General features: G+C 36.8%; 55 protein-coding genes and 1 riboswitch (1 of these 56 running past the window's edge). Of the genes, 24 read left to right on the top strand and 31 right to left on the bottom strand.

What is annotated here, in order from left to right; all coding sequences use genetic code 11:
• The 9 genes from E2R67_RS10650 to E2R67_RS10615 all read right to left on the bottom strand — a co-directional run.
• Positions 1-2,363 carry the 5' portion of a DEAD/DEAH box helicase gene (locus E2R67_RS10650; protein WP_134290942.1) on the bottom strand. The gene continues 886 nt to the left of window position 1, outside the view, so the window shows 2,363 of its 3,249 coding nt (coding positions 1-2,363); the start codon lies at positions 2,361-2,363; the stop codon falls past the left edge of the window.
• Positions 2,364-2,869: 506 nt separating this feature from the next.
• Positions 2,870-4,645 (bottom strand): class I SAM-dependent methyltransferase, encoded by a 1,776-nt coding sequence (locus E2R67_RS10645; RefSeq protein ID WP_134290941.1) that lies wholly within the window; start codon positions 4,643-4,645, stop codon positions 2,870-2,872.
• A 194-nt stretch (positions 4,646-4,839) separates the two neighbouring features.
• Positions 4,840-6,174 (bottom strand): anti-phage deoxyguanosine triphosphatase, encoded by a 1,335-nt coding sequence (locus E2R67_RS10640; RefSeq protein ID WP_445177038.1) that lies wholly within the window; start codon positions 6,172-6,174, stop codon positions 4,840-4,842.
• 163 nt (positions 6,175-6,337) lie between these two features.
• The gene (locus tag E2R67_RS10635; protein WP_134290939.1) at positions 6,338-7,318 is read right to left on the bottom strand and encodes a metal ABC transporter substrate-binding protein; all 981 of its coding nucleotides are present in this window, start codon (positions 7,316-7,318) and stop codon (positions 6,338-6,340) included.
• Between the two features lie 29 nt (positions 7,319-7,347).
• Entirely contained in the window at positions 7,348-8,241 is an 894-nt protein-coding gene (locus E2R67_RS10630) for a metal ABC transporter permease (RefSeq protein ID WP_134290938.1), read from the bottom strand.
• Positions 8,231-9,115, bottom strand: a complete 885-nt coding sequence (locus E2R67_RS10625) for a metal ABC transporter ATP-binding protein (RefSeq protein ID WP_243836999.1) — start codon at positions 9,113-9,115, stop codon at positions 8,231-8,233. Before E2R67_RS10625 ends, E2R67_RS10630 begins: the two co-directional genes overlap by 11 nt.
• Positions 9,115-9,264, bottom strand: a complete 150-nt coding sequence (locus E2R67_RS16640; RefSeq protein ID WP_166739366.1) for a hypothetical protein — start codon at positions 9,262-9,264, stop codon at positions 9,115-9,117. The genes E2R67_RS10625 and E2R67_RS16640 overlap by 1 nt, the downstream gene beginning before the upstream one ends.
• 262 nt (positions 9,265-9,526) lie before the next feature.
• Positions 9,527-10,186, bottom strand: a complete 660-nt coding sequence (locus E2R67_RS10620) for a lysophospholipid acyltransferase family protein (RefSeq protein WP_134290936.1) — start codon at positions 10,184-10,186, stop codon at positions 9,527-9,529.
• A 20-nt stretch (positions 10,187-10,206) separates the two neighbouring features.
• A complete protein-coding gene (locus E2R67_RS10615) occupies positions 10,207-11,139 on the bottom strand; it encodes a phosphatidate cytidylyltransferase (protein ID WP_134290935.1) in 933 nt (310 codons plus the stop codon).
• 282 nt (positions 11,140-11,421) lie between these two features.
• Between E2R67_RS10615 and E2R67_RS10610 the strand changes: the two genes are divergently transcribed.
• The 4 genes from E2R67_RS10610 to E2R67_RS10595 all read left to right on the top strand — a co-directional run bounded on the left by E2R67_RS10610 (position 11,422) and on the right by E2R67_RS10595 (position 15,831).
• A complete protein-coding gene (locus tag E2R67_RS10610) occupies positions 11,422-13,299 on the top strand; it encodes a putative nucleotidyltransferase substrate binding domain-containing protein (RefSeq protein ID WP_134290934.1) in 1,878 nt (625 codons plus the stop codon).
• 8 nt (positions 13,300-13,307) lie between these two features.
• Positions 13,308-14,024 (top strand): 3'-5' exonuclease, encoded by a 717-nt coding sequence (locus E2R67_RS10605; protein WP_134290933.1) that lies wholly within the window; start codon positions 13,308-13,310, stop codon positions 14,022-14,024.
• A 158-nt stretch (positions 14,025-14,182) separates the two neighbouring features.
• Positions 14,183-14,518: a helix-turn-helix domain-containing protein gene (locus E2R67_RS10600; protein WP_134290932.1), complete on the top strand. Its 336-nt coding sequence runs from the start codon at positions 14,183-14,185 to the stop codon at positions 14,516-14,518.
• The gene (locus tag E2R67_RS10595) at positions 14,512-15,831 is read left to right on the top strand and encodes a type II toxin-antitoxin system HipA family toxin (protein ID WP_134290931.1); all 1,320 of its coding nucleotides are present in this window, start codon (positions 14,512-14,514) and stop codon (positions 15,829-15,831) included. Before E2R67_RS10600 ends, E2R67_RS10595 begins: the two co-directional genes overlap by 7 nt.
• Positions 15,832-15,938: 107 nt before the next feature.
• Here E2R67_RS10595 and E2R67_RS10590 read toward each other — a convergent pair whose 3' ends face one another.
• Positions 15,939-17,516: a BCCT family transporter gene (locus tag E2R67_RS10590; protein WP_134290930.1), complete on the bottom strand. Its 1,578-nt coding sequence runs from the start codon at positions 17,514-17,516 to the stop codon at positions 15,939-15,941.
• A gap of 313 nt (positions 17,517-17,829) precedes the next feature.
• On the opposite strand from E2R67_RS10590, the gene epd reads away from it, so the two are divergent.
• The gene (epd, locus tag E2R67_RS10585) at positions 17,830-18,849 is read left to right on the top strand and encodes an erythrose-4-phosphate dehydrogenase (protein WP_134290929.1); all 1,020 of its coding nucleotides are present in this window, start codon (positions 17,830-17,832) and stop codon (positions 18,847-18,849) included.
• Between the two features lie 67 nt (positions 18,850-18,916).
• Here epd and E2R67_RS10580 read toward each other — a convergent pair whose 3' ends face one another.
• Together E2R67_RS10580 and ubiT are read right to left on the bottom strand one after the other, a co-directional pair.
• Entirely contained in the window at positions 18,917-19,237 is a 321-nt protein-coding gene (locus tag E2R67_RS10580; protein ID WP_134290928.1) for a YkgJ family cysteine cluster protein, read from the bottom strand.
• A 79-nt stretch (positions 19,238-19,316) separates the two neighbouring features.
• Positions 19,317-19,859, bottom strand: a complete 543-nt coding sequence (gene ubiT, locus E2R67_RS10575; RefSeq protein WP_134290927.1) for a ubiquinone anaerobic biosynthesis accessory factor UbiT — start codon at positions 19,857-19,859, stop codon at positions 19,317-19,319.
• A gap of 168 nt (positions 19,860-20,027) precedes the next feature.
• On the opposite strand from ubiT, the gene ubiU reads away from it, so the two are divergent.
• Positions 20,028-21,023 carry a ubiquinone anaerobic biosynthesis protein UbiU gene (ubiU, locus tag E2R67_RS10570; RefSeq protein ID WP_134290926.1) on the top strand — a complete coding sequence of 332 codons (996 nt, stop codon included), beginning with the start codon at positions 20,028-20,030 and terminating at the stop codon, positions 21,021-21,023.
• 54 nt (positions 21,024-21,077) lie between these two features.
• The gene (locus E2R67_RS10565; RefSeq protein ID WP_134290925.1) at positions 21,078-21,956 is read left to right on the top strand and encodes a U32 family peptidase; all 879 of its coding nucleotides are present in this window, start codon (positions 21,078-21,080) and stop codon (positions 21,954-21,956) included.
• Positions 21,957-22,008: 52 nt separating this feature from the next.
• On the opposite strand, the gene modC is transcribed toward E2R67_RS10565, so the two are convergent.
• The 14 genes from modC to moaA all read right to left on the bottom strand — a co-directional run bounded on the left by modC (position 22,009) and on the right by moaA (position 32,566).
• Entirely contained in the window at positions 22,009-23,076 is a 1,068-nt protein-coding gene (gene modC / locus E2R67_RS10560; protein ID WP_134290924.1) for a molybdenum ABC transporter ATP-binding protein, read from the bottom strand.
• Complete coding sequence (modB, locus tag E2R67_RS10555) at positions 23,069-23,755, bottom strand: molybdate ABC transporter permease subunit (RefSeq protein ID WP_134290923.1); 687 nt, start codon at positions 23,753-23,755, stop codon at positions 23,069-23,071. Before modB ends, modC begins: the two co-directional genes overlap by 8 nt.
• The gene (gene modA / locus E2R67_RS10550) at positions 23,755-24,624 is read right to left on the bottom strand and encodes a molybdate ABC transporter substrate-binding protein (RefSeq protein ID WP_134290922.1); all 870 of its coding nucleotides are present in this window, start codon (positions 24,622-24,624) and stop codon (positions 23,755-23,757) included. The genes modB and modA overlap by 1 nt, the downstream gene beginning before the upstream one ends.
• Positions 24,625-24,719: 95 nt before the next feature.
• Positions 24,720-25,172 (bottom strand): molybdopterin synthase catalytic subunit MoaE, encoded by a 453-nt coding sequence (moaE, locus tag E2R67_RS10545; protein ID WP_134290921.1) that lies wholly within the window; start codon positions 25,170-25,172, stop codon positions 24,720-24,722.
• Positions 25,173-25,421, bottom strand: coding sequence for a MoaD/ThiS family protein (locus tag E2R67_RS10540; protein ID WP_134290920.1), 249 nt, complete (start codon positions 25,419-25,421; stop codon positions 25,173-25,175). It abuts the gene before it with no gap.
• A 12-nt stretch (positions 25,422-25,433) separates the two neighbouring features.
• Positions 25,434-25,913 carry a cyclic pyranopterin monophosphate synthase MoaC gene (gene moaC / locus E2R67_RS10535; RefSeq protein ID WP_134290919.1) on the bottom strand — a complete coding sequence of 160 codons (480 nt, stop codon included), beginning with the start codon at positions 25,911-25,913 and terminating at the stop codon, positions 25,434-25,436.
• Entirely contained in the window at positions 25,913-26,431 is a 519-nt protein-coding gene (gene moaB, locus E2R67_RS10530) for a molybdenum cofactor biosynthesis protein B (protein WP_134290918.1), read from the bottom strand. Before moaB ends, moaC begins: the two co-directional genes overlap by 1 nt.
• Positions 26,428-27,021: a molybdenum cofactor guanylyltransferase gene (locus E2R67_RS10525; RefSeq protein WP_134290917.1), complete on the bottom strand. Its 594-nt coding sequence runs from the start codon at positions 27,019-27,021 to the stop codon at positions 26,428-26,430. Before E2R67_RS10525 ends, moaB begins: the two co-directional genes overlap by 4 nt.
• A gap of 72 nt (positions 27,022-27,093) precedes the next feature.
• Entirely contained in the window at positions 27,094-27,669 is a 576-nt protein-coding gene (locus tag E2R67_RS10520; RefSeq protein ID WP_134290916.1) for a NapC/NirT family cytochrome c, read from the bottom strand.
• Between the two features lie 15 nt (positions 27,670-27,684).
• The gene (locus E2R67_RS10515; RefSeq protein WP_134290915.1) at positions 27,685-28,152 is read right to left on the bottom strand and encodes a nitrate reductase cytochrome c-type subunit; all 468 of its coding nucleotides are present in this window, start codon (positions 28,150-28,152) and stop codon (positions 27,685-27,687) included.
• 17 nt (positions 28,153-28,169) lie between these two features.
• A complete protein-coding gene (gene napA / locus E2R67_RS10510; protein ID WP_134290914.1) occupies positions 28,170-30,665 on the bottom strand; it encodes a nitrate reductase catalytic subunit NapA in 2,496 nt (831 codons plus the stop codon).
• A complete protein-coding gene (locus E2R67_RS10505) occupies positions 30,662-30,937 on the bottom strand; it encodes a chaperone NapD (RefSeq protein WP_134290913.1) in 276 nt (91 codons plus the stop codon). The genes napA and E2R67_RS10505 overlap by 4 nt, the downstream gene beginning before the upstream one ends.
• Positions 30,934-31,416: a ferredoxin-type protein NapF gene (gene napF / locus E2R67_RS10500; protein ID WP_134290912.1), complete on the bottom strand. Its 483-nt coding sequence runs from the start codon at positions 31,414-31,416 to the stop codon at positions 30,934-30,936. The genes E2R67_RS10505 and napF overlap by 4 nt, the downstream gene beginning before the upstream one ends.
• Before the next feature lie 172 nt (positions 31,417-31,588).
• Positions 31,589-32,566, bottom strand: coding sequence for a GTP 3',8-cyclase MoaA (gene moaA, locus E2R67_RS10495; protein WP_134290911.1), 978 nt, complete (start codon positions 32,564-32,566; stop codon positions 31,589-31,591).
• Positions 32,556-32,708, bottom strand: a riboswitch (molybdenum cofactor riboswitch). (Overlaps the previous gene by 11 nt.)
• 401 nt (positions 32,709-33,109) lie before the next feature.
• On the opposite strand from moaA, the gene E2R67_RS10490 reads away from it, so the two are divergent.
• From E2R67_RS10490 to E2R67_RS10470, 5 genes are all read left to right on the top strand, one after another.
• Positions 33,110-33,745 carry a response regulator gene (locus tag E2R67_RS10490; RefSeq protein WP_134290910.1) on the top strand — a complete coding sequence of 212 codons (636 nt, stop codon included), beginning with the start codon at positions 33,110-33,112 and terminating at the stop codon, positions 33,743-33,745.
• Positions 33,746-33,955: 210 nt separating this feature from the next.
• Positions 33,956-36,013, top strand: a complete 2,058-nt coding sequence (gene dinG, locus E2R67_RS10485) for an ATP-dependent DNA helicase DinG (RefSeq protein ID WP_134290909.1) — start codon at positions 33,956-33,958, stop codon at positions 36,011-36,013.
• A 1-nt stretch (position 36,014) separates the two neighbouring features.
• Positions 36,015-36,797, top strand: coding sequence for a TSUP family transporter (locus E2R67_RS10480; RefSeq protein ID WP_134290908.1), 783 nt, complete (start codon positions 36,015-36,017; stop codon positions 36,795-36,797).
• Positions 36,782-37,345 carry a primosomal replication protein gene (locus E2R67_RS10475; RefSeq protein WP_134290907.1) on the top strand — a complete coding sequence of 188 codons (564 nt, stop codon included), beginning with the start codon at positions 36,782-36,784 and terminating at the stop codon, positions 37,343-37,345. The genes E2R67_RS10480 and E2R67_RS10475 overlap by 16 nt, the downstream gene beginning before the upstream one ends.
• Positions 37,338-37,511, top strand: a complete 174-nt coding sequence (locus E2R67_RS10470) for a DUF2496 domain-containing protein (RefSeq protein ID WP_134290906.1) — start codon at positions 37,338-37,340, stop codon at positions 37,509-37,511. The genes E2R67_RS10475 and E2R67_RS10470 overlap by 8 nt, the downstream gene beginning before the upstream one ends.
• 49 nt (positions 37,512-37,560) lie before the next feature.
• On the opposite strand, the gene E2R67_RS10465 is transcribed toward E2R67_RS10470, so the two are convergent.
• Both E2R67_RS10465 and cysS read right to left on the bottom strand, forming a co-directional pair.
• Positions 37,561-39,177 carry a methyl-accepting chemotaxis protein gene (locus E2R67_RS10465; protein ID WP_134290905.1) on the bottom strand — a complete coding sequence of 539 codons (1,617 nt, stop codon included), beginning with the start codon at positions 39,175-39,177 and terminating at the stop codon, positions 37,561-37,563.
• A 551-nt stretch (positions 39,178-39,728) separates the two neighbouring features.
• Positions 39,729-41,123: a cysteine--tRNA ligase gene (gene cysS, locus E2R67_RS10460; protein WP_134290904.1), complete on the bottom strand. Its 1,395-nt coding sequence runs from the start codon at positions 41,121-41,123 to the stop codon at positions 39,729-39,731.
• A gap of 127 nt (positions 41,124-41,250) precedes the next feature.
• On the opposite strand from cysS, the gene E2R67_RS10455 reads away from it, so the two are divergent.
• Both E2R67_RS10455 and E2R67_RS10450 read left to right on the top strand, forming a co-directional pair.
• Positions 41,251-41,745, top strand: coding sequence for a peptidylprolyl isomerase (locus E2R67_RS10455; RefSeq protein ID WP_134290903.1), 495 nt, complete (start codon positions 41,251-41,253; stop codon positions 41,743-41,745).
• Between the two features lie 3 nt (positions 41,746-41,748).
• Positions 41,749-42,495, top strand: a complete 747-nt coding sequence (locus E2R67_RS10450) for a UDP-2,3-diacylglucosamine diphosphatase (RefSeq protein WP_134290902.1) — start codon at positions 41,749-41,751, stop codon at positions 42,493-42,495.
• An 82-nt stretch (positions 42,496-42,577) separates the two neighbouring features.
• Here the strand turns inward: E2R67_RS10450 and E2R67_RS10445 are convergent, their stop codons facing one another.
• The 3 genes from E2R67_RS10445 to proQ form a co-directional block, all read right to left on the bottom strand.
• Positions 42,578-44,239 (bottom strand): AMP-binding protein, encoded by a 1,662-nt coding sequence (locus E2R67_RS10445; protein ID WP_134290901.1) that lies wholly within the window; start codon positions 44,237-44,239, stop codon positions 42,578-42,580.
• Positions 44,240-44,304: 65 nt separating this feature from the next.
• On the bottom strand, positions 44,305-46,299 hold the full coding sequence (prc, locus tag E2R67_RS10440; protein WP_134290900.1) for a carboxy terminal-processing peptidase: 1,995 nt from the start codon (positions 46,297-46,299) through the stop codon (positions 44,305-44,307).
• Between the two features lie 11 nt (positions 46,300-46,310).
• Entirely contained in the window at positions 46,311-46,940 is a 630-nt protein-coding gene (gene proQ, locus E2R67_RS10435) for an RNA chaperone ProQ (protein WP_134290899.1), read from the bottom strand.
• Positions 46,941-47,206: 266 nt separating this feature from the next.
• Between proQ and trhP the strand changes: the two genes are divergently transcribed.
• The 10 genes from trhP to tpiA all read left to right on the top strand — a co-directional run bounded on the left by trhP (position 47,207) and on the right by tpiA (position 57,499).
• A complete protein-coding gene (gene trhP, locus E2R67_RS10430) occupies positions 47,207-48,550 on the top strand; it encodes a prephenate-dependent tRNA uridine(34) hydroxylase TrhP (RefSeq protein WP_134290898.1) in 1,344 nt (447 codons plus the stop codon).
• A gap of 17 nt (positions 48,551-48,567) precedes the next feature.
• Complete coding sequence (locus E2R67_RS10425) at positions 48,568-48,816, top strand: YfhL family 4Fe-4S dicluster ferredoxin (RefSeq protein ID WP_134290897.1); 249 nt, start codon at positions 48,568-48,570, stop codon at positions 48,814-48,816.
• Between the two features lie 2 nt (positions 48,817-48,818).
• Complete coding sequence (locus tag E2R67_RS10420; RefSeq protein ID WP_134290896.1) at positions 48,819-50,150, top strand: MATE family efflux transporter; 1,332 nt, start codon at positions 48,819-48,821, stop codon at positions 50,148-50,150.
• 246 nt (positions 50,151-50,396) lie between these two features.
• Positions 50,397-51,896, top strand: coding sequence for an ABC transporter substrate-binding protein (locus tag E2R67_RS10415; protein ID WP_243836998.1), 1,500 nt, complete (start codon positions 50,397-50,399; stop codon positions 51,894-51,896).
• A gap of 1 nt (position 51,897) precedes the next feature.
• Complete coding sequence (locus E2R67_RS10410; RefSeq protein ID WP_134290894.1) at positions 51,898-52,875, top strand: ABC transporter permease subunit; 978 nt, start codon at positions 51,898-51,900, stop codon at positions 52,873-52,875.
• Positions 52,862-53,752, top strand: coding sequence for an ABC transporter permease subunit (locus E2R67_RS10405; protein WP_134290893.1), 891 nt, complete (start codon positions 52,862-52,864; stop codon positions 53,750-53,752). Before E2R67_RS10410 ends, E2R67_RS10405 begins: the two co-directional genes overlap by 14 nt.
• Complete coding sequence (locus E2R67_RS10400; RefSeq protein WP_134290892.1) at positions 53,752-54,762, top strand: oligopeptide/dipeptide ABC transporter ATP-binding protein; 1,011 nt, start codon at positions 53,752-53,754, stop codon at positions 54,760-54,762. The genes E2R67_RS10405 and E2R67_RS10400 overlap by 1 nt, the downstream gene beginning before the upstream one ends.
• A gap of 2 nt (positions 54,763-54,764) precedes the next feature.
• A complete protein-coding gene (locus E2R67_RS10395) occupies positions 54,765-55,544 on the top strand; it encodes an ATP-binding cassette domain-containing protein (RefSeq protein ID WP_134290891.1) in 780 nt (259 codons plus the stop codon).
• Positions 55,545-55,642: 98 nt separating this feature from the next.
• The gene (gene ttcA, locus E2R67_RS10390; protein WP_134290890.1) at positions 55,643-56,572 is read left to right on the top strand and encodes a tRNA 2-thiocytidine(32) synthetase TtcA; all 930 of its coding nucleotides are present in this window, start codon (positions 55,643-55,645) and stop codon (positions 56,570-56,572) included.
• Positions 56,573-56,746: 174 nt separating this feature from the next.
• Positions 56,747-57,499 carry a triose-phosphate isomerase gene (tpiA, locus tag E2R67_RS10385; protein WP_134290889.1) on the top strand — a complete coding sequence of 251 codons (753 nt, stop codon included), beginning with the start codon at positions 56,747-56,749 and terminating at the stop codon, positions 57,497-57,499.
• Positions 57,500-57,671 lie beyond the last annotated feature (172 nt).

The raw sequence follows: 57,671 nt of genomic DNA, 5'->3' as shown, positions 1-57,671 counted from the left end.
TGATTAGCAACAGAAGCAAAAGCAGAAGACACAACAGGACAAATCATAAAGAATGATTGCCACATTATTTTAGCATCTTCAGGTGACGCTATATTAGCTTTCAATAATTCAGAAAATTTATTAATGTTTTTGTCAAAACCACTATTATAACTCGCAACTAACCAAGCTTGATGTAATTCAAATGCACTTGCAGTCAATGTCGACCTAACTAAATTCAAATGCTGACTATGACCAAAAGCTTTACGTTGTACGACCGCACTATCTATTTCAGCATTTTCATCATAAAAAGTAACATCATGATGTGTTTCATTGATAACCGCACAAGCTTCAACTTCTTGAGTAACTTCTACTAAAAATAAATTATACTCACTTTGACTTAAGGAGAAATCGCTATGCTTCCTAGCAACTAATTTTCGATACTCTTTAATCACAGTCTTTTGTTTGCATCTTTTAAAAATACGATAATGCCACCAAGGCAAGTATTTATGCTCTAGCACTAACAAATATTTTAACGTTCGTTGATAAATTGACTCTCTAGTCAACATTTCTATATGCAATTTAGTTAACTTACGCTTTAACTCAGATAAACGTTCAAGACGAGCTATATCATTCAATGCCTGATTAACGTCTTTTTCTGCTTGTTTAAACTTCTCTTGTGCTTTTTTGAATTCAAGCACTACATCACAGCCATTAGCACAGAACTTTATTGCCTCAACTAAGGTTTGATAATTCTTAGAGACGTCATCACAAGTCATGTTAATTGCTTTATCAAAAAACACTTTAGAATTAAATCGCCTCCTATTACCAGAATTACCTAAGGCTGCGGCAATAAATCCCCAACAATCATCTTGTTCGGGCAAGGCACTCATGTACTTTTGTTTTTTCTTTTCAATGACATTAGCAGCTACTTTTTGAGCGACGGTTTTTAAGTAATTTAACTCGCTAAAGTCCTCGCCCAATGCTTTGTTTTGTGGCAACTCTTTAGTAATATTCTCAACCGCAGTGTTATTGCTCGACACCACTACCATTTCATAACCACATAGTTCGGGGATCAATGGTTTAATAATAACCATTTCATCACCAACTTTAATGCCTGTATCTAATAAAAAAGACGCTTCTATATTTTTTAACTTGGATAATACACTTGCTCGTTTAACCACATTAGCAGCGATAATATCCCGTAGCATAGTGGTTTTACCAGTACCAGGAGGACCATTAACCGAATACAAGCCACCAGCTGCAACATGCTCCTCTAGTGTATTAATCGAAAACTGTTGCATTAAACTCATGGTATGTGATTTATCATCCGGCCAGCGACCTAATGGTGTATTCTTTACCCGCAATTTATTAGCAATAATTTGCTCACCGTCTTTAGTAAACAAGTCGGTAGCGTGAGTGACTTTAGTTGCTAAAAATTGAGTCAGTGGCGATGCTGTTAAAAGTTTATTTTTTTTAATCGCGTTAAATGCCATAGCGATATCATCAATGTAAAAGCTATTTAATATAGGTACATCAGAACTTTCATCTAAGTTTTGGGGATCTTCATTCACCTTGTCAGTTGTTTCTACTACATCTAATTTTTCAGGTGTATCACGTTCAATTAATTGCGCATTTTTTATTAATAATGGGAGCCGTTTAAAGGATTCAATCGCGTGCTCAGGTAGCATTAATTCAGTAGCTGGTGACTGTTCTTTGTATTGACGATTTAATTGTACAATAACCCCAAAGCGGATTTCATTAGGTTTAAAATAAGCCCAGCTGGATAGTAATTTTAATATTTCAAACAACTCAAAGCAGGTGAAAGCTGAGCTGATTTGTTTTTCTGTTTTTATATTACTTGCCGCCACATTAATCTGGTGCAGGCGGTCTCTAAACTTATCAACGTCTGCATCAAAATCGTCTTTATTTAATTTATCTACTTGGCCTTGCAGCAACTTACCTAACGCCCATGGCGCGGTAGACATTTCCAAACTTTCAGGCTGTAATTCGGCTTGAGCATTTAATTTAATTTTTGCACAACAGGTTATGCCCTCGTCTTGACGCCGCTGGAGCCAGTCTTCATCGTGGCCTTCTTCAGTAAAAAATGTTTTTGTTTGTTCAGCAAACTCGCTACGATTAAATATGCCTAAATATAATGTGTAAGCAAACTGTTGATTTGGGTAATAATCCTTACCCGCAGCACGTATACGTTGACGGTCAAACCAAGGTAAACATGTTGGCTTATCTTTTAATTCTTCTGTTGTGAATTGTAATACACCGTCATCTGCTCCCGGGAGTAAGTTTTTTAAATCCAATGTATTAAAAAACTCAGCTTGTTGCCAAAACGACAACACTTTTAATGCATGATCTCTATTAAAATCCATTTTTCTATTCTGCTATTTTTATTATCAATTAATTATTTAGGGATTATTATCCATGCAAGATCATCTAATAAATTAGAGGCTTCACGAAATAAAATTAGTGTTACGTTCTTTCTTAACTTAAATCATCAATGCAATATATATTAATTTGACAATTATCACAGTAAATTAGATCTATAAAATCATGACGTTCGCGTTTTTCAATAACGCCATTTAATAAGCTTTTAAACTATCATATCTTATCGAAGCTCCCCTCAATCTATGGTTGAATAGTTTACGCTAAAACTAGGCTTTGTAGCTCCGCGTGGGAATGCAGACTTACCAACTAACACGATTTACAAATCACAATCAGCACCACTTATCTTTCATAATTACGAGAACTTGAATAACGAAATGCTTATGATCGACATAAGGTCGTTAAGTAATATTTTGGTTAAATAAAATTAATTATCTACTCCATATTGAATCGTTTCAGGTAAGCACTTGAGATATTGAATATGTATTTGTTTTTACCACTCTCTCAACTGTTGCATCTCTTTCAATCGCCCTCTCTGTAATAGCAAGGCTTCAAAAAGATCATCAATAGAGTTGTTATTCGCTTCTAAGCCCGGTAATGCAATATTTGCTTCCGCAAAGAAACGTTGGCTATTGTTTACCTTTTGGAAATCATCGCTATCTGATTGCCTTTTGTCCGTATTATTATCCAACCATGCATCTTGCCACCAATCAGTAATACGCTGTTTTGCATTTTTCATTTTAAGCTCAGTCGGTAAACGATCACTTTTTTCACCATTAGCTTTTACATCACTAGGTAATAAGTTCCATAAATCATTATTAGGCCAACGAGAAAATGGCATGCAATGATCGATGGCGTATTGTTGTTTCAAACTTTTATCTGTCCATACACAATTATGTTGATTTCCTTTATCTACTTTGAGGAAGTCAAAACGCTTGCGCACTTCTGTAGTGTTTCTTTGAGGCTCCAACCAATTCAATGCACTGGCTAGATGATGTTGCTGCTCAGGAAGTTGATATTGCAGATTACCTTGATAGCTTGCCATCGTTTTAACCCATTCGGAGATAAGTATAGGCTCTATCCAACAAGCGTAACGTGTAAAGGCTATCCATAGATGTTCAGGTAATGAAAATTCACCCCATTGTTCAAGAGTCTGTAAATCTAGAAATAAACTATCTTTGGCTTTCACTGTCTTTTTATTAATTTCGAAAACTGTTTTTTTACTGTTACTAAAAGTGATCCTTTGAGCTGGCATTTCTGCAATATTATTTACCGAATGAGAAATAACTCTGTGCATAGCTTTAGCATCTTCACCAATAAATAAATTACCAATTTGATAATCAGAAGCTTGTCGTTCCGTTAATTTGTGCCAACCATCGGCTTTCATAAATCCCATATTTATATTTTTATTAGGTGTTTGAAAGACTTGATGTTTATCGATTAAACCTTTGTATTGATGCGCCCAATACAGCGCCACTAAGCCAACAGGTAAAATGACACGATTATCTTCGCGTCGAATGACGGCACCTGAATGCCCGTCCGCAATGCGTAATAACACACGCATCAATGCTAATTTGTGTGTTCCTGATTTACCATCGTTTAAAGCGACGTGGCGAATGAATGGAAAGGCTCCACTTCCATCATCAGGCAGTTGTAAAACCACAGTTTGCCATTTGACAGACTCCCTGCCGATCATGTCAGGACTCTTATCTGTGACTAATAAAGTCGTTAGCCCCAATTTTTGACTTAAGCTAGTAAGCTGTTCAGTACAAACATCAAACATTTTTCGTTCATCGCCACTTTCACCGTGGCGTAAGGAAATCACTAATTTACCGCCAGGTTTTAATAAATTGGCAAGCTTGCGCAAAGAACGTTCTCGTTGAGAATCTGGAATATGCATCCACACTGCACTCAATAAGATCAAATCAAAACTGACTTCTTGTTTCGTTACTACTTTTAAATCAGGGAGAGAGTCTTGTAACCAATTAACATTTAGCCCTTGTGTTTGATTTTTACCAATTTCAGCAAGTGTAGAAGCCGGTTCAATCGCAGTAACAGAAACATGATTCTTAGCTCCCTGCTCAGCAAGATATTTACTATCTCGGCCGGCACCAGCGCCTAAATCTAATATTCGAGCATTAGGAGTGTTTAAGATAGGAGGTAAATAAGAAAACCACGACTTATGTATCTGTTCAAAAGTTTTAGATAAATAGGAATCAGCAAGGTGTTGTGCATTTTGATTATAAAAATTAGCTGACGTTGTTGGCATAATTACCTTATAGAATTTGAACTCATTAATATATGCGTATATTAATTTGATAATTTAATATTAACATTTTATTTAAAAATTCAAATGCTAAAGATCTAATTTTCAATTACTTTCTATTAAATAACAAATCGAGAAAAGGGTTCAATTCTAATAATATTCCCATATAAATTTGACAATATTAAACATGCCTATCATCACATCCTATCAAAGATAGAACCAATATCTGGGCTAAATAGTTTATGGTAAAGCTTGGTGGCGTAGCTGTCTGTCATGCCTGAAATGTAATCGCAGATGATGCGTTTTTTGTTGTCTGCGCTTTGGTAAAGTTCGTAGGTTAAGGTCGGTAATAAACGCTTTGGATTGGCTTCTAACACTTCGAATAAACTTAAGATCATTTGCTGACCTTTGTATTCCAAGGTTTGTAGTTCTGGGCGTTCGATGACGTTTTTGAAAACGAATTTCTTTAATAGCGTTAATAAGGCTAAGGCTTGTGGTTCCATTACGGCTTGGTATTTCAATAATGGCGTTTCGAAGTTATCTAATGTTTCGATACTAATTTTAGGAATAAAGTAAGCGATTAATTTACTGATAGCATGTTTGCGATCGGTGCTGTATTCAGAGAATAGCTTTTCTTTAAAGAAGGTTTCTTGCTCTGTAAACCATGAGTTAGAGCTTGCTTTTGCACTGACTTCTTCTGTCCATTGTCTTTCTGTGACCAGTTTTAATGCCAGTGCATCTTCAAGATCGTGAACGCCGTAGGAGATATCATCGGCCAATTCCATAATGGAAGTATCAAAGCCTTTGAATTGTGATTTGCCATTAGCGCCAATTGAACGTAGTTGTTGTTTATCTGAGGTTGGTAAGCCTTCTAAGATCCACTCTAATACCGCTTCTTCGTCATCTAAAATACATTTAGGTGGTTTCATTGCGTCGATGTTGATTTTAGAGGCAGGCGTTGTGGTGACTGCGTAATTTGCGACTTCTTTATGTAACACGGGATATTTTAATAAACCTAATGCGGTTCTTCTGGTGACATCGATTCCGAAGTTAGGTTTGTATTCGCCTAACTTGGTGACGATGCGCAGCGTTTGTCCGTTGCCTTCAAAACCGCCATGCTCTTTCATGTAATAGTTGAGTGCCACTTCGCCGCCGTGACCAAATGGTGGGTGGCCAATATCATGCGCTAAACAAATTGCTTCAATTTGGCATAAGCTTGGGATCCATTCTAGATATGTTGGTTTGTCGGCCTGACTATCCCTCTGATTTACGGCATAGTTTTCTCGTAGTTTTTCACAAATGCCAGAGCCAATTTGAGCCACTTCCAGTGAATGGGTAAGACGTGTTCGATAGAAGTCACTTTCGCCAATGCCTAATACTTGTGTTTTTGATTGCAAGCGGCGAAAGGAAGCTGAATGTAAAATACGTGCCCTATCGCGCTGTGCTTCGCTGTCACTGTTTGATGTATTAAAGGGTTTTGCTTCGGCTTTTTGGTTGTTACTTCTACGCTCTTGCCACATCTTAACCTCAATATTCAATATGTTGGATGATTACTATACCCGTTATCATTGAAGGTTCAAAATGGGGAAATGATTGAAGTATATTATTGCGAAGTTAATGGGTAATTAAATTAGGAACAGAGTTGGCGGGATGAAAAATGACTCAGGAATCAATCTCCCTGAGTCAGATTTAAGCTTATCGAGATAAACCTTTGATAATGGTTTCTAAGTTATATTCCATCATTTTTAAGTAAGTCGAAGCTGGTTCATTTTTACCAGATAATGCATCACCATATAGTTTTCCACCAATTTTAGAATTAGTTTCACGGCTGATTTGCTCTACGATGCGGTTGTCGGCAATGTTTTCCATAAACACAGCATTTACGTGTTTTTTACGGATTTGTTTAATGATAGTTGCAATATCAGCAGCGCTTGCTTCTGACTCTGTGCTCACTCCTTGAGGCGCAATGAATTCAATATTAAAGTCATGCGCTAAATAAGAGAAAGCGTCATGTGCTGTTAATACTTTACGTTGTGATACTGGAATTTTGCTTATTTGAGCGTGTAAGTTTGTTTCTAGCATTTTAAGCTTTTGAATGTAAGCACGCGCATTGGCTTGGTAAGCTTTGCTGTTTTTAGGATCAACTTTACTTAGCCCTTTTTCAATATTTTCTACGTAAACTTTCACGTTACTAATACTATGCCATGCATGTGGGTCAAACTCACCATGGTGATGTTCATCGTGCTCATCTTTATCATGTTCTTTGTGACCATCTTCATCATGATGTTCTTCATGACCATCTTCATCGTGATGCTCTTCTGTTTTCATCGCCTCGATACCTGTAGACGCAATGACAGTTTCACCTTTAAAGTTTGATGATTCTAGTAAACGAGGCATCCAACCTTCGAATGAAAGTCCGTTCATTACCAATAATTTTGATTTTAAAACAGCTTTGGCATCTTGTGGTGTTGGGTTATATACGTGTGCATCGCCATTGGCTTTTACTAAGGTCGTCACAGCAACGTGTGCGCCACCGACTTCCGACACTAGGTCTTCTAAGATAGAAAAGCTGGTCACAACACGCACTTTGTCATCTGCAAGTGCATGGGTGTTGCCCCCTAAGTTCAATAGCAATAATGAAACGAGCAGTAAAGGTTTAGATAGATTGAACGACATGTTTTGATGTCCTTTTTTAATGGTTTATTTTAAGGTGTTTGTTGATGGTTAGGTGTTCTATTGGTTGTGCATTTTTTAATAAAGAGTCCGCTATGTTGACCGAAGAAAAGCGACACAATATAAATACAACCCATCACTAAAATGATCGCTGGACTGGTTGCATAACTGACATGGAATGAGATGAAAAGCCCGAGATAACAACTGACAACGGAAGTCATGAAAGCGATAACTAACATTCTGCCTAATTTAACGGTCCAAAATCGTGCAATCGCAGCAGGAATGAGCATTAACCCGACAGCCATTAACGTGCCTAATGCATGAAAGCCAGCGACAAGATTCAATACAACCAGCAATAAAAATCCATAATGCGCAACGGCACTGAGTTTGCTTATGCTACGGAAAAAAGCAGGATCAACACATTCAAATACTAAAGGTCGATATAAAACGGATAGGGTTAATAAGGTAACGGTTGCAATGCTAGTTAACAGAATTAATGCTTCGTTATTTAATGCTAAGGTTGAACCAAATAGCACGTGTAACAAATCAATATTGCTGCCTTTTAAAGAAATAATAAGCACACCTGAAGCTAACGATAATAAGTAGAAAGTAGCTAAACTGGAGTCTTCTTCCGCATTAGAATGACGCGCAACTACGCCTGCTAAAATAGCAACAATACAACCTGCAATAACACCACCAATGGTCATCGCAATGACTGAAACACCAGAGATTAAAAACCCAATGGCTGCGCCCGGTAAAATAGCATGTGACATGGCATCACCGGTTAGGCTCATTTTTCTTAAAGTTAAGAAAACACCAATTGGCGTTGCGCTGAGACTAAGAACAAAACAACCCCATAATGCACGCTGCATAAAGGCAAAATCACTAAAGGGTTCGATAAATAAACTATGCAAATCAGCTATCATAAGTTGTTCTCACTCTGACTTCTTTGATGCTTACTTCACTGACTTTTTCCATGCGAGTCATATGTGCATCCGCAATGGGATACACATTAAGCGCATTCAATGAGTCAGCTACATTAGGTGTCACATCGGCGTGTTTATTTTCATGGTTTTGATTATTGCTCACGGCCTGATTCCAATATTGATATCCAGCTTTGGCAAGGTTTTCTACTGTCATAACCGTTTCAGTTTTACCGTGAGCGATCAATTGAGTCGCCAGTAACATGGTATTGGGGAAAAAACGCTGCACTAAGAGCAAATCATGCACCACGGCAATCACTGTTTTACCCGCTTGTTGGCAATGATTAATCACTTCCATTAACTCTTCTGTGGTTTGAGCATCAATGGCATTAAAGGGTTCGTCTAATAATAAGATGTCAGCATCTTGCATTAACATACGAGCGAATAAAACACGCTGGAACTGCCCACCTGACAAGGTATTAATTTGCCTTTCTTCAAATCCTTTCAGATTTACTTTTTCTAACGCTTGTTCTAAATCTCTTTCTTCTAGGCAACAAAATTGACGCCAAAATCCTGTGCGCTTCCACGCGCCAGCAGAAACAAATTCACGTACCGAAATAGGAAATTTACGATCTATTTGATGACTTTGAGGTAAGTAGGCGATTGATTTAGGATTCACACCCGCTAGTTCAACACAACCACAAGACGGCTTTAATTGCTGCATGATGCTTTTGATCAAGGTTGATTTCCCTGCACCATTGGGGCCAATCACAGCCAGTAATTCGCCCTTTTGAATAGATGCAGATACACGATCTAACGCTAATGAATCTCTGTAATAAACGGTGAGATCGGCAATATTGATTGTGGTATGCATCATTACAATATTTGTCCTAGTACAAGCCATAAACAAATAATAATGGCTAAGGCACCCACTAAGCGATGACTCACGCTAGTTAATAATAAAGATGGATTAACTTTTTTTGTTGGTGGGCAGCTCTGCGCATTTTTATTGATATGCTGATTCATGAAAAATCCAAGTAGACTCTGTTTAATTTCAGGTTATGTTATAACATAACAAATAAACTGTAAATAAGCATTTACAATTAAGAGTCATTTGTATTTAGAAATAACACGATGGGATAACTTGAATCATTCTTTGTTTGTAATCAGTAACTGACATGATCAGTTACTATGGAGTGCATTTAGATTGACAGCTTATAAACGGGTTCGGTTTAGTTTTAAGGCGGGTAATATTTTTACAGAAAATAGAGCGAGAGTTTATGAAGTCTTAATATTCATCATCAACAACTGTTTGGCGAGTCATACAAAGTTCGAGCAAGGTGTTCAATGAAAGTGAAATGCTGTTGATATAGGCTTTACTGTTATCGTCATAGGGAATGTTATCGCCAATCACAACATCACAGTTAAAAGGGACTAATAAGGCTTCGCCTTTAGGTAACGCGCGCCCTAAACCATGCATCATCACAGGTATGACATTTAAATTAGGACGATCTTGAATGAGATGATGTACACCACGTTTTAAGGTACTTAATTCTTCTGGGTTGCCACGCGATCCTTCAGGAAATAACACTAAAATATCGCCATTATCTAAGGCAGCATGACATTCTTCAAATAACGCATCTTTATCACGTATACGCCCACGTTGTAATGGAATAATGCCAATAATACTGAGAGAAAACCAAGCAATGAGTTTATTTTTTAAAAAGTAATCTGCTGCGGCAACGGGTCTCACTTTATGGATTTGGCTTAAAGGATATAAGCTCATTAATACCATAGTATCCAAATGACTATTATGATTGGCAAGTACTAAAGCTGGTCCTTGCTTGGGAAGCTTCTCTCTAAAAAAAACATTGAGCCCCAAAGCCAGTAACACGGTTGGCTTAACCAAGAGGCCAAAAAAGAGTACTTTTAAACAACGATTAATCATCAAGTTATTACCGATTCCGTTTAATAATGTAAGTAATACAGAAAATGGAAGAATAATGGCGCGGTATAAATTAGGCTATCTACCCTATCTAACAACCCACCATGTCCTGGAATTAAAGTGCCACTGTCTTTGATGGCTAAATCCCGCTTCACCGATGAAATCACCACATCACCAACAAATCCACTGATACCGATTAATGTACCAGCAGCAAATCCTTGAAGTATAGTTAATGGTGTTAAGTAAGGTGCAACCAAGCCTGAGATTATGGTCACAGTCACCACGCCACCAATAAACCCTTCCCATGTTTTTTTAGGGCTCACTTTAGGAATGATTTTGTGTTTACCTAAAGTTTTACCCCAAATGTATTGGCATACATCATTAAACTGCGTAATAAATAATAAGTATAGGACTAAACCCAATGCCCCCGCTTGTTCGTTCTTAACGGGAAGTTGTAATAAGTAAGCAATATGGCTGATACATAAAACCGATAACATCACGCCCCAATGAATAGTCCCTAAGGAACGAATAAAGCCTTTTGTTTCTCCAATAAAAACAGCACGCATTGGTAAAAACAAAAACACGTAAATAGGGATGAAAACCATAAACATGCCATACCAATCTGCCGCCACCCAATAATATTGGATAGGAATAGCAAGATAAGCCCACATCAAAACGCGTCTATCCGCTTGGCGTGTCGGTACAATGGAGAAGAATTCTTTTAATGCTAAAAAGCTTAACAATGCAAAAAACAAGATCGAAATATTGGTCGGCGCTAATAACATGGCAAATAGAATGCCGATCATCCACCACCAAGATTGAATGCGCTGTTTTAATTCAGTGTGATCGGCCTGTGGATTTTTAGCTTGAAGCAATAAACGAATTAATGAAGCTGACACCAATAAAACGGTCACAAAGACCATCATATAAAAAGAATGTAGAGGCACATTAAACATGAATATTTTCCTTCGTTTGATTAACTCAATTAAGCAAACGTATCTTATTATCATTATTGAAAAAACGATAATAGCATAGACTGAAAATGGCAGACTTTAAATATCTAAAAATATACCGTAATAATGTACTTTTAATATGAACTAAGACATTTAAAAATACACGAAATAACATAACACTGAAATTCGTTTTATTTATTAATTCGTCACTAACATAGTGATTAGAACTTGTGTAATATCAGCCAATATTGAGTTGTTTATTAGTCTTTAACAAGCGAGCGGATCATGGAAGTTGAATTATTAGAAATTCGAGATTTTATTAGTCAATATGCCCCCTTTGACCAATTACCCGAAGACGCTTTGTTAGAGGTGGTGCAGAGCGTTGAAATCTCTTATTACCGTGCTGATTCCGATATCATCAATTTTAAAGATGAAATCCATGAATTGTATATGATCCGCAGTGGTGTCGTTGAAGTGTTTCGACGTAACGGCAATCTTTATAATCGTCTTGATCAAGGTGAATTATTCGGACAAATGGGATTGCTCACCAACAATAAAGTACGTTTTCCCGCTAAAGCTGTTAAAGATACCTTGTTGTATTGTATTTCTGAATCTGTTTTTTATGATTTATGTGAACGCTTTGATAGCTTTGCCGATTTTGTTGAAGCAGAAAATAGCACACGTTTAAAACAAGCTGTTGAAAGTAATAGTGACGATGCTAATGACCTTACAACATCAAAAGTAAAAACCTTACTGACGCGTGAACCTTTAATTTTATCTAGCGATACAAGCATTCAAGACGTTGCAAAAGTGATGTCAGAAGAAAATATCTCTGCTGCATTAATCACAGATCCTAGTCTTGAGGATGAACAAAATAAGCATGCATTTGGATTGATCACAGAGCACGACTTATGCACCAAAGTGGTTGCAACGGGATTAAGTGTGCAAGAGCCTGTCTCTGCAATTATGTCGATCGACTTAATTTCTTTAGATCATAATGCTTATGTTTTTGAAGCGATGTTATTAATGCTGCGTTACAACGTGCATCATTTACCTATTATCAAAAATAAAAAGCCCATTGGTTTAATTGATGTTTCTGACATTATTCGTTACGAATCTCAAAATAGTTTGTTGTTTGTAAGCAGTATTTTCCAACAACAAACGCCTGAAGATTTGGCGTTATTATCTCAGCAATTAAAGGATTGCTTTCTACGCATGGTCAATGAAGACGCGAACTCACATATGGTTGGGCGTGCAATGTCTGAAATTGGACGTAGCTTTAAACAGCATTTATTAGCGTTAGCTGAAGAAAAATTTGGTCCTCCACCTATTCCATATTGTTTTTTAGCATTAGGCTCGATGGCGCGTGATGAGCAATTATTGGTGACCGATCAAGATAATGCGTTAATTTTAGATAACAGTTATGACGTTACTTTACATGGTCCCTACTTTGAGCGATTAGCACACTTTGTTTGTGATGGATTGGCCGCTTGTGGTTATACCTATTGTACTGGTGATATTATGGCAACCAACCCAGAATATCGTAAAACCCAGTTAGAATGGGAAGCTTGCTTTGCCGATTGGATTGATAATCCTAATCCCAAAGCATTATTAAATTGTAATATTTTCTTCGATTTAACGGGCGTTTATGGCCAAGTAAAATGGGCTGAGAAGCTAAATAGTTTTATTGTTAGCAAAGCACAAAAGAATAAACGTTTTCTCGCTTGTTTGGCGCGTAATGCACTTAATCGAAAACCACCATTGGGCTTCTTTAAAGACTTTGTGATGGAAAATGATGGTCGTCATAATAACTCTATTAATCTTAAGCGTCGTGGAACGGCGCCTTTGGCTGATTTAGTGCGAGTGCATGCTTTGGCGGTTGGTTCGCAGTCACAAAACTCCTTTGAACGTTTAGACGATATTATTGAAGCAGGCATTTTGCCTAAGTCCAAAGGTGCCGATCTGCAACATGCAATGGAATTAATTTCGTTAGTGAGATTGCGTCATCAAGCTTTAGATATTGAATCCAATACAGAGCCTGACAATAATATCGAACCAGAGAACATGTCTGACTTTGAACGACGTAACCTTAAGGATGCATTCTTGGTATTAAGCAATGCGCAGAACTTCTTAAAGTATCGTTATAACTCAAGTAATGTATAAGGTTATTGATGCATAACTTCACTCATAAAGAAATTCTAAATTGGTCTGCTTTTTTACAATTAAAAGCACAGAGTAGTCACGACCCACGTTTACAAAATTTCTATCGAGCCGGTACTTACGCCAATGATACGCCTTTATCTGACATTGAATTTGTTGCTTTGGATTTTGAAACAACGGGCTTAGATCCTAAACAAAATAGTATTATCAGCATTGGGCTAGTGCCCTTTACGTTGCAGCGTGTTTTTTGTAAAAAAGCGAAAAAATGGTATATCACTCCACAGGATAAATTGGGTGAAGAATCTATTGTGATCCATGGGATCACCCACTCAGATTTAAAAGGTGCACCGGATTTACGACGCATTCTTGAACAGCTGTTAGATGAATTAGCAGGCAAAGTTGTGGTGGTGCATTATCGCCGTATTGAACGTGACTTTTTAGATTTAAATTTACGTGCACTAATTGACGAAGGCATTGTCTTCCCTGTTATTGATACCATGCAAATTGAAGGCGATATTCAGCGTAAGCAAACCCAAGGTTTTATTAATTGGTTGAAACGTAAGAAACCACAATCGATCCGCTTAGCAAATAGCCGTTTAAGATACAACTTACCGACTTATGCACCACATGATGCATTGACCGATGCCATTGCCACTGCAGAGTTATTACAGGCACAAATTAGTTATCATTTTAGTGCAGACACTGCGATTAAAGATTTATGGCTATAATACCCCAAACCTCCCTTTAGGAGTTATACCGAAAAATATATAACATAAACCTCCTTATAAGGGTTCTTGCTGAAATTAAAGAAAACAACTCTATACAAAACTCCTTTTAAGGCATATAATCATCAAAAAATATGACAAAACCCCCTTTAGGGAAGATTATGAAGACTAGAAATTTAACTCCTCACGCTATTGCACAAGAGCTTGGTGACAGAATCAAAGCGGTTAGGCTTAATGCTAATTTGACGCAAAAATCCTTAGCAAGCAAAGCTGGAATTTCACTTAAAGCAATCACCAATGCAGAAAAGGGAAAATCGACACTTGAATCGATAATAGCGATTCTTATTGCACTTGAAATAACAGAGCAGTTAGATTTTTTCATACCTAAACAAGAGATTTCTCCCGTTCAATTAATGAAACTAAAGGGAAAAGAAAGACAAAGAGCAACCAGTCCAGAAAAAAATAATAACCAAGAAAAGGATAGTTCAACATGGTAACCGAAGTCATCAAAGTTAAATACAAAGAACAGGATCTAGGTGCTGTCAGTTACAATACAGAAACACATGTTGGTGCTTTTGAATACTTTCCTGAATTTATAAAAACAGGCATTGAACTCTCCCCTATTAAAATGCCGTTAGCGAAAAAAATTTACACATTTCCTCAGATAGATCGCGATACCTTTAAAGGCTTATCAGGATTAATCGCGGACTCATTGCCAGATGATTTTGGTAATGCGGTGATGAATGCATGGATAGCAAGCCAAGGTAAATCAACAAGCGATATTAGCCCTTTACAACGATTACAATATACAGGCACTCGTGGCATGGGGGCATTAAGCTATTCCCCTGCGACAAAGCGTAAAAACCTTAACGCCTCACAACCCATACATATTGAATCTCTGATTTCTATTGCTCAAGATGTGTTAGATAAACGGTCAACTTTCAATATTAACCTGAGCAATAATGGCCAAGAAGATAAAGAAGCCATGATATCTCTTATGTCTGTAGGAATGAGTGCTGGTGGAGCAAGACCTAAAGCAGTGCTTGCTTTTAATAAAGACTTTACCGATGTTCGCTCAGGTCAAACTGACGCACCGAATGGTTTTACCCATTATTTAATGAAGTTTGATGGTGTCAGTGAACATAACAAAAACCAAGAAACTTTTGGTGACCCAATGGGGTATGGTGCAATGGAATACACCTATTACTTATTAGCAAAAGAATGTGGTATCGATATGATGCCCTGCCACCTTATCAATGAAGGCAAGCGTAGGCATTTCATTACTGAAAGGTTTGACCGCAAAGGTAACGAGAAAGTACATGTACAAACATTAAATGGGCTTGAGCATGTTAGCTACAAAAAGATAGGCACGTACTCTTATGCAGAGCTATTTAATACGGCAAGAAAGCTCAAACTAAGCCCTGATGATGCAATGCAACTATTTAAACGTATGGTATTTAATGTGGTTGCTCGAAATCATGACGATCACACCAAGAATTTTGGATTTTTATTGGATGAGCATAATCAATGGCAACTCGCTCCCGCTTATGATCTTGCCTATAGTTACAAACCCAATAGTCACTGGGTGAGTAAACACTGGATGACGCTAAATGGAAAACAGGATAATTTTACCCGCGATGACTTTTACAGTTTTGAAAAACTCAGCCCTATTTTTAACAAGCGCAATATAGATGAAGTATTAAATCAAACCATTGAAGCCGTATCACAATGGGACAAATTAGCCTCAGAGCAAGCTGTGCCTAATTCACTGATCAAAGAAGTAAGCCAAAACCTTAGAACCTACCTGTGAATGTTATACCAAAGAACAACCGTCCAAAAATAAAAAAGGCCGACTAATCAGTTATGATTAATCGGCCTTTTGTTGATTACAACGCTTAGTATATTAAGCGCTAATGATTAACGTTTAATTTGCTCTGTTCTCATACCCATTATCAAGCTAACACACATTACCAATAAGATAATTGTGAAAGGTAATGCAGTTGAAATTGCACCCGCTTGTAATGCTTGTATCGCTTCTGTACCGCCAACCCACAGTAATGCAGCTGCGATAGCACCTTCAATTGAAGCCCAGAAGATACGTTGTGGAACTGGTGCGTCAACTTTACCGCCCGCAGTGATGCTGTCGATAACCAATGAACCAGAATCTGATGAAGTAATAAAGAACACTAAAACCAACACAATTGCTAAGAATGACAAGATGTTACCTAATGGTAATGCATCAAACATTTGGAACATAGCAAGCGGTACTTCAGTTAACCCTTTCGCGCCTAATGTACCAATATTGTTTGCAACTTGGTCAATAGCAACACCACCAAATACAGACATCCATAAAATCGTCACTAATGTAGGCACTATTAATACCGCGATCAAGAATTCACGAACCGTACGACCACGTGAAATACGCGCAATGAACATACCTACGAATGGAGACCATGAAATCCACCATGCCCAGTAGAATACAGTCCAACCATGCATCCAAGCTTCATCTTCACGGCCAATTGGGTTACTTAATGGAATGATATTCTTAATATAAGCCATAATTGTAGTAGGAACAGTTCCCATTGACACTGCCAAAGTAACCAATGCAACAAATACGACTAAAATGAATGCTAATATCATGTTGATATTACTGATAACTTTAACACCGCCATCAATACCACGAACAACAGATACAACCGCTAAAAATGTAACAAGCACAATAATGGTAATTTGAACTGAAATAGTAGATTCAATACCAAAGACGTGTTGTAAACCACTTGCAGCTTGTTGAGCGCCTAAACCTAAAGACGTTGCTAAACCAAACAAAGTAGCGATAACAGCAAAGATATCAATAATGTGACCAGCCCAGCCCCAAGTGCGATCACCTAAAATAGGATAGAACACAGAACGCATTGAAAGCGGCAAACCTTTGTTATAAGCAAAGAAAGCTAATGATAATGCAACCACGCCGTACATTGCCCAAGGGTGCAAACCCCAATGGAACATAGTCGCGCCTAAAGCAAGCTCAGCGGCTGCTGGTGTATTTGCTACTACATTTAATGGTGTTTCATACCAGTCTGTGTAATAAGCAACAGGTTCAGCAACACCCCAAAACATTAAACCAATACCCATGCCTGCGGCAAAAAGCATTGCTAACCAAGATAGTGTTGAATGATCTGATTTTGCATCATTACCACCAAGGCGGATTTTACCAAAAGGCGAAACCAATAATACTAAAGAGAAAATTACAAATATATTTGCCGCCCACATAAATAGCTGATCAAATGAACCAATGATATTCCATTTAATGCCATCTAACGCTGCTTTTGATGTCGCAGGATCTACGATCATAATAGTTAATAAGAAGAGAACAATTAGACCGGCACTGATAGTGAAAACAGAGTTATGTACATCAAAGCCCCATTTTTGGACGTTGTCCTGTCCTATCGTATAGTCAGTATTTTCTATACTGTATTTATCTTTATTTAAACTCATTTTACCTCGTTTAGAGCAAGTTGCTCTTTTGGTGAACATATTTCCAAAGGTGTTATGTTAACAAAATACAAATCAAAATTCAGTTAAATCATGAGTATTTGATAGTTTCACATCATATAAAAACAAAAAGTTCATTTTTTACATCACACTCCTTAATTAAAGTTCCCTTATTAGACTTAAAAATAAGCTGTATTGAACAAATAAAATGACTAGAAATATAAAATTTCTGTCTCTCACCATAGTTTTTCTGTGCTTGCTGTATTTTTGTTTTACAATGCCCCTTTATTTATCTCGTTTTAGTATGGAATCGTTAATGTCACTCCGAATTGCAATCAATGGTTATGGACGTATTGGTCGTAGCTTTTTACGCGCCCTTTTTGAAGAAAATTTACAATCAAAGATCGAGATTGTTGCTATTAATGAATTAGCCGATCCTGAAGCCATTGCGCATTTAACTCAATACGATTCAACTCACGGCCGTTTTGGTTTTGAAGTAAAACAGATAGATAAACTGCTTATTGTTGAACAAACGTCTATACAATTACTTGCGATTGAAAATATTCAAGCATTACCTTGGGAAGCATTAAATATTGATATTGTTATCGACTGTACTGGGATTTATGGCAGTCGAAAAGATGCACAAGCTCATATTGATGCAGGCGCGAAGAAGGTGATTTTTTCTCACCCTGCAGATCAAGATGTCGATGCAACGGTTGTTTATGGTATTAACCATCAACAACTCACGGGCGAAGAAACTTATATTTCAGGAGCATCTTGTACCACTAACTGTATAGTGCCAGTGATCGCAAGCTTAGATGAAGCATTTAGTGTTAAGTGTGGAACAATCACAACCATTCACTCTGCAATGAATGATCAACCCGTGATTGATTCTTATCACCACGATTTACGCAGAACACGTGCAGCAAGCCAATCGATTATTCCCGTTGATACTAAACTAGCGGCTGGTATTGAACGCATTTTACCTAAGTTTGCGAACAAATTTGAAGCGATAGCGGTACGTGTACCGACCATTAATGTAACCGCAATGGATTTAAGTGTGACTTTGGATAAAAGCGTCACCATAGAAGAGATTAATCAGTGTTTAAAGAACATCTCTGAATATAGTTTAAAAGGGATTTTAGGTTATACGGAAGCGCCATTAGTCTCTGTTGATTTTAATCATGACCCACGCTCTTGTATTATTGATGGAACACAAACTCGCGTTAGTGATAAACACTTAGTGAAGCTATTAGTTTGGTGTGATAATGAATGGGGATTTGCTAACCGTTTATTAGATATTTGTATGCACTATAAAATGCTGGGTGAGCGTTAAATTTTTAAAAAGAGAATCAACTAGCTTAAATAAAAATTTAGGCTAGTTGATTAGATGACAACCCAAGTTATTTCGCGGCAACAAACTCAACACTACATTCATAAGAGCCCATTTCAAAGATCCTACAAACCCACGGGCGATTTTCATAAATAGTACATAAACGAGTATCGCGATCAACACAGATACAATAACCATCATCTAACTGCTTCATGGTTTCACCGCCCCACTGGTCACGGTTTATATATTGCTCTGGGACGCCAGTATCAGTAATCAACATCACTTCCAACTGACAGCAAGCCGCTTGGCATTTATTACAAGTTAACTCTGGTTCAGAGATATATTTAGTCGGGATAGTATTGCTATCGCCATTTTCAGTCGATCTTGTCATTCATTCACAAATCAAAAAATTTTAAAACGCTAAGCGTATAGACGAAGTGCTTTAAAAGATACTTTAATCTGCGATCAACTTATACCTTTCTTGTTTGATTAGTCTTCTCCGTGCTCTGTTTCGGCTCAACTAACCCTGATTTTATAAAGTCAGCAAAACGATTAACTAATTTTTCAGCAATGGGCGGCAAATTATCAAACTCAATATTGTCTAATAAGTTTTTAATTTCCAATCCTAATTCGGTATTCCCTTCAATCGATAGACGACGTTGAAAAAACAAAGTATCAGCATCTTCTTTTCTACCCGCCACTAAAATCAAATCATTAACCGGTGCACTAAAAGAAACATCTGTATTGGCTGCTTGCGCTTTTATAATAAAGGCTTCATTTTCAAAACTTAAGAACCAAGTTAATTTAAGATCAGAAACAGTGACTTTAAGCCATTTACCTTGTAGAAAATCTAAATCTCCGTCTTCGATTGCCTCTTTAAACACGCGACTTAGTATTTCGCTTAAGCACTTTTGCTGTATAAAAAAAGGTAATAACTGACTTGGATAAGTTAACGCTTTTGGTGCTTTTGTTACCAGCTGATGCTGTATGTTGTTAAGTATTTGAGTAAACATAAGATTCCTTTTAATGAAGCTAAAGTATAAACATTCATTTATACAAGGACTTGCTTTAAATCAACTTACCCTTTTTATCTATAACTAAGCTTTGCCTGCCCTACATCAATAAACCCTTTATGGAATTTTCTACAATAGCGACATTGAATAGAGTTAGTGAGGAAGACAATGGAACTTTTATGCCCAGCAGGCAGTTTACCTGCATTAAAAACAGCCATAGATTGTGGTGCAGACGCAGTTTATGTTGGATTAAAAGATGATACCAATGCTCGTCATTTTGCAGGTTTAAATTTTAACGATAAAAAGTTAGAAAAAGGCTCTCAGTATGTCCATGACCATGGAAAACATCTTCATGTTGCGATCAATACTTTTGCACACCCTGGTGATGAGAAACGTTGGTTTAATGCGGTAGATAAAAGTGTCGATTTAGGAGCTGATGCCGCGATTATTGCTGATATCGCCACACTTGAATATGCAGCGAATAAATATCCAAATTTAGAATTACATTTATCAGTGCAAGCTTCTGCAACCAATACTGCCGCTATCGATTTTTATCGCAATAATTTTAATGTAAAGCGCATTGTTTTACCGCGCGTTTTGTCTATACATCAAGTGAAACAGTTATCGCGAAATACAGATGTCGACCTAGAAGTGTTTGCTTTTGGAAGCTTATGCATCATGGCTGAAGGTCGTTGTTATTTATCCTCTTACTTTACTGGTGAATCACCCAATACTGTTGGCGCATGCTCTCCCGCTAAATATGTTCGTTGGGAGGAAACTGACAAAGGTTTGGAGTCTCGCTTAAACGATATTTTAATTGACCGCTATCAACCCGATGAAAAAGCAGGTTACCCGACTTTATGCAAAGGTAAATTTACAGTAGGTGACAACCTTTATCATGCTCTTGAAGAGCCAACCAGCTTAAATACGTTATCTATGTTACCTAAGTTAATGCAAGCCGGTATTCGCTCTGTCAAAATTGAAGGTCGCCAACGCAGCCCTGCTTATGTTGAGCAAATTACACGTGTTTGGCGTGCTGCCATCGATAACTATAACAAAGCTCCAGAAAATTACGCGGTGCAAGCTGATTGGGATGCTGTACTCGCTAATGTATCAGAAGGCAGCCAAACCACTTTAGGCGCTTATCATCGCGATTGGCAATAGCCTTTCAAAAGTATTTGTTTTTAAACTTGATCTAACATTAGAGCAGGAGATTTCATGAAATTATCTTTAGGTCCGCTATTATATTATTGGCCAAAACAAACTACCGAAGACTTTTATTATCAAGCAGTAAAAAGTGAAGCAGATATTATTTACCTCGGTGAAACCGTATGCAGTAAACGACGAGAATTAAAAGCTCGCGATTGGATAAACCTAGCCAAAGAAATTAACCATCAAGGTAAAGAAATTGTGTTATCAAGTATGGCATTACTTGAAGCCCCATCTGAAATTAAAGTGTTAAAACAGCTTTGTGAAAATGGTGAATTTTCTGTAGAAGCCAACGACATTGGCGCAATTCAAGTTTTATCAGAGAAAAAAATCCCTTTTGTCGTTGGCCCTGCCATTAATTGTTATAACGCACATGTCCTTAAGCTATTTGTCAATCAAGGAATGCATCGTTGGGTGATGCCAGTGGAGCTCTCTAGAGATTGGTTACAAAAGGCATTAGGCGATGCTGAAAAAATGGGGATCAGAAGCCAATTTGAGGTTGAAGTATTAGCACATGGCCATTTGCCTTTAGCTTATTCCGCTCGCTGCTTTACTGCTCGTTCTGAAAATAAAGCTAAAGATGATTGCGAATTATGTTGTATTAAATACCCACAGGGTCGAGTCACAGAAACACAAGAAGGCCAGCAAGTATTCATATTAAATGGCATTCAAACTCAATCGGGTTATTGTTACAACCTATTAAATGATGTGGACAGTATGCGAGGTTTAGTCGATGTTGCACGTGTTAGTCCTAATTCCCTAGCCAGCTTAAATACCTTAGATGCATTTAGAAATAAGCTATTAGGAGGACAAGCACAATTTAAGCTAGATAGTTTGCAGTGTAATGGTTATTGGCATCAAATAGCAGGGTTAACATTACAGGATTAATTAACAGAGTCTGTGTTAAAAACTTCTAACGCAGACTCTTTAAACAGTTGAATTAGTTTAAGATACTCATGGTTTTAACATGCGCGTAAACTTGACTGCCAACGGACAGCTTCAAGTTATTAAATGAACGCAAAGTAATACGAGCATAAATATATTGCAGATCGACTTTTAACGTTAGGATCATTGATTGATTTTCTTTTTGAGAAAACGAAACCACTTCAGCAGATAAACAGTTCAGTAACGAACTACCAACGATTGGTTTTAGCGAAATGATCACATCTCGGCTGTTAATTCGAACCTGCATTTTATTCGCTTTAGGTGTGTCTTCAGCTGAGATAAATAAAGTCTGCCCTTCAACCTTACCTTTTAGCATGACTTCAATTAAGCCGTCTTCTTCATAAAACTCTTTTGCTAGTACATTTAGCACCAAGCCTTCATGAGCAAATTTAGCCAAAGATAACTTACTATTTAAAAACAGGTTTTGCGGTTCGCCTATTGCTTCCACTTCACCGTTATTAATTAATATCATGTTATCACTTAAATAAAACAACTCTTTGATTGAGTGAGTTATATAAATAACGGGAATTTGCAAACTAACGCGCTTGATAAAAGGTAATAACAGTTTTTTACTACTTTCGTCTAATGAAGAAAGTGGCTCATCCATCATCAATAATTGTGGATTAGTTAATAGTGCACGAGCAATTGCAATTCGTTGTTTTTGTCCGCCAGATAATTGAGTCACTCTATGCTTTAACAGATCTTCAAAGCCTAACTGTTTAGCTAAGCTATCAATTGTAAATGGGCTTTTACCCACTTTTGCTACCGCTAACTTTAAGTTCTGTTTAACATTTAAATGTGGAAATAATCGAGGCTCTTGAAAAACAGCGCCAATTTCACGCTTTTCTATTTTTACAAACTTTTCACTAGAGCACCATTCTTGATGGCTGAAATAAACTTCACCATCAAAACTTTCAAGTCCCATTAAACAACGTAATAATGTTGTTTTACCCGCACCTGAATCACCAAAGATAGTACAAACACCAGAGGGCAGATTCAAATCGCCTTTAAAATGAAATGACTTCTCGTCGTTGAACGTTTTTTTAATATTAAATTTAAGCATTTAACACTCGCTGCTGTCTCTTTTGTAAAAAACCATAAATAATGACTAACACTGACATAGAAAAGGCTAATAAGATAAAAGATAATTTATGTGCTTGCATATATTGTAATGATTCAACGTGGTCAAATAATAAAATAGATAACACTTGAGTCTCACCGGGGATATTCCCACCAATCATTAAGACCACACCAAATTCACCAATGGTATGTGCAAAACTTAATGCAGCAGCAATAATAAAGCTGGGTAATAACATAGGAAAAATAATACGATATAAGCGCTCAAATCGTCCATAACCAAGCGTTGCACTCACTTCAAGATAACTTTTATCTAGATGTAAAAAAGCACTTTGCAAAGGTTGTACTGCAAAAGGTAAAGAATAAATAATAGAAGCAATCACTAAACCTTCAAATGAAAAGGCTAATGCTGAACCATTAAGCTCTAGCCACCATTGTCCCAAAAAGTGATCAGGTGAAAAAGCAATTAATAAATAAAAACCTAATACAGTTGGTGGTAAAACCAAAGGAAGTGCAACCATCGCTTCAATAAATGGACGGACTTTTGCTTGGCTACGAGATAGCCACCAAGCCAAAGGTGGAGCAAGTAACATTAAAAATAATGTCGTTAAGCCTGCTAATTTTAAAGTTAACCAAATAGCTTGGTAATCTCCCGCGTTGAGCATTAATTGTACCCCTGAGATTTAATATAAAGTTGAATCGTGTCAGATAAGAGAAATTGACGAAATAACTCTGACTCTTCTAAACGTTTGTTATTTAAAATAATACCGACTTGTTTGATGGGTTGATACCATTTTTGTGAAATAATGATGTAATTTTTTTGATGTTTTTGAACTACAGCAGCATAAGAAACTAATCCAGCGGGTACATTGCCAGATTCTACAAACTGGTAAGCTTGATTAATGTTATTACCTTTAACATATTGCAAAGATTGCCACTTATTTGTTGCCTGTAATGTTTGCTGTGCAGCGATACCGTAAGGAGCAAATTTAGGATTAGCAATCGCTAAACGTCCATCGTACTGAATAAAGTTATCTTCACTTAATGTTTGTTGTGCTTTAGGTTGCCAAAAGACTAACTGACCTTGTGCATACACAAACTCACTCTGCTTAACCAACCGCTCCTGTTCCAGTAATAGTTGAACGTGTTTTTCATCCGCTGATAAAAATAAATCAAAAGGCGCTCCACGTAATATTTGTTGGTATAAGGTGGCGGTTGAAGCGCTAGAAATATTAACAGGAATGCCAAACGCTTTGCTAAATTGTTGCGCAATATGTTGTGCAGTCACTTTAAAATTACTGGCCACTGCAATATTTAGCGGCGCATCATTTTGCTGTGCAACGTCACTATTGTGAATAATAATTACGGGTGTTTCTTGTTGTTTTGTTATCGTTTCTATTACGGGGTTAATAGGGGCTGTTTTAGTCGTTGGCGTTTTATTTAGATGCAGATCTAACGGTGTCGATGTTGCAAAGCTATTTCCGCTAAACAAAACAATAAAACTAAATGTTAGTAGATAAGGTATTTTTTTCATGATTAATTTTAACCTTAAAATGATGATTTTAAAATAAAATTTTAATAACAGAAGTGCTAAAGGGGGATTTTAATACGATTTAACAATGAGCTGTTTTAGTTAACAGCCCATTTTGATAAGGCTTTTTGATCGGTTTCTCTTGCATCAACCCATTGAGTTTCGCCATTTTCCATGGTTTCTTTTTTCCAAAATGGCGCCTCTGTTTTTAAGTAATCCATAATGAATTCACAGGCAGCAAAAGCATCGCCACGATGCTGGCTTGCAACCCCAACAAATACTATTTGATCTGAAACAGTTAAGTGGCCAACTCGATGAATGACAGTGGAGGCAATAATGTTCCAACGTTGTTTGGCTTGTTCAACAATATCTTTTAAACATTTCTCGGTCATCCCTGGATAATGCTCCAAGGATAAATCACTAACCGACTGCCCTTGTTTAATATCTCTGACTAATCCAGTAAAAGTAACAATGGCACCAATGGATGTTTGACTCTTTAAACGTTCGTATTCGATCTGTTGGTTAAAGTCATGCTCTTGAACACTTATCATTTAACCTCCTGTAACAGGTGGGAAATAAGCAACCTCATCACCATCATTTAATTTCACATTATCAGCCGTCATATTTTGATTCACAGCCTTTAACCACGTTTGCGCTTTTAGTATCGCTGGCCATTGGTTATTTTGTTCATTTAGATAGGCAAACAATTGCTCAGTATCTTGCACTAATTCGGCATTAACTTGTAATTCGCGACAACCTAACTGCTCACTGAGTTTGGCAAAAAAGAGAACTTTAATCATGAAAACTTCCTATTAAACCGCTTTAAAATGGCCTGATTTTCCACCTGTTTTTTCTAATAATTTAACAGTAGAAATAACCATATCTTTTTGTATTGCTTTACACATATCGTAAATGGTTAACGCTGCCACAGATGCCGCTGTTAAGGCTTCCATTTCAACCCCTGTTTTACCAGAAAGTTTACATAGACTTTCAATACGTACGCGATTATTTTCAATATCCGCGGTGATATTCACTTCTACTTTTGTTAAAGCAAGAGGATGACACAAAGGAATTAAATCCGATGTTTTTTTCGCTGCCATGATCCCTGCAATTCGAGCCGTGGCAAACACATCTCCTTTATGATGTTGACCGTTTAAAATTAACGCTAAGGTGTCAGCAGACATATCAACATAAGCTTCTGCAACGGCTTGTCTTACTGTGACATCTTTTGCTGTCACATCAACCATATTGGCTTTACCGTCTTGATTGATATGAGTAAAAGTAGCAGACATTATTTAGCTCCTAAATGCGGCATAAAGTTACAAGGTTTATGTTGTGAATTAATTTGTTCATGAATAATTTTAGTCCAAGCTGTTTTACAAGCTCCTGTTGAACCCGGCATACAAAAAATAACCGTGTTATTTGCAAAACCAGCTAAAGCACGACTTTGAATAGTTGATGAACCAATTTCTTGATATGAAACTGCACGGAATAACTCACCAAATCCTTCAACTTGTTTATCAAATAGCACTGAAACGGCTTCAGGAGTGGTGTCTCGTGCAGTAAAACCGGTACCGCCTGTGATTAATACAACTTCAATGCTTTCATCTGCAATCCATTGTGAAACAACAGCTCGGATTTTATAAGGATCGTCTATGACTATTTTTTTATCTGATAATTGATGTCCCGCAGAGACTAGAGCTTCAGCTAAATAACCGCCTGAAGTATCTGTTGATTCGTTTCGAGTATCTGAAACGGTTAATACCGCAATATGTGCAGACTTAAATTCATTACTACTGAGATGACTCATGATTGATCCTTTGTTTCATTTAATGCTTTAAAGGTTTCTAAACAATCAGCCCACTCTTGAGGCGTATTGCTATTTTGGAAACGGAAATTATTTTCTAATTGATAGTTAATAGGTTGTAGTTTAACTGTTTTTATTAACCGATACAGTGAACGATGCTTATTCTCTGATGAATTTACAACCTCTGCTAAGTAACTTTTAAGTTGTTCAGTGAGCGCTAATATCATCGGAAATGTAGCTTGTTGGTAAAACACGCCTTGATGAAATTGTTTAAACTGTTGAAGTAAGGTTAAACATTCGTTTTTAGTTAATAATGGCATATCAACAGGTAACACAAATATAGCGTCGTGATCTTCAAATAGGGTTTCAACACAAGCCTGTAAGCCGCCAATGGGGCCCAACGAAGGGTGAATATCTTTAATACATTGAAAGCCTTGATAGTCACCACTGACAAAAATACCGCTGAGATTTAACGCAGATAAAAGTGAAACATTACGAGTAAGTAGTGTTTTTTGCTCTAATAAAAGTGTTGCTTTATCCTGGCCCATTCGGCTTGATAATCCACCAGCTAATATGATTCCGGCTATTTTCAATCAACAAATTCTCTTCAATAAAAAAGGGACTGAATGCCCCTTTCTGTTAATAAACCTAATAATACAGCTATTCTACCAACCTTCAATACCTTGCATATTAGGAAGTTGGTGCGCGATCCCTTTGTGGCAATCTACACAGGTTTTCTCACCAGAGGCTAACGCCGTTGAATGTTGTTTTACACTTCGAGGGCCTTGTTCACTGAAGTCCATATAATCAAATTGATGACAATTACGGCATTCCTGTGAATCATTCTCTTTCATACGTTGCCATTCTCGGTTAGCTAAATGGGCGCGCCTTGCTTGGAATTTTTCTTCTGTATTGATAGTTCCCATCGCAAAAGCCACTAGTTCTTTAGAAGCTTGTACTTTACGCACTATTTTATCAGTCCAATTATGGGGAACATGACAATCAGAACAAATTGCACGTACACCAGAACGATTTGAATAATGAATAGTTTCACGTATTTCTTTTACAATTGGAGCGTGGCAACCCGAACAAAAGGCTTCAGTATTCGTTGCTTCCATTCCTGTATTAAATCCGCCCCAAAAAATGATGCCACCTAAAAAACCAATCACTAGAATGAATCCAAATGATGCTGTTGAAGGAGACTTCATGATCACCCATAAACGCTTTAATAATTTAAGCATAATTTTCGCTCCTGCTTAACGTAATGAATCAACGGGTGTAAATGTATTTTCAACTAACGGTTTTGCATCTGCTTGTGTGACATGACATTGCAAGCAAAAATAACGGCGAGGTGAGACATCTGATAAAGTTGTTCCTTCCCGTGTCTGGTAATGAGTGACGCTAATTTTAGTCGCCCCCATTGTCCCTGCATTTTTAAAACTATGGCACGATAAACACTTATTAGCATTCAAGTTAACTTGATACCCGCGTATTGTATGTGGGATTAATGGAGGTTGTTGTACATAATTTCTATCAATAAGATGCTGATCTCTTGGTACGCGTTTCATCACCTCAGAGCTGTTAATAGTTGATACTTCAACTTGACCACGCAACGATTCCAGACCACCTGTATTAGAGGTCAAATCAGTATCGGCACTTAAGACAGGTAGTGAAGTAAGAATAATAACGCCTACTGATATAATAACTGTTAGTAATTTATTCATTTTATTTCTCCACTTCATTACGCTTTCTTAGTCACTTTAACCGCACACTTTTTATAATCAGTCTGCTTTGAAAGCGGATCCGTTGCATCTAGTGTGATTTTATTAACTAACTGTTTCGCATCAAACCAAGGCATAAATACCAAGCCTTTAGGCGGACGATTACGACCACGCGTTTCTACACGAGAGGTTAATTCGCCACGACGAGAAGCGAGAATAATTTCATCACCACGACGTAAACCACGAGATTGCGCATCATCAGGATGCATAAATACAACGGCATCAGGGAAAGCGCGATAAAGCTCCGGAACTCGACGCGTCATTGAACCTGAATGCCAATGTTCAAGGACACGTCCCGTGCTTAACCATAAGTCATATTCTTCATCTGGTGATTCAGCTGGCGGCTCATAAGGTAGAGCAAAAATAATCGCTTTTTTATCTTTATGACCGTAGAACTGGACTTCAGATCCCTTTTCTACATAGGGATCATAACCTTCACGGAAACGCCATAAAGTTTCCTTCCCATCCACTACAGGCCAACGTAAACCACGAGCTTTATGATATTGATCGTAAGGGGCTAAATCGTGACCGTGACCGCGTCCGAATTGTGCATATTCTTCAAACAAGCCTTTTTGAACATAAAAGCCAAAGTGATGAGATTCATCATTGAGTTTATCTTCACGTACTTCATCTAAACCGAACGCATCAACATTACCGTTACGATAAAGCACGTCATACATTGTTTTACCTTTTAATTCAGGCATTTGATCAAGTAATTCGGCACTCCACACCTCTTCAATTTTAAAGCGTTTAGCGAATTCCATTAATTGCCAAAGGTCTGATTTAGCACCCGTTGGCGATTCAACTTGTTGATACCAAGCTTGTGTACGACGTTCAGCGTTACCGTACGCCCCTTCTTTTTCAACCCACATTGCAGTCGGAAGAATAAGATCGCCCATCTGCGCGGTGACTGTTGGATAAGGATCAGAGACCACAATAAAGTTATCAGGATTACGGTAACCAGGAATTATTTCTTCGTTAATATTAGCGCCAGCTTGCACGTTGTTGTTACACATCACCCAATAAGCGTTTAATTTGCCGTCTTTTAACATGCGATTTTGCAATACAGCGTGATAGCCTGGTTTTGCAGGAATTGTCCCTGCTGGTAGTTTCCATATTTTTTCTGCTATTTTTCTGTGCGCAGGATTATTAACAACAAGGTCAGCTGGTAAACGATGCGAAAATGTCCCTACTTCACGCGCCGTACCACAAGCTGAAGGTTGCCCTGTTAAAGAGAATGGACCTGAACCAGGCTTTGAAATTTTACCGGTTAACAAGTGAATGTTGTACATTAGGTTATTAGCCCACACACCACGTGTATGTTGGTTAAACCCCATGGTCCAGTATGAAGTCACTTTAATTTTTGGATCGGCATAAACTTTGGCAAGTTTAATTAATTTGTCTGCGGCAACGCCTGACATTTTCTCAGCGTATTCAACATCAAACTCTGACACGTATTCAGCAAACTCTTCAAAAGTCATTGGCGTTGATGCACCAGAATCTGGATTTGCAGCCGCTTGCTGTAATGGATTTTCAGGACGTAACCCATAACCTATATCCGTAGCGCCTTTACGGAAGTTAGTATGTTTGTTAACAAAATCTTTATTCACGGCATCGTTTTGAATAATGTAATTTGCAATGAAATTGAGGATCGCCAAATCCGTTTGTGGCGTAAAAATCATGCCATTATCAGCTAATTCAAATGATCGATGTGTATAAGTTGATAATACATGCACACTCACATCGGGATTACTTAAGCGGCGGTCAGTTAAACGCGACCATAGGATCGGATGCATTTCTGCCATATTCGATCCCCACAATACAAACGCATCTGCATTTTCAAGATCGTCGTAACAGCCCATTGGCTCATCAATTCCAAAGGTACGCATAAAACCACCAACAGCCGAAGCCATACAATGACGTGCGTTAGGATCAATATTATTAGAACGAAAACCTGCTTTCATTAATTTAGAAGCGGCATATCCTTCCATCACAGTCCATTGACCTGAGCCAAACATACCAACAGAAGTAGGACCTTTTTCTTTTAAGGCTTTTTTAAATTTTTCAGCCATGACATCAAATGCAACATCCCATGAAACGGGAGCGAATTCACCTTCTTTGTCATAAACACCATTAGTTTGACGCAATAGAGGCGTGGTTAAGCGATCTTTCCCGTACATGATTTTTGATAGGAAATAGCCTTTAATACAATTTAGACCTTTATTAACAGGAGCATCAGGATCTCCTTGCGTTGCCACTACTTTACCATTTTGCGTTCCTACCAACACACTACAACCTGTGCCACAAAATCGACAAGGAGCTTTATCCCACTTAATTTTACTCGCGTCTTTACTTGCGATTAAATTACTAGCGGAAGCAGGTAAAGTGATACCGGCGACCGCAGCTGCAGAAGCAACCGCTTGTGCTTTCATAAACTCACGTCTGGTAAATTTCATTGTATTTCCTCGCTATCATTTTGCGTAGATTTTTCAAACTCATGGTAAACAAGACCGGTATGTAACACTCCGTCAAGCCCATTAATATGGTCAATACATTCCATTATTTCCCTCTGGTGCGAGGCTTCTATAACGACAATGGCTTTCCCTTGTTCTGTAATGGTCACTAATTCAGCATTCTGTAAAGCATTAAGACAATCCGTCAGCCTAGACGACTTTTCTGGCTTAACATGTACAATTAAGCTCGATACATGTAACTCTTCGTCTTTCATTTCGTTTCCTTGATGCTTATCGCATTAGTTGGACAGGGAGCAAAACATGCACCACAGCCATTACATTTTTCTAAATCAATTTGAGGGGTTGCATTAATACCTATTTGGAAAGTTAATGCTTCTTCTAAACAACTTTCTCCACAACTTCTACAAAATACATTTTGATTTGCGAGACAACTGTCATCGATCATTGCTTTTTTATGCCAAGGGATTTGATGGGTATCATCAAACACATTCTCTTGACAGTTCTCAGCACATTGTCCGCAGAAAGTGCATTCACCTAATGAGAAATCAATAACAGGGAAACCACCGTCTCCATTAACAATAATATTTTCAGGGCAGTTTTCGACACAGCTTTTGCACTGAGTGCAATTTTCTGTCAATTGAAGGCTATTACCAATCCATGGCATGAGGTTTTCTGTAATAGTCTCTGATTTTCGACGAAATAAATTCCGTTTTTGCATGTCGACTGTTGTCATATCAGCTTGCTAATTAAATGTTAATGAAATATTAATTGGACTCTAACAGAAATGTAGTTTAAAAAAGGAGAATTAAAGATACATTTGATTTACATCAAATAGATTGGGTGAAATAAATAGGCAATGAGACCTTCTCCACAAAAGCAGAGAGGTCACGTTGAACAAGGAAGTATTAACCGCCTATGGAAGCTAAATGTGGAGTGCCTCCAGATAAACCTAGATCAAGGAAATGAGATGATTTTTTCTCCTGTAAAGAAGCTAATATCGTTTCTTTTAACTGTTCTTTATCGCTACTTTTTTGTAACAGATGGCGTAAATCAACGCCCTCTTCGCCAAATAAACAAAGATGTAAGCGCCCAACGGCAGACACTCTTAATCGATTACAATTATCACAAAAGTCTTTACTATAAGGCATGATTAAACCTATCTCTCCTAAATAGTCAGGATGAGTAAAAACTTCCGCTGGTCCATCATTAACATGACGAATTTTTGGAAGCCATTGTTGCTTTAATAATAGTGCTTTTATAGCTTGGCCTGATAAATGATATTTATTAAAAAAGTCTGCATTATCTTCTGTTCGCATTAACTCAATAAAACGAAGTTGAATTGGATTTCTTTTTATCCAAGATAAAAAGGTAGTAAGGTCATGATCATTCAACCCCTTCATTAGCACACTGTTTACTTTCACTTGTTCAAAGCCAGCTGCAACACAAGCGTCAACACCTTCCATCACTTTATGAAAGATATTTTTGCCAGTGATCAAATTAAAAGTATTCGCATCTAAACTATCAACACTCACGTTAATTGACTTTAAACCAGCATCAAACCACTCGACGGCGTGTTTACTTAAATTAAATCCATTAGTGGTGGTGACGACTTTTTGAATAGCATTGGTCTCCGCGATTTGCGAGATGATCTTAGAAAAATCTCTACGCAAACTAGGTTCGCCTCCGGTGATCCTAACTTTTGTCGTGCCTAACTCAGCAAAAGCATTGATTAAATTGCCGATTTCATGCTGTGATAAAAACTGTTTCTGATGAGTACGTTCATAACCATCAGGTAAACAATAGTTGCATTTGAAATTACATTCATCGGTGATCGATAAACGTAGATATTCAAACTTCCGGTGATATCTATCTATTAATTGCATGTCAGTTCCTTTCCAAACACGGGAGGCAAACTCATTTCTAAGTTTACCCTTCTTAACCAAAATTCAGTTAAGCGGCTTAAATCACATATTTTGACAAATACTCGTCTAACTTAGTGATATAAGCTCGGAGCTAAATTAAATGTGAATGACAGAAACCTTTAGATAAGGGACAATCTAGCCATTCGTAATTCATTATTCTTAACTATGTACGATGATTAATCTACTGTTTCATTCACTTTAGTTATAAAAGTGATGTAAAAAGACGGTTTATTATGATTAATTGATTTAACATCCTAATTATTCATGTGTTAAATAGATTATAGTTTTTACCGGAAAGGATTTCGGTATGGTGATAAAGAGTGACGGACAAATAAAAATAAAAAAAAAGTACATTAATTATTAAAAAAACAGCTGATTGATGACGATCTTATTGATATAGTGGATTAATATTTAGAATATATTACATTCTTACTAGTTCTCATGATCATTCAGTATTAACATTAAAAAATAATATTAAAAATAACAAACTCAAAGGGATTTCAAATGAATAATGTCTCTACCGTTATTGTTGTAGATGATCACCCTCTTATGCGCAGAGGAATTACACAACTATTAGATATGGATTCAAATTTCGTTGTTATCGATGAAGCAACTAACGGAATTGAAGCCTTTAATATGGTAAAAAAACAACAACCAGATATGGTGTTACTTGATTTAAATATGAAGTTACTTTCTGGTTTAGAAACACTTAAAGCCTTACGCAATGAATGTATTACAAGCAAGATAGTTATTTTAACTATGTCTGATGCTAAACAAGACGTTATTGCCTTAATTAATCAAGGTGCTAATGGTTATTTATTAAAAGGTACCGACCCTGAATTGTTATTAGAAAATTTAAAACAAATTCAATTAGGCCGTACAGTTGTTAGTGAAAGTTTAACGCCTTACTTAGATTGTTTAGATCAGGAAGATAATATTCGCGATAAAATGGCTAGTTTAACGCGCCGTGAAAACGAAATAATGCAAGAAATTGCAAAAGGGTTAAGTAATAAAGAAATTTCAGAGAAATTATATATTTCAGAAGGGACGGTAAAAGTTCACGTAAAAAGTCTTCTTAAAAAATTAGAAGCCAAATCGCGTGTTGAAGCTGCTATTTTATTTTTGGAACAACCTAAATAATACCTTTGGTTTTATGCAGGCCCATCAAATAATTTTTAAGCAATAATATCTCAGATAAAAGAGCTTTATTTTGGTAGACTACCGAAATAAAGTTTTTTCATTTTAAATGTTTGTATCTTTCGTTTCTTTGTCCCATCGTATTGCTCTTTACAGTGGGTGGCAAACAATAAAAATACAGATAAATTGCAGCAAAAAATAATACCGAGATTTATGCTTTCAGATTCCTTAAAAAAAGAAATTCGTAGTAATTACGAACTCATCACCCAAGCGTTACCGCAATTTAAAGCACGTAAAGCTCAGAATTATTTAGTGGCAGAAATCGCAAAAGTATTAGCTGGCAATTACGATAAAAAGCGTCGTATTTTAGTTGCCGAAGCAGGTACAGGTATAGGGAAATCATTAGCTTATATTTTAGCTGGTTTACCCGTTGCTTTGAGGCTCAATAAAAAATTAATTATTTCAACGGCAACCGTTACATTGCAAGAGCAATTGACCAGTAAAGACTTACCCTTCTTTCTTCAACATAGTCATTATAAATTTACTTTTACCTTAGCTAAGGGTCGTCAACGTTATTGTTGTGAGCACAAGTTATTAGGAAACCCCAATCAAGATTCACAGCAAGGTTTATTATTTACTGAAAAACCACAAGCCGGCGATGCAGAGTTATTAACTGCATTAAAAAATGCTTACCTCGAAGGTAAATGGGATGGCGACCAAGACAATTGGCCTAAGCCAATACCACGCCGTATATGGCAACAAATTGTTTCTGATAAGCATAGCTGTAAAAAAGCCTTAGCAAATCATAGGCAATGTCCATTTCACCGAGCTAGAGATAACATCAATAAAGCCGATGTGATTGTTGTTAATCACGCATTGCTATTAGCCGATTTAGAACTTGGGGGCGGGGTTATTTTACCTGAGCCCGATGCTTGTTTTTATGTGCTTGATGAAGCTCATCATTTACCTAAAATTTCACGTGATTTCTCAAGTGCGAACGTCAATATAAAAACAAGTCAAGAATGGCTGAAAAAGATTAAGCAAGTGAGTACGCATATTAACCGTGTAGTTCATCGTCAAACAACGATCACTCCTGGTATTAACATGCTTGAAAGTGCTAACGAGATGGTTAATGATTTAAAAACGATCGAACTTTATTTTAGAAATAATCCACTAAATTATAATAAATCGAATCAATATCGATTTACCATGGGTGAAGTACCACAACCCATAGTGAACGCTTTAATTAGCTTAAAAGAAGAAACCAAGAAGTGTTTAAGCGCAATCAATAAACTTGTGAATATTACGTCAGAAGAATTAAAAGATGCCAATATAAAACTCAGTGATGCAGAACCCATTTTAATTGAAACAGGCTTTTATATACAACGCTTAGAAAATTTAGCCGCGTTATGGAAGATGCTGCTTAAAGAACGATCTTCCACTCAGGCACCTATTGCGGCATGGGTAAATAACGAAAATGATGGTTTCACATTATGTGCAAGCCCATTGGAAGTAGGTGGTTTATTAGAATACATGCTGTGGTCACAAGCATCAGGGATTATTTTGTGCTCAGCAACCCTGACATCACTAAATAGTTTTGACTATTTCATGCGTCAATCAGGTTTAAGAAACAATGATGGTACACAATATTTACGTTTAAAGTCGCCATTTGATTATCCCTCTATTCCGCTCAATGTGGCAAATATGAAATATGATCCAACGGAATCAGGCTTTGATAATGAATTGATCGACAGTATCGCTCAACGTATTGAAGAGAAAGCCGCTAACTTGGTTCTATTTGCTTCTTACTGGCAAATGAACTTAGTCGCTGATAAATTACGCCGAAAGTTTGGTACAGCATTGTTAGTACAAGGTGAAACGTCGCGAACAAAAATGATCGCACTGCATAAGAAAGCCTGTGATAAAGGCGATACAAGTATTCTATTTGGTACAGGTAGCTTAGCAGAAGGTTTGGATTTACCTGGACATTACCTCACTAATTTAATGATAACCAAATTACCTTTTGCGGTACCAGATTCGCCAGTGGAAGAAGCACATGCTGAATGGATAACTTCTAAGGGAGGAAACCCTTTCATGCAAATAACAATTCCCGAAGCGAGCAAAAAATTAATACAGTCCTGTGGTCGTTTGATCCGAAAAGAAACAGACACAGGCAAAATAACATTATTAGATAAACGAGTGATAACTAAACGCTATGGCAAAAGTTTACTAGATGCACTTCCTCCTTTTGCATTAAATGTAGAGAAATAGAATGACAGAATTTGTATTAGATCCAAACAGTTGGATGATATTAGCATTAGTTGGTTTGCTAGCAGGATTTATCGATGCTGTGGTTGGTGGTGGAGGTATGTTGACAGTACCTGCATTATTAAGCGCAGGTTTACCGCCACACTTAGCATTAGGAACCAATAAATTATCAGCAAGCTTTGCTTCTGGTACTGCAGCTTATACTTACTTCCGTAAAAAGTTATTCGATCCTACTTTTTGGAAGCATTGCTTTTATAGTACTTTTATTGGTGCATTTTTAGGGACTGTTTTTGTTAATTTCATTTCAACAGAGTTTTTAAATAAGTTTTTGCCTTTAATCATTTTAGCTGTTGCGATTTACACCCTGTTTAGCAGAGTAAAGGAAGTTGATAATAGCAAATTGCCTGAAAACACACCTGCTTTGAGAATTAAACAACGTATTCAAGGCTTTACCTTAGGCTTTTATGATGGCGTATCGGGACCAGGCACAGGAGCATTTTGGGTCATTTCTAATATGCATTTGTATCGTCTAAATATTCTTCTGTCTAGTGGCATTGCAAAAGCAATGAACTTTACAAGCAACATTGTGGCATTATTAACTTTTATTTACTTTGGGCAAGTCGATTGGTTTATTGGATTAACGATGGGCGTTTGTTTGATGCTGGGCGCTTTTATTGGAGCCCATTCTGCTATCCATTTTGGTGCTAAATTTATACGCCCTTTGTTTATTATTATTGTTGTAGCAATGGCAATTAACCTTGGATATAACGCATGGTTCAGTCAATAGATCAAACGCACCTCAATGCTTTATCAGAGCAATTGGCAACGCTAACCACACGTTGCCAACAATGGGATCAAAAAATAAAATTGACAGAAAACAAAGCTTTTCGCTTTGAAGTACATTTATTTGCTCAAGGCAGCTTATCGCTATTAGGTTATTGCAAACAGATCCAGACAACACTAGATCAATTAACTTATGTGATCACTCATGATATGGGCACATTAATTATTAACTATGAGTGCGAAAAATTTGTTAATCAGTTTTCAGCCTTGCTTAAAATAGTTAATCATTTAGATAAAGGTAACGCTGACATTTTATATAAACGTTACTCGTCTCAACAAGAAGAAGTTTATCAACATTTACAACGCCAATATGAATACGAAAAAAGATTATTAAAGATGATTGATGAAGAAAACACACTTTATCAGCAAGCGTCAGGTGACGATAAAATCAATCACAAAATACGCGTCAGTGCACTCAAAGAACGTTACCAAAAATGCAATGAATATACACAATCGCTAGAGTTTAAAATGGAAGCTTTAGATAATGACTGAGACTAAAAAAACGACTTCTGCAAGTGGATTAGAAAGTGCACCTCTAGAGATACAAATAGCGGTGGATCTCATTCAAGTACTAGAAGAAAATGACTTACCGCTGGAACCGACCATTAAAGCACTAGAAATAGTATTGAAAGACTTCAAAAATAAACGCAAAGAATAAATGGTGTTAGTCGATGATTAACTAACACCATTTTTCAATGCTTGAACGTTTAAGTTTTAAATTTTGACATGTCTTCTTCTACCCCTTCTGCAAGCGATTTCACATATAAACTTTGCGTTCTAGTTTCTTCACTGGCTGTACGCGTTTCCGCAGAAACATCCGTGATATTCACCATCGCTCTTGCAACTTCTTCTGAAACTGCGGCTTGTTCCGTGGTCGCTGTTGCAATCTGAGTGGTCATGCTATTCACTTTTTCAACATGCTCAACCACTAATTTCAAGTTTTCACCAGTCTGATTAACGGCATTCACAGTGTCTAACGTGGCTTTTTGGCCATCTTGCATTGCGTTAGCAGCAGTAACGCTTAAGCTTTGTAACTTATCAATAATAGTTTGAATTTCAACAGTAGACTTTTGTGTGCTATGAGCAAGGCTTCTTACTTCATCGGCTACCACAGCAAACCCTCGACCAGCATCTCCAGCTCTCGCGGCTTCAATCGCAGCATTTAGCGCTAACAGGTTAGTTTGATCTGAAATACTCGTAATAACACTTAACACCTCTGCAATTTCATCTGAGCCAATTTTTAATTCATTAACCACTTTCACAGCACTTTCTATTTGTGTTGATGCATTATTTACAAGAGCAATCGTGTCATTTACAAGACTTGATGTGTCCATTACCATTTTATTCGCTTCAGTTGTACTTGTCGCTGCATCAATGGTGTTAGATTCAACTTCTCGAATGGTCATGGACATTTCTTCAATTGCACTAACAACCGATTCAATTTCTTCAGTTTGTTTAGTCATTCCACGGTTCGTTTGTTGTGCGATAACAGAAAGACTTTCTGATGAAGAATTTAATGAACTAGAAGATGAATGCAATGAACGGATCAAGTCATTAAATGAAATCAGCATGTTGTCAATTGAGCGTCCTAATTGCCCTAATTCATCATTTGAAGTCGCATTGATACGTAAAGTTAAGTCCCCCTTTGAAATAAGCTTCATAACATCTTGAATATGAACAATAGGAGCAACCACAGCCTTTAAGATAAAGTATGAAACTACACCTAATAAAGCTAAAACAATTAAGATAATAATGGCCATAGAGTAGATACTAGCAGTAACCGCATCATCGATATCGCTAATATAATTTCCGGTGCCAATAATCAAATCCCATGGTTTGTAATGAATTGCATAGGAAATTTTTTCTTCTGCAGCTGAATTAGCCGACTTTTGGAAATAATATGAAACAACTCCCCTTCCACCTTGCTTAGTAATTTCATTTAAAATCTTTTTGTAAATAGCTTCGCCATTAGCATCTTTTACATCAGCAACCGATACCTCTGTGGCTTTTCCTTTCAGCGTTGCTTTTAAAGTGAAGTTACTTGTAAATGCAAAAAAGTAGCCAGACTCTGAATATTGTAAGCCTGGTAATAAAGTATAAAATTGTTGTTTTGCTTGTTCTTGTTGGAGTTCGCCTTTATCGACTTGCTTTTGTAATTCTTTGATAACTCCCTCGACAATGACAGTGTTAAATTCTAACTGTTGTTTTCTATCATCAACCATTTCACTTCTAAGTACATAAGCACTATCGACTCCAATGCTAATAATAGACAACAAAGAAATGACTAAAAACAAATAAACTTTTTGTTTTACTGTTAAATTCATAAAGATTCCTGTGATAAATATTTAATAAGTAAAGTTTGATGCACCATAAGTGTTATAAGATAACGATGTAAGAGCCAGCAGCCATCTTTATAAAAATATACTTTTCATGTCATAATTTAGTCACAAAAACGGCTAATCGCCACTCACAACTTGACGTTTCATTGTTTTTTTATATTCAAAAAGATCGATTTCAATAATGAAATCACTAAAAAGTAGTTAACAGGTTGATATGGTGCAGAATAATACACACACATAATTTAAGCTTATCTTTCAATAATTTAAATTTATAGTGAATGTTTGATTTAAATGTGAGGTTTATATTTACAAAATAAAGGTTAAATTTAAGATGAGAGAGGCAATTTGTTAAATTTGAAATAAAAATTTGACCTTGCATTTTGTAATGTTTTTGTCATGTCAAAAACTTTATATGACGGAATTTGATTCTTTTACAAAAAAAACGAACATAAAAATGTCCGTTTTTAACGTTACCGTTTAAAAGATTTAAAATTAGTTAACAATTAATAAAGGTAATAATTGCTCTGTTGACTGATTTAATTTTTTCTCCACGTTGTACCATTCACACCATCTTCAAGAACAATATTTAAAGCGGCTAACTTATCACGAGCATCATCGGCACTTGCCCAATCTTTATTTGCTCTTGCTGTATTACGTTGTAAGATCAATGCTTCTATCTCAGCGACTTCACTGTCAGAGCCATTATCGCCCTGTAAGAACTTTTCAGCCTCTTGAGTTAACAAACCTAATACATTAGCAAATTCAACTAATAAGCTCGCTAAATAACTTGCTTGCATTGTATCAGTTGTTTTTAATCGATTTATTTCTTTAGCTAAATCAAATAATACAGCGAGTGCTTCAGGTGTATTAAAATCATCGTCCATCGCTTTAACAAAACCTTGATAGAACTTACTCTCTTTAACCGAAGTATCAATCTCAATAGTCACAATATCTAAATCACGAATGGCTGTATATAAACGCTCTAAGCTAGCACGTGCTTGTTTTAAATTGTCTTCAGAATAATTTAACTGGCTACGGTAATGACCTGAAATCAAGAAATATCTAACAGACTCACTGTCATATTCATCTAAAACGTCTTTAATGGTAAAGAAGTTGTTCAGTGATTTAGACATTTTTACTTTATCAACTTGTACCATACCTGAATGCATCCAAGTATTAACGTATTTACCGTGATGTGCACAACATGACTGTGCAATTTCATTTTCATGATGAGGGAAACTTAAATCTGAACCACCACCATGAATATCAAATACTTCACCAAGGTGTTTTTTGTTCATTGCTGAACATTCAATATGCCAACCCGGGCGCCCTTCTCCCCAAGGAGATGACCAAGAAGGTTCACCAGCTTTTGCCATTTTCCATAATACGAAATCAAGCGGGTCATGCTTAGTATCTTCTACTTCAACACGTGATCCTGCTTGCAGCATTTCTAAATTTTGTCCGCTTAATTGACCGTATTCAGGAAACGATGAAACAGAGAATAAAACATCACCAGAGTCAGCAACATAAGCATGACCTTTAGCGATTAATGCCTCAACCATACTAATAACTTCAGGCATATGATCGGTTACACGTGGCTCAATATCAGGTCGGATCATATTTAATGCATCAAAATCAGCATGCATTGCATTCGTAAAGCGTTCCGTTAATTGATCGCAAGTCTCGCCATTTTCATTAGCACGCTTGATAATTTTATCGTCAACATCGGTGATATTACGAATAAAATTTAAATCGTATCCACTAAAGCGTAAGTAGCGAGCCACTGTATCAAAGGCAACAAAAGTTCTACCGTGTCCAATATGACAATAATCATAAATGGTAACACCACACACATACATTCCCACTTTGCCAGCAACAAGGGGTTTAAATTCTTCTTTCGTTCTTGTGAGAGTGTTATATATTTTTAACATTTTCCATCCAATACAATGACTTTAAAAATCGTATTCTAACCTGCTAGAGTGACAAATTCATCCTTTGTATTTAATGAATTCACCAGTTAATGTATGATGACGCTATTTTTTAAAATAGGATTCAACAATGATTACATTACATACAAATTTTGGTGACATTAGTTTAGAGATGAATGAAGAGAAAGCGCCTAAAACAGTGGCTAACTTTATTCAATACGCTACAAGCGGTCATTACGATAACACTATCTTTCATCGCGTTATCGATGGATTTATGATCCAAGGTGGTGGTTTTGCACCAGGCATGGAAGAGAAAGATAGCCAAAAGCCAATTAAAAATGAAGCAAATAACGGCTTATCAAACGTTAAGTACTCTGTAGCAATGGCGCGTACAATGGAACCACATTCTGCATCTGCACAATTTTTCATTAATGTTGGCGATAACAAATTCCTAGACTTTAAATCAGAAACAACAGACGGTTGGGGATACTGTGTATTCGCTAAAGTCGTTGCTGGTGAAGATGTTGTCGATAAAATCAAAGGTGTAGCAACAGGTAATGCGCATTATGTACACCAAGATGTTCCTCTAGATGATGTCGTGATCACTAGCGTAACAGTAGCTTAATTTATGAAGCGCACTTTATTCATTGCAGACCTACATCTCAGCGAAAACCATCGCCATATTACGGATGCTCTATTTGCCTTTCTTGATAAAGAAGCCAAAAATGCAGAAACACTTTATATTTTGGGTGATATGTTTGAAGTATGGATAGGAGATGATGAACATACTCCATTAATGGATGAAGTTGCGCAAAAATTAAAAAGTTTTAGTGAAAATAATCACTGCCAACTATTTTATATCCACGGTAACCGCGATTTTATGATTGGAAAACGTTATGCAAAGCAGTCTGGCATGACACTATTACCAGAGCATACTGAAATCGATTTGTACGGTGTAAAAACCTTAATCATGCATGGCGATACACTTTGCTTATTCGATAAAAATTATCAGAAATTACGCAAAGTATTACATAACCCTATCTTGCAGTTTATTTTTAATGCATTGCCACTTAAATTACGTAAACGGATAGGTTGGAAAATTCGTACTGCAAGTCAAGCTAAAAAAGCTTATAAAAATGTAGAGATCATGGGAGTCACTGAAAATGAAGTGTTACGCTTAATGACTTTACATAAAGTACAACGCTTGATCCATGGCCATACACACCAAGTTAATACTCATAATTTTGAAGTGAATGGTGCACAAGCTCAACGCTTTGATGTGGGCGATTGGTATACTAATTTAAGCTTTGTTGATGCGACACCTGAAGAGGTTAAATTAGTTATTCAGCCAATAGATTATTATCAAGAGAAATAATAACCATCCTTTAAGTCTTTATACTACAGAGATATTGAGAGCTTATTATTAAGCTCTCAATTATCTGAATAGTGACCAACTATTATCTTTCTTTCAATAATCGTCTTAGTACTTTACCTACATTGTTTTTAGGTAATTCAGTTACAATTTCTATTTGTTTTGGTCGTTTATAACCTGTCAAATGTTGCTTGCAGTGCGCTTTTATCGTTGCAACTGTTACTTTAAAATCATTTAACACAACAAATAGTTTAACTCTTTCTCCAGTTAACTCATCTGGCACACCAATTACAGCGGCCTCTAAAACACCATCTAATAATACGACGGCATCCTCGACTTCATTAGGGTAAACATTAAAACCAGAAACCAAAATCATATCTTTTTTACGATCAACAAGATGTAATAACCCATTCTCGTCGAACTGGCCAATATCCCCACTTTTCAGCCAACCATCGTGAAAAGCTAAGGCTGTTTCAGCTTCGTTTTGCCAATAATTAGACATCACTTGTGGGCCTTTTATTTCAATTTCACCAGGGCAATTAAAATCGTTAACAACTTGATTATTATCGTCAATTAAACGTATATCAGTACCAGGCATAGGTAAACCAATAGAGCCGTCATGAACGGTTACATTATATGAGTTGACACTGACCATTGGTGCACATTCAGTGAGTCCATAACCTTCAATAACTGTGCTACCTGTCAATTGCTTCCACTGTGCAGCCACTTTAGTTTGTGTCGCCATCCCGCCAGCTAAGGTTATCTTTAACTTAGAAAAGTCTACTTCGGCTATTTTTGGATGATGTAATAACGCATTGAACAAGGTATTAAGCGCAGTAAAATAAGTGAAGTCATGCTTAATTAATGACTTGATAAAAGTATTAAGATCACGCGGATTAGTAATTAATAAATTCGTTCCGCCGCGTTTAATAAAAAACAGGCAATTTACAGTTAAAGCAAATACATGATAAAGCGGTAATGCCGTTACAATCATTTCACTTTTCTGATCAATGGTTAACCCAAATACACCGTCTGCCTGTTCTAAACTTGCAGCAATATTACGATGCGACATAACAGCCCCTTTAGAGACTCCTGTAGTGCCGCCTGTGTATTGGATAAAAGCAGTATCATCAAGACTAATAACAGGTCGAATATATTGCCCTTTAGCGCCATCTCTTAAGGCAAATCGATAACTTTTTGCACCGGGTAATTTGTATTTAGGCACCATTCTTTTTACATAGGCCACCATAAAATTAACTAGGCTTCTTTTTACTAAGGGTAAGGAGTCCCCTATTTTAGTTAATACAACATGTTCGATACTGGTATCGTCAACAATGCTTTCTAACGTTTTTGCGAAATTAGAAACAATAAAAATAACTTTAGCACCTGAGTCATTAAGTTGATGCTTTAACTCTGAAGCAGTATAAAGAGGGTTAACGTTAACCACGGCCAAACCCGCTCTTAGAATACCGAGTAATATAATTGGATACTGTAAAAGATTAGGGATCATCACAGCGACTCTATCGCCTTTAGATAGCTTTGAGGTTTGTTGTAAATAAGTGGCTATCTTTCTAGATTGTACTTCTAGTTCTGCGTAAGTGAGGTGTTGATCCATATTGATAAAAGCAGTGTGATCAGGATGTGCTTTAAATGTCTGTTCAACCATATCAACTAAATCAATAAATTGACTCTCGTCTAGCTCATTATTGATTTCGTCAGGATATTTATCTAACCATGGTTTAAACATATGAATTCCTTTTAAATATAAAAAAACCGACTAATGAAGTCGGTTTTTTAATGCCGAACAATTATTTATAAGTTGGCATAATCTAACGTGATGTGACCTGCTTCAATCAAGAACACATCTAATGGTTCAAAGTCGTCTGGAATATCATCTAGAGACTCAACTTCTTCAAGGCCCGCTCGTTTTAAGCGTTCATTAGTTCGAATTAATGCAGCAAGCTCTTTTTCTTCTCGCTCTTTAACACGATCCTTTTCAACTAACGTAATACTTGTTGTATCTTTTTCAAGACGATACGCTTTAATATCATCCTCTAGATAGCTAAACTCAACCTCATTTTTAATACGAGCTTGATGTTTTGACTCTAGTGTTTTAATCGTATCTTTTAGATCGCCTACTTTGCTGTATTTTGCAGATCGAATATTATCCCATGGTAATGCATTCTTTTCTAAGCTTTCACCTGTATCTTGAGGGTCGATAGGTGATGGGAACTCGATATCAGGAACGACACCTTTATTCTGAGTGCTGCCGCCATTAATGCGGTAGAACTTAGCAATGGTATATTGTACTGAACCAACCGCATCTTGGTTTTTGTCATAGTAACGAGCAATACGACGATGTTGTTGCACTGTTCCTTTACCAAAACTATTTTCACCAATGATGATGGCGCGTCCGTAATCTTGTAATGCAGCGGCGAAGATTTCAGAGGCGGAAGCACTGTTACGGTTAATTAACACAGTTAGTGGACCATCGTAAGCAATTGAATCATCATCATCCACTTGGATAGACACTTGTTGACGACTATCTCTGACTTGTACCACTGGTCCAGTTTTAATAAATAAGCCTGTTAATAGTGTTGCTTCACTTAATGCGCCACCACCATTGTTACGTAAATCAATAATAATGCCTTCAACTTCTTTCTTAGCTAGAATTTTTAACTCTCGTTCAACATGCTCACTTAGTTTGATATAGAAGCTAGGTATAGTGATCACACCAATATTCTTGCCATCAATCACTTCAACTGATGATTTTGCTTCTCTATCTTCTAAGTGAATTGTTTCACGTACAATTTCAATAACACGATTTTTATCGCCAGCTTTCCCCGATAAAATTTGTAATTGCACAGTCGTCCCTTTAGGACCTTTGATCAATTCAACAATATCATCTAAACGCCAGCCAATGACATCAACGATCTTCTCGCCTTCTTGACCAACACCAATGATTTTATCATCTTTTGCTAATTGCTTAGATTTATCCGCCGGGCCACCAGGCACGAGACTGCGTACAACCGTATAATCATCTTCAAGCTGAAGAACGGCACCAATTCCTTCCAATGACAAATTCATTTCCATTTTGAAACGTTCTGCATTACGAGGAGATAGGTAACTAGTGTGAGGTTCGATGGTATGAGCGTAAGCATTCATAAAGGCTTGGAAAACATCTTCACTTTCTGTTTGTGTTAAATGTTTTAACGCGTAAGTGTAACGCTTAGTTAAGAGGTTCTTTATTTCAGGCCATTTTTTACCTGACAGTTTCAAGGTCAAGGCATCTGATTTAACACGCTCTTGCCATAAATGATCTAACTCTTGCTTATCTTTTGCCCAATTTGCGTCACTACGATCAAACTGATATTCATCTTTATCATCAAAAGTAATTTCTTTTTCTAACAGAGATAGCGCATAAGAATAGCGTTCATAACGACGAGTTAAATTAAGTTGGTAGATTTGATAAACAGGATCAAGCTGGCCAAATTTTAAATTCTCATCTAATGCAAATTGATACACCTTCAATGCATCAATATCGCTTTGCATAAAGATTTGTTTATTAAAGTCGAGTTGTTCGATATAACGGTCAAATACTTTTTTTGAGAGCGTATTGTCTAAAGGCATATATTTGTAATGAGAGCGACTAAATAAATCGCTCACTCTTTTCGCCACTTTTGCATGTTGAGATGCTTGATGCAATTGAGGGATGTCTTTTAATTCGACACTCTCGGTAGCGGCAAATGTAACTCCGACAAAAACTATCTGAGATAATATTAATACTTGGCGAAAGAGTTTTTTCATTAAAATACCTTTTATACGATTAAATGCTTGGCTTTTACTTTTACAACCATTCCAGAGTCTAGTTGTACTTGAACTTCTTCTTTTAAGATTTCTAAAACCGTCGCTGATACAGGAGATTTTCCTAGAAGTACTTTGACTGATTGATCCACTTTTAGTTCATTATGGTTAGCTTCTTTATATTGGCTCAAATCAATTTCTGGTTTTTTAGGCGCTTTTTTAGGGGCGTCTTTTTTACGATTTGGAACAGATACTTTTTTAGCTGCGCGAGCTGGTGCTTTACTTGCATCATTTTTCTTTTTGTTAGCAAATGCTTTCTCTTTGCTTTCTTTTAATGATTGCTGTGCATGATCAGCATGCTCTTGAGACACTTCGTCACCTTCAACACCGTCTAGGTCTACACGTTTAACACCCGCTTTTACGCAGTGAAGGTAACGCCAGCTCATTGTATATTGACGTAAAGCGCCACGTAATTGTGTTTTGCTTACACGAGTTTCATTTTCCAAGCGAGTTGCTAACTCTTGGAACACACCAATTTTTAATGGTTTTGCAGCTTCAGAGCCAGCAATAAAGCAAGCAGGAAACTGTTCTGTTAAGAAGGCAATGATTTGTTTGTTATTTGTAAACTTTTCTGTGTTTTCCATGTAAAACCTAATATTTAAAAACGATGTTAAAAGATACTCAAAGTAAAACTATGATTATCATAAAGAAAATTATTCAGTAGTATAGTGGTGCCTTTATTAAATGTGAAACTAATTATCGCTCTAGTAAGCTATTCCGACCATTTTAATGATATTTAATAGGATTAATTAAGATTTATCCATCTCCCCTACACCTTTTTTATAAAAACAAGTAGAATCTGGCCTCACATTTTTCGTTAAAACACCCTATTTTTATTTAAGTGAATCAGATGAAACCAGAATTATTATCGCCAGCAGGCTCTTTAAAAAACATGCGTTATGCTTTTGCTTACGGAGCAGATGCAGTTTATGCAGGACAACCTCGTTATTCTTTGCGAGTACGTAATAATGAATTCAATCTAGAAAAACTACAAATTGGTATTAATGAAGCACATGCCCAAGGTAAGAAATTGTATGTGGTTTGTAATATTCAACCGCATAACTCAAAGTTAAAAACCTTTATTAGAGATATGAAACCCGTTGTTGATTTAAAGCCTGATGCCCTAATCATGTCAGATCCAGGTTTAATCATGATGGTACGCGAAGCTTTTCCTGATATGCCAATTCATTTAAGCGTACAAGCGAATGCTGTTAACTGGGCAACGGTTAAGTTTTGGTATCAGCAAGGAATAGAACGCGTTATTTTATCTCGTGAACTTTCATTAGATGAAATTGAAGATATTCGTTTTCATTGCCCAGATATAGAAATAGAAGTATTTGTACATGGTGCATTATGCATGGCTTATTCTGGTCGATGTTTATTATCAGGTTATATTAACAAGCGAGATCCTAACCAAGGCACATGCACCAACTCTTGCCGTTGGAAATATGATGCGCATGAAGCTGAAGAAAACGAAACCGGCGATATTGTAGCTATCCAAAAACCAGAGCCCACTTTAGGTACAGGCGAAACAACGGACCAAATTTTTCTATTACAAGAAGAAGGACGTCCTAATGAATATATGCCAGCCTTTGAAGACGAACACGGCACTTATATTATGAATTCAAAAGATCTACGTGCGATACAGCATGTAGAGCGTCTTTTGAAAATAGGTGTTCATTCATTAAAAATTGAAGGCCGTACTAAGAGTTTCTATTACTGCGCTCGAACGGCACAGGTATACCGTAAAGCAATGGATGATGCGATTGCAGGCCGCCCTTTTGATCCCTCATTAATGGGCTCATTAGAAAACCTTGCACATCGTGGTTACACAGAAGGTTTCTTAAGCCGTCATACGCATGATCAATATCAAAACTATGATTACGGTTATTCAATCAGCGAAACACAACAATTTGTTGGTGAAATCACAGGTCGAAATGCGCAAGGCTTAGCTGAAGTGGATGTTAAAAATAAATTCTTAGTGGGTGATAAATTAGAGCTTATGACACCGCAAGGCAATATCAACTTTAAGCTAGAAGAGCTACATAACCGTAAAGGAGAGTTAGTTGATGTCGCGCCAGGCTCAGGCCATGTTTTATATATTCCAGTGCCTAAAGAAATTGATTTAAGCCATGGTTTATTGATGCGTAATCTTATTCAGGGTGAAGACACCCGTAATCCACATTCTAAATAATATGGCTTGGTTATAAAATGGCACTGCTAATAGAAGATACATGCATTAATTGCGATATGTGCGATCCAGAATGCCCCAATGAAGCAATTACATTCGGAGCAGAGATATACGAAATCAATCCTGATTTGTGCACAGAGTGTGTTGGTTTTTATGAAAAAGCAACTTGCGTGGCAGTTTGTCCTATTAACTGTATTATCGTTGACCCTGAGCATGTAGAAACACAAGAGCAGTTACTTGATAAATTTGCTAATTTACATGTGAATTGATCGTGGCAGTTATCGCATCGAGCTTTACTCAAGGTAATATTGCTAATCACATGCTAAAAATGGCACTAACAAACATGGTTAGCTTGAGTGTCTTTTTTAGTGTTGATTTAATCAATATCTATTTTATAAGCTTATTAAACAAAGCTTATTTAGTGGCTGCTATTGGTTATGCAAGTGCTATTTTATTTTTTACTTCTTCATTGACCATTGCCATGGTCATTGCAGTTACGGCAACCGTTGCTAAAAGTATTGGTCAAAAGCAAATTCAGCAAGCTAAAAGAATAGCCACCACTTCCTTCGTCATCACTTTTATCTTAAGCATATTCATTACTTTGATTATTTTTTGTTATGCTTCTGAATTATTGTCTTTAATGGGGGCTAAGAGGGCCTCATTAGAAGCCGCTGAAACTTATTTAAAATTAACTATCTTTTCATTTCCAATGATTGCTATCGCGATGCAAGTCACGGCAATATTAAGAGTGTTAGGAAAAGCTAACATTGCAATGCTCTGTACATTATTAGCAGGTATAATTAATGCGCTTTTAGACCCACTTTTTATCTTTTATTTTCAATGGGAAATTAATGGCGCCGCTTATGCAACTATTTTAGCAAGGATAGTAATGCTAGCGATTGCAAGTTATTACCTACTTCACCGATATCAATTTATTGCATCACAAAGTCTGTTGGATAGTTGGGCTAATATAAAAAAAATTGCGAAAATAGCTCTTCCAGCATCGCTAACACAAATAACCACACCTCTTAGCCACTTTTATATTACCTATGAAGTCGCCAAGTTTGGTGCGGAATCAGTGGCCGCTTGGACGATTATAAGCCGTTTAATACCTGTGGTATTTGTTATGTTATTCGCTATGCCTGGCGCCATTGGTCCAATTATTAGCCAAAATTTAGGCGCAAAAAAATTAAACAGAGTTAAAAACACACTCAATCATTCATTAAACTTTATTATTAAATATGTGTTTGTTTCCGCTTTAATACTTTCTTTGCTACAAGAAAATCTAGTTAACCTGTTTAACGCCACATCAGAAGCAGCCATTCTTATTCGTTTTTTTTGCCAATATATCGCTATCAGCTTTATTTTTGTAGCGATGAATTTAGTCGCTATGTCATTCTTAAATAATATTGGTCGACCTAAACTCGCTACCCTTTTAAATTTAGCCAAAATATCCTTAGGTACAATTCCTTTTGTGAGTATTGGTGCCTATTATTACGGTGCTCAAGGTATCTTAATGGGGCAAGCTTTAGGGAGTGTGGTATTTGGGTTAATTGCGGTGGTTGTTTGTTACTTCACATTATCTAGGTTAAAGGTGAATTGATTTAATGTTTTTAGTGATGATTAGTGACAAACTATCTTTCCATCAAATGCTAAAGATCTTAGGTTATAATATTTAATGTTTTATTTAAGCTTATCAAATGTTAAATTAACCTCCTTATGCCTACTGGATTAAAATAGCACTATGCGCTTATTATTCTTATTATTTTTGACTGCTAATTTAACAGCTTGTTATCAAAACAAAACGCTGACAAAAAATACACTTCTCTATTGCACAGAGAATCAGCCAATGTCATTTAATCCACAAATTAGCCATGATATTGCTAGTTTAGATGCAACAACTCATCAGCTTTTTAGCCGCTTAGTGAAGCTGAATCCCGACACCAATAAATTTATTCCTGACTTAGCAGAAAGTTGGCAACAAAGTGATGATAAATTACGTTATCGTTTTGTTTTGCGTAAAAATATTAATTTTCATCAGACAGATTACTTTCAACCAACTCGCTATTTAAATGCCGATGATGTTCTATTTAGCTTCAATCGAATGATTGATAAAAAACATCCTTACCATACAGTTAATAATCAAACGCAAAATTATTTCTTTAACCACCCTTTTACTGCGTTTTTATCTGAAATAAATAAAATCGATGACAGAACGGTAGAATTTGTATTATCAAAACCTGATGTAACCTTACTCGCCAACCTTGCGGCGCATTATGCGGTGATCCACTCACAGGAATATGCAAATCAGCTATTGCAACGAGGTCATCCAGAAAAAATTGATTTTCAACCAATAGGTACAGGACCATTTAAGTTCAAAAGCTCTAATAGTAAAGGCATTGTTCGTTATTCAAAACATGAAAATTACTGGCAACCGATGACGAATATAGAAAACCTTATCTATGTAAAAAATCCAAGTGCAACTAAACGTTACACCAAACTACTTTCAGGTGAATGTGATGTTATCGCCTACCCAGCAGCAAGCCAACTAGAAACTATTAGTAAAAATAAAGAGGTGGTGTTAAACAGTAAATCGACATCTAACGTAGCTTTATGGGCATTTAATACTAAACAAGATCAACTTAAAGACAGCAAGGTACGTTACGCACTTTCGCAAGCTATCGACAAGAAAACAATTTTACAGGCGGTTTACTTCCAAAGCGCGATGCAAACTAACACGCTATTGAGCAATCAGTCTTGGGCACATAAAGCTCGCAATAACAGCGATATATTCAATCCCGAAGCAGCCAAGAAAACATTAGTCGCGCTAGATTATGACTTTACAAAAGTACTCACTATTTTATTACCTGAAAATGCTGATGTATTTAATCCTAACTTTCATAAGACAGCACAATTAATTCAAGCAAATCTTGCTGATATCGGCATTCAAAGCGAAATCGTTAAATTAAGTGGTTCAACATTACAGACGCGATTATCAAACGGTAATTATGATACTTACTTGACTGGTATCAATGTGCACATTAATGATCCAGATAGTATTTTCAGACCACTTTTAAGCTGTAACTCATCGCCTGAAAATGGCAATAGTAGCCGCTGGTGCTCTTATAAAACCCAAGTATTATTAGATCAATCCTTAACTGAATCTAATTTTGCACAACGAATAAAAAATTATTACCTTATTCAAGATGAAATCATGACACAGCGCCCTTATTTACCGATTGCACATGTTCTTAGGTTAGATGTTATTTCTGGTAGGGTTAAAAATGTTGAAGTTAATTCCTTAACCGGTATTAATTTCCAAAATACAATTAAACAAGATCTCAATTAATATGCTTTCATTTTTAATAAGACGTTTAAACTTACTTTTTATAACCGCTTTAATCTTAACGATTATTGCGTTTATTATTGAGAAAAATGTCGTTGTCAATAACACCATCATTGACACTTCATCAAATAATTATTTACTTCAATATTTTAGCTATTTAATCAACATTATTACTGGCGAATTTGGCTATTCAGCTCTAGATAATCAACCGTTGCTGGCGCGTGGGTTAATGTTTTTTGCGTCGACGATAGAGCTATGCCTTTTAGGTTTAGTTTTTTCAAGTTTAGTTGCCATTCCCCTCGGTGTCCTTGGTGGTTTATTTAGGGATACTAAGCTAGATTATGTGATCATGACCATCGCATTATCAGGTTTATCATTGCCTGTATTTTGGGTCGGAGTGATGGTGTTATTGTTACCCGGTGTTTGGGGAGATCTTTTACCTGTTGATGGTAATTTGAGCTTAGTGTACGAAGTGCCGAGCGTAACTGGCTTTTTACTCATCGATACATTATTTGTGACCGACCAATATGGCTTATTTGCTTTCTTTGATCGTCTTGCCCATTTACTACTTCCCGCTTTGGTCTTATCCTTTTTCTTAACCACAGAGATAATCCGTTTAACTCGTCACTCAATGACTATGGTCATGCGCAGTAATTATATCAAAGCAGCATACGCGAAGGGTTTTTCTCGACGTAAAATTGTTTTTGCACATGCGCTTCAAAATGCACTACCGCCGATCATTCCGCAGTTAAGATTACAGTTAAGTACCATCTTATCTTTTGCCATGACCATTGAAATTGTATTTAATTTAGATGGAATGGGAGATTGGTTATTATCCTCTTTAAATGCTGGAGACTATGGTGTATTGCCAGTGGGGATGCTAATCATCACTAGCTTCATTTTATTTTTTAGTATTTTAATCGATATATTGATGGTGATTATTAGCCCAATCATGCGAGGTTCTTTATATGCTAATCAATAATGAATTTAATGAAGATAAGATCCAATCGCCTTTGCAATATATTTGGGCGATCTTCAAAAGTAAAAACATCGCCGTTGTTGCAATGTGGTTCATCATCGTATTGGTGTTAGCTTCTCTTTTTGCTCCTTGGTTTTTTCCACATTCACCATTAGAGCAAAATGCAGATAAAATGCTACTACCACCCTATTGGTTTGAAGGTGGTGATATCAACCATATCTTAGGTACTGATGACTTAGGCCGAGATTCTTTATCACGTTTATTTCATGGCTTACAACTTACCTTAGGCGGCGCATTAATTATTACAGTCTGTGTTTCATTGTTAGGTATGGCAATTGGTGCAAGCGCTGCATTAACTAAAGGTATTAAAGCCAGTGTGTTACACCACTTGTTGGATGCTTTATTAACCATTCCTTCTTTGCTTTCAGCGTTAATTTTAATCGCCATATTTGGCCCTAGTTATATTAACTGCTTAATCGCAATATCACTTTCTTTATTACCGCAATTTATACGTGGTAGCTTTTTAGCCATCGAACAAGAGTTGAGTAAGCAGTATATTGTCGCTTTACAGTTAGATGGTGCGACCAAATTACGTTTATTTCGTTTTGGGATCATGCCTAATATTTTAGAGCCGACCATCACTATCATTAACCGTTTATTTACCTTAGCGGTAATTGAAATTGCAACCTTAGGTTTTTTAGGTTTCGGCGCGCAATTACCTCAAACAGAATTAGGCTCTTTAATTGCAAGTAGTGTTGATCTTATTTATCTTTCACCTTGGCTTGTCACCTTCCCTGGTATTACCATCTTTTTAGTGATCATGATGGCAAATGTATTTGCAGAAGGCTTACGCCATGCAGTGATAGAAGGCGAAGAATAATGGCATTATTGGACATCAGAAACTTAAGTATCGATATTGAAACCGCTCAAGGTAAAATTCGAGTGATTGATAAAGCCTCTTTAAACATTGTCGCAGGTTCGATACATGGTTTAATTGGGGAGTCAGGCTCCGGTAAAACATTAATCGCTAAAGCGATATTAGGATTACATAATAACAATTGGACTGTTACAGCAGACCGAATGTACTTAGGCAAAACCGACTTAACGAAATTGTCGGATAAAGAACGTCGTCAAATTCTAGGTAAAGAGATTTCAATGATCTTCCAAGAGCCTAGCTCTTACCTTGATCCTAGCCAGACAATACGCACCCAAATCAAATCAGTGTTACCTAAAAAAACATGGAACCTAAGGTTGCGACGTATTCTTGGTAAAATTAAGCGTATTAATGTGCAATCTAGCCGTTTACAAATTAAAGAGCTACTGCATAAAGTTGGCGTTCAGGATGATAAAGAAATACTGAACTGTTACCCACACCAACTCTCAGAAGGTGTTTGCCAAAAAATAATGATTGCAATGGCGATTGCTAATAACCCGAGTTTGATTATTGCAGATGAGCCAACAACCTCAATGGAATCATCAACACAATCACAAATTTTTCGTTTGTTATACAAACTCAATCAACTCAATAATACGACGCTATTGATTCTGAGTAATAACTTTGCCAATACAAGTAACTTATCTGATTATATGACCTTAATTTATTGCGGTCAGACTGTAGAAACAGGATCACATAAGCAACTTATGACTTCGGCGATGCACCCTTATACTCAGGCCATGCTAAAAACAATTATTAGTAACGATAAAATGCACGAGCATAAAAGTGAGCTTTATACTCTACCTGGTAATATTCCTTCATCGAATCAATTGCCTATTGGTTGCCGCTTGGGTCCAAGATGCCCCAAAGCACAACGTATTTGCGTTACCAATCCAACCGTAACAACTAAGAAAGGCCATAGTTTCCGTTGTCATTATCCAATTAGCTTGAGTTAATTATGCAATCATTATTAAAGATAAGTAATCTTAGTAGAAGCTTTAAGCATGTTTCAGGTTTATGGACGAGCTATGAAAAACTCGCTTACGGTCCTGTCAGCTTTACACTTGATAAGGGACAAACCTTAGCGATCGTAGGAGAAAGTGGAGCAGGAAAAAGTGCTTTAGTAAGAACTATCACAGGATTATTAGAACCAAGCTCTGGTGAAATTCATCTAAAAGGCCAACCTATTTTATCCTTAACTTCGCAGCAACGATGTTCATCTATTCGTATGATTTTCCAAGATCCGAGCAGCTCGTTAAACCCTAAAATGACTGTAGGTAAAATATTAAATGCACCGCTACAATTAAACACAGACTTTGATGCAGAAAAACGTGATTTACGCATTAAAGAGACATTAAAGCTAGTTGGTTTGTTACCAGATTATTTAGCTTTTTATCCAAATATGCTTTCGAGTGTGCAAAAACACCAAGTGGCTATTGCAAGAGCCATGATATTAAACCCGGACATCATAATTGTTGATGAAATTTTAGCGACCTTAGATATTTCATTACGTTTTAAAATTGTAAACTTACTGCTTAAAATTCAAAAAATAAAAGGCACAAGTTATATTTTCATCGCGCACAGCATGCACTTAATAAGACATATGAGCGATCATATTGTAGTACTGCACGCAGGAAAAATTGTTGAGAAAGGTTCCGCATCGATAATTTGTGATTCTCCACAGCATGAACAAACTAAATTTTTGTTACTCAGCCATGAGCCTGACTACAGAAAATAAGCCCCAGCTTCTTATTTAGCATTGAGTAATGAGGCTTTACATTCGCTTATGTCTTTTTATACAATGCGCGCTGTTTTAACTCTCTAACAAGGCTCCCCATGACGGAACAACTTTCAGAAAAAGAATTATTCAACCTTAAGAAATTAAATAAAGTGTTACGTCGTCAAACGGGGCAAGCGATTTCTGATTATAATATGATCGAAGATGGCGACAAGGTAATGGTTTGTTTATCTGGAGGGAAGGATAGCTATACCCTACTAGAAATACTGAGCCAACTTAAAGCCGTCGCTCCAATTAACTTTGATATAATTGCCGTTAATTTAGACCAAAAACAACCTGGTTTTCCAGAGCATATTTTGCCTGAATATTTAGATAAATTAGGAGTCGATTACAAGATTGTTGAGCAAGATACTTATAGCATTGTTCAAGATAAATTAGAGCCAGGTAAAACCACTTGCAGTCTTTGCTCTCGTTTACGTCGAGGTATTCTCTATAAAACAGCGAAAGAGCTAGGCGCCACAAAAATAGCGTTAGGCCATCACCGTGATGATATGCTCGCAACTATGATGCTTAATTTATTTTTTGCAGGAAAACTAAAATCAATGCCGGCAAAGTTAGTCTCTGATAACGGTGAACATGTTGTTATTCGACCACTTGCTTACTGCAAAGAAAAAGACATTGAACAGTTTGCTCAATTACAAAAATTTCCAATTATTCCCTGTAACCTTTGTGGTTCACAACCTAACTTACAACGTCAATTAACAAAAGAGATGTTGAATGATTGGGAAGTAAACTATCCAGGCCGTTTGGAAACCATGTTTACAGCAATGCAAAACGTAGTGCCTTCACATTTAGCTGACACCACTTTATTTGATTTCAAGTCTATCTCTAAAGAGTCAGGAGTCATTGATGGTGGAGATATTGCTTTTGATAAAGAATCCTTTGAGCAAAAAACAAATTTTGACGAAGACGCTCAAAATGAATTCTATCAACAACATCCAGCAGTGCAGTTCACTGAGATAAATTAAATACTTTGTTGATTCAGAGCAGAAAAAAAAGACAAAATTAAGCTGTTGCTTCCTTGTATTTAATGAGTATTAGCGCTAATTTACTCGAATATATAAAAACTCGGCTTCACTCCATGGGTATAAAGCCGAAACATATTCAAAATATTCTTAATTCAAATACGAACGGAGTCAAACATGAGAACACCTCTTGTAATGGGTAACTGGAAGCTAAACGGTACAAAAGAATCTGTTTCAACGCTTATCAAAGGCATTGAAAGCGCAGCAGATGCAGCGACAAACGTTGAAGTTGCAGTATGCCCGCCAGCAATCTTCATCGAGCAAGTTGCAAATCTAACAACAAGTAACAGCATTGAATTTGGTGCACAAGATGTAAGTACTAATGTTTCTGGCGCATTTACAGGTGAAACATCACCAGTAATGGTAAAAGAGTTTGGTGCAAAATATAGCTTAGTTGGTCATTCAGAACGTCGTCAATACCATAATGAAACTGATGCGGTTGTTGCGGCTAAATTTGTAGCCATTCAAGAAAATGGTTTAGTGCCAGTATTATGTATTGGTGAAACACTTGAAGAGCGCGAAACCGATAAAACATTTGCAGTGGTTGAAACACAACTAAAAGCTGTTGTTGATCTTGCTGGTATTGCTGCACTTGAAAACTGTGTTATTGCTTACGAACCAGTTTGGGCAATTGGTACAGGTAAAGTTGCTACCTCTGAACAAGCGCAAGAAGTACATGCTCATATTCGTTCTTGGTTAAAAGCGCAAAGTGAAGTGGTTGCAGAAAAAGTACAAATCCTTTACGGCGGAAGTGTTAAAGCAAACAGTGCGAAAGAGTTATTTGCTCAAGCAGATATCGATGGCGGTCTTGTCGGTGGCGCAGCACTTATTATCGAAGAATTTGTTGGTATTATTGAAGGTGCTAAATAATTTTTATTATTTAATACTTAATTATCAACCTACAAAAGGCACACTTTAAATGTAATGCCGATCAGTTAAGAAAAATTAGTTGATTTTTAACGTAAGAAGATCAAAATCCTATGACTCAAAAGGTCATGGGATTTTTTTATGGAACTTTCAGAAGCACTCGCTCGCACATCAA

Source organism: Psychromonas algicola, from assembly GCF_004378355.1.
GTDB lineage: Bacteria > Pseudomonadota > Gammaproteobacteria > Enterobacterales > Psychromonadaceae > Psychromonas.
Note: the sequence above shows the minus strand (reverse complement) of the source record. Positions and strands in the feature narration are given on the sequence as shown.

Bases quoted from the DNA above. Each gene is read 5' to 3' on its own strand.
- E2R67_RS10415 (WP_243836998.1), top strand. From the start codon at position 50,397: ATGTCATTTAATCCACAAATTAGCCATGATATTGCTAGTTTAGATGCA.
- E2R67_RS10515 (WP_134290915.1), bottom strand. From the start codon at position 28,152: ATGAATAAATTACTAACAGTTATTATATCAGTAGGCGTTATTATTCTT.
- prc (WP_134290900.1), bottom strand. From the start codon at position 46,299: ATGAAAAAACTCTTTCGCCAAGTATTAATATTATCTCAGATAGTTTTT.
- modB (WP_134290923.1), bottom strand. From the start codon at position 23,755: ATGCTCAACGCGGGAGATTACCAAGCTATTTGGTTAACTTTAAAATTA.
- E2R67_RS10615 (WP_134290935.1), bottom strand. From the start codon at position 11,139: ATGTTTAATGTGCCTCTACATTCTTTTTATATGATGGTCTTTGTGACC.
- ttcA (WP_134290890.1), top strand. From the start codon at position 55,643: ATGACGGAACAACTTTCAGAAAAAGAATTATTCAACCTTAAGAAATTA.
- moaB (WP_134290918.1), bottom strand. From the start codon at position 26,431: ATGAGTCATCTCAGTAGTAATGAATTTAAGTCTGCACATATTGCGGTA.
- E2R67_RS10590 (WP_134290930.1), bottom strand. From the start codon at position 17,516: ATGAGTTTAAATAAAGATAAATACAGTATAGAAAATACTGACTATACG.
- E2R67_RS10595 (WP_134290931.1), top strand. From the start codon at position 14,512: ATGGTAACCGAAGTCATCAAAGTTAAATACAAAGAACAGGATCTAGGT.
- E2R67_RS10475 (WP_134290907.1), top strand. From the start codon at position 36,782: ATGGTTCAGTCAATAGATCAAACGCACCTCAATGCTTTATCAGAGCAA.
- E2R67_RS10600 (WP_134290932.1), top strand. From the start codon at position 14,183: ATGAAGACTAGAAATTTAACTCCTCACGCTATTGCACAAGAGCTTGGT.
- modA (WP_134290922.1), bottom strand. From the start codon at position 24,624: ATGAAAAAAATACCTTATCTACTAACATTTAGTTTTATTGTTTTGTTT.
- E2R67_RS10635 (WP_134290939.1), bottom strand. From the start codon at position 7,318: ATGTCGTTCAATCTATCTAAACCTTTACTGCTCGTTTCATTATTGCTA.
- E2R67_RS10505 (WP_134290913.1), bottom strand. From the start codon at position 30,937: ATGAAAGACGAAGAGTTACATGTATCGAGCTTAATTGTACATGTTAAG.
- E2R67_RS16640 (WP_166739366.1), bottom strand. From the start codon at position 9,264: ATGAATCAGCATATCAATAAAAATGCGCAGAGCTGCCCACCAACAAAA.
- E2R67_RS10520 (WP_134290916.1), bottom strand. From the start codon at position 27,669: ATGCTTAAATTATTAAAGCGTTTATGGGTGATCATGAAGTCTCCTTCA.
- E2R67_RS10620 (WP_134290936.1), bottom strand. From the start codon at position 10,186: ATGATTAATCGTTGTTTAAAAGTACTCTTTTTTGGCCTCTTGGTTAAG.
- E2R67_RS10450 (WP_134290902.1), top strand. From the start codon at position 41,749: ATGAAGCGCACTTTATTCATTGCAGACCTACATCTCAGCGAAAACCAT.
- napA (WP_134290914.1), bottom strand. From the start codon at position 30,665: ATGAAATTTACCAGACGTGAGTTTATGAAAGCACAAGCGGTTGCTTCT.
- E2R67_RS10470 (WP_134290906.1), top strand. From the start codon at position 37,338: ATGACTGAGACTAAAAAAACGACTTCTGCAAGTGGATTAGAAAGTGCA.
- E2R67_RS10425 (WP_134290897.1), top strand. From the start codon at position 48,568: ATGGCACTGCTAATAGAAGATACATGCATTAATTGCGATATGTGCGAT.
- tpiA (WP_134290889.1), top strand. From the start codon at position 56,747: ATGAGAACACCTCTTGTAATGGGTAACTGGAAGCTAAACGGTACAAAA.
- E2R67_RS10465 (WP_134290905.1), bottom strand. From the start codon at position 39,177: ATGAATTTAACAGTAAAACAAAAAGTTTATTTGTTTTTAGTCATTTCT.
- dinG (WP_134290909.1), top strand. From the start codon at position 33,956: ATGCTTTCAGATTCCTTAAAAAAAGAAATTCGTAGTAATTACGAACTC.
- ubiT (WP_134290927.1), bottom strand. From the start codon at position 19,859: ATGTTTACTCAAATACTTAACAACATACAGCATCAGCTGGTAACAAAA.
- E2R67_RS10580 (WP_134290928.1), bottom strand. From the start codon at position 19,237: ATGACAAGATCGACTGAAAATGGCGATAGCAATACTATCCCGACTAAA.
- epd (WP_134290929.1), top strand. From the start codon at position 17,830: ATGTCACTCCGAATTGCAATCAATGGTTATGGACGTATTGGTCGTAGC.
- E2R67_RS10410 (WP_134290894.1), top strand. From the start codon at position 51,898: ATGCTTTCATTTTTAATAAGACGTTTAAACTTACTTTTTATAACCGCT.
- E2R67_RS10445 (WP_134290901.1), bottom strand. From the start codon at position 44,239: ATGTTTAAACCATGGTTAGATAAATATCCTGACGAAATCAATAATGAG.
- E2R67_RS10610 (WP_134290934.1), top strand. From the start codon at position 11,422: ATGGAAGTTGAATTATTAGAAATTCGAGATTTTATTAGTCAATATGCC.
- modC (WP_134290924.1), bottom strand. From the start codon at position 23,076: ATGCTTAAATTTAATATTAAAAAAACGTTCAACGACGAGAAGTCATTT.
- ubiU (WP_134290926.1), top strand. From the start codon at position 20,028: ATGGAACTTTTATGCCCAGCAGGCAGTTTACCTGCATTAAAAACAGCC.
- proQ (WP_134290899.1), bottom strand. From the start codon at position 46,940: ATGGAAAACACAGAAAAGTTTACAAATAACAAACAAATCATTGCCTTC.
- E2R67_RS10405 (WP_134290893.1), top strand. From the start codon at position 52,862: ATGCTAATCAATAATGAATTTAATGAAGATAAGATCCAATCGCCTTTG.
- E2R67_RS10630 (WP_134290938.1), bottom strand. From the start codon at position 8,241: ATGATAGCTGATTTGCATAGTTTATTTATCGAACCCTTTAGTGATTTT.
- E2R67_RS10480 (WP_134290908.1), top strand. From the start codon at position 36,015: ATGACAGAATTTGTATTAGATCCAAACAGTTGGATGATATTAGCATTA.
- moaA (WP_134290911.1), bottom strand. From the start codon at position 32,566: ATGCAATTAATAGATAGATATCACCGGAAGTTTGAATATCTACGTTTA.
- napF (WP_134290912.1), bottom strand. From the start codon at position 31,416: ATGACAACAGTCGACATGCAAAAACGGAATTTATTTCGTCGAAAATCA.
- E2R67_RS10395 (WP_134290891.1), top strand. From the start codon at position 54,765: ATGCAATCATTATTAAAGATAAGTAATCTTAGTAGAAGCTTTAAGCAT.
- E2R67_RS10625 (WP_243836999.1), bottom strand. From the start codon at position 9,115: ATGATGCATACCACAATCAATATTGCCGATCTCACCGTTTATTACAGA.
- E2R67_RS10400 (WP_134290892.1), top strand. From the start codon at position 53,752: ATGGCATTATTGGACATCAGAAACTTAAGTATCGATATTGAAACCGCT.
- E2R67_RS10565 (WP_134290925.1), top strand. From the start codon at position 21,078: ATGAAATTATCTTTAGGTCCGCTATTATATTATTGGCCAAAACAAACT.
- moaE (WP_134290921.1), bottom strand. From the start codon at position 25,172: ATGATAAGTGTTCAAGAGCATGACTTTAACCAACAGATCGAATACGAA.
- E2R67_RS10645 (WP_134290941.1), bottom strand. From the start codon at position 4,645: ATGCCAACAACGTCAGCTAATTTTTATAATCAAAATGCACAACACCTT.
- E2R67_RS10455 (WP_134290903.1), top strand. From the start codon at position 41,251: ATGATTACATTACATACAAATTTTGGTGACATTAGTTTAGAGATGAAT.
- E2R67_RS10490 (WP_134290910.1), top strand. From the start codon at position 33,110: ATGAATAATGTCTCTACCGTTATTGTTGTAGATGATCACCCTCTTATG.
- E2R67_RS10540 (WP_134290920.1), bottom strand. From the start codon at position 25,421: ATGATTAAAGTTCTCTTTTTTGCCAAACTCAGTGAGCAGTTAGGTTGT.
- cysS (WP_134290904.1), bottom strand. From the start codon at position 41,123: ATGTTAAAAATATATAACACTCTCACAAGAACGAAAGAAGAATTTAAA.
- moaC (WP_134290919.1), bottom strand. From the start codon at position 25,913: ATGTCTGCTACTTTTACTCATATCAATCAAGACGGTAAAGCCAATATG.
- trhP (WP_134290898.1), top strand. From the start codon at position 47,207: ATGAAACCAGAATTATTATCGCCAGCAGGCTCTTTAAAAAACATGCGT.
- E2R67_RS10605 (WP_134290933.1), top strand. From the start codon at position 13,308: ATGCATAACTTCACTCATAAAGAAATTCTAAATTGGTCTGCTTTTTTA.